Raw genomic sequence first — 53,891 nt, forward strand, 5'->3', positions numbered from 1 at the left:
AGCCATTTGTTGATCTGAATGCGCCAACGCCGTCCGAGTTGCGGGACGATGCTCACTTTGCGCCAGCTGATCCTGCCAGGGTTCGCTCAGACACCTACGCTGGTTCTGTATCATTTGTTGGTCGGGATGCGCCCAGACCGCAGGTGATTGATCTAAATCCGCCCACGCTGCCGGAGCTGCGTGATGATGCTCGTTCTGCGCCTTTCCCGCGCACATCCGCCGATGCTCAAATCGGGGCTATGGATCCGACAGCCTCCTCCTACGGCCGCAGTAGACTAGAGCTCGGTGCCAAGGAATGGCTGGGCGACAAGCATATCAACAGGGATTACGAGCTCCTAGCGGAGGAGTTGCGGCGGAGCCGTCCGGAACTCGCCGCCCTGACGCAGTTCGTGGACCCCCTGATAGCTCACTATCGACTGCGCTTCGGCGCCGAGCCCGACATGCTCCGCGCGTTGAAGCGCATCGGCTACGATCCAAATGGTAATGGTCCCGACTTCCTGTTCCTGCCAGTGAACGACGCTATGGATCCTAATCGCCCCGGCACGCATTGGTCGCTGCTGCTCCTTGATTGCCACACGCAAGGAGAGCCGGTTGCCTATCACTACGACTCTGTCCGGGGACACAACCACGAGGCGGCAGCGCAGCTCGCACGACGGCTGCGTGCCCGCCTGGAGTCACCCAGCATGGCCCAGCAGCGGAACAGCTATGATTGCGGCGTCTTTGTGGTGGACGGCACGCGGGCGCTGGTTCGACGATTGGCCCAAGGAGAGCGGCCAGCGCACGAGCCGCTGCACCTTGACAACCTCGTCGCCAATCGGCGGTCCCTCCAGATTCGACTGGCTCATCCCGGCTTGGGCTAATGGAGCTGGCTGGAGTGGCTCTCCCGGACACTACACCGGGGGGCTCGCCCAAGCGAGCCGCCTGTTTGGCCGCGGAAGCCGAAGCCCAGGGGGCCTTGCTGATCGAGAAGCTCAAACTCACGATCAAGAAGCTCCGCCACGAGCAGTTCGGACAGTCCTCCGAGCGACGCGCATTGCTGGAGCAGCTCGAGCTAAAGCTCGCCAAGGTGGAGGAGACCGCGGCGCAAGCTAGAGCATTCGCCGATCATGTTGCAGCGTATCCTGCGGCGATGAAGTAGTTGCGGCATTCGGTTGCTGTGAAGCGATCAATGATGCCACCTTCGCGGTCCAGAGGCCTTCGACGGTTCGTTTTGCGGCCTGACGCAAGAGCGCTTTGAGCTTGGCGAAGGCATTCTCGATCGGATTGAAGTCAGACGTACGCATCCGGCGACGGCCCTGGTCAGGTCGCTTTGGGCGGATCGCCGATTGCGATTAGGCGGCGTGAGCGATGCGCGGAGGGCGCCAGTTCCAAGGCAGGAGTTCGTGGATATGCCTGGAGGGATGATCTGGCAGGCGGGCCAGTAGGGAATCGAACCTTTGACGGCGGTCTGAGGCCTCTATCAAGGTCCATCTCCCCGTGCGGAACTCACAGCCGCCTTGATCGCGCTTGCGACACGCGCCACATCGGTGCGCTTCAAGCCGGCGACGTTGATGCGGCCAGATGTCGGCATGTAGATGCCGTGCTTTTCCCTTAGTTTCAGCACCTCGGTCTGTGAGAGGGGCAGAATGGAAAACATGCCCTCTTGCGAGCCGATGGCGACGGCATTCGACCATCTTCCTCCCAATGCGTCGACGAAAGATTTTCGCAACGCGAGGAGGCGATGACGCATCGATTCCAACTCTTCACGCCAGTCCCGGCATAGTTCGGGGGAGCTGAGGATGGTCTTCACGATTGCGGCGCCGTGATCGGGCGGCATTGAGTAGCTGGCGCGGGCGATAGCAACAAGATTGGACCGAGCAGTCTCTGAAGCTGATTGCAAAGACGCGACCGCAAACACCGCACCCGTACGCTCGCGATATAGTCCAAATGATTTCGAGCAGGACACCGCGACAAGCGCCTCTGGAACGGCAGAAATTGTCGAACGAAGCGCGGCGACGTCTCCGTCGAGCCCGGCACCGAAACCCTGATAGGCAAGATCAATCAACGGCGTAAGTCCGCGCGCAGCGATCATCGCGGTGATCCGACGCCAGTCGTCCGCCGTCAGCACAGCGCCGCTCGGGTTGTGACAACAAGCATGGAGCAAAACTGCGTCGCCGGGCTCGGCCTGGTGTAGTGCATTCATCATGCTGTCAACTAGAATGGTCTGCGAGGCAACATCAAAGAATGGATAAGTCTCGACCGAGAGACCGGCACCCGAGAAAATTCCTGCATGATTTGGCCAACTCGGTTGACCTAGCCAGATCTTACCCTGTCCGGTCCCGCGAATCAGATCGGCAGCGAGCCGCAAAGCACCCGAGCCACCGGGTGTCTGCACACCAGAGGCGTGGATGGTTGCCGTATGCCCGCCAACCAACGACCACAGCAAATCAAGGAATGTTTGATCACCCTCCGGCGCCACGTACGCCTTAGTGTTCTGGGTCTCGCAAATCAGGTGCTCCGCAGCCTTTACGGCACGAAAGATCGGCGAATGACCGGCCTCGTCGCGATAGACGCCGACCCCAAGGTCGATCTTGTCTGGTCGGGGATCTGCGTCAAAGAGCCCAATCAGCGCAAGCAGGGGATCGTTGGGTTTACGGCTTAATGTTTCAAACATTGTCGGCTTTCTTGATCGAGCGGAAACCGGCCGCATTTGACCGGATGGTTGGCTGCGTTCAGAAGTCAGAGAGTCGCGGCGCAAAGTCACGCGTCATAGTCGCGCGTACTCCTTGGCGCGACGTCCGTTTTGCAGGACGAAGTTTTCGAGTTCTGGCCGCCCAGCGCCCGCGCACGACAACGGTCCCGGCTTGCGACGGGCTGGGTCGCGATGGCCCACCACGCATCAGTTCGGGTTCAAGGTGTTGCCAAATCGAATCGCTGCCGAAATCGGAAGCTTCCGCAGCTCGGGATGGCTCTGCCCGCGATGGCGCGGGTGCGATCTCCTGCCAAATCCGATCCTGGTCGTAATCGGGGGCTTCGGCCAGCGCCTGCAATGCGCTCGGCTCATGCTCAAAGCCCGCTGAATCGGAGGACCGTGGTGCGTCGGGCCGTGGGCTCGTGTTCGCTGGGTCTGTTGGGTTGAAATCCATGCTGTCTATCCTCTCAAATGACTGAGCCGCGCGAGCCCTCGTTCGACGAAGGTCGTTCGCGTTGCGACCTGCGGAAAACTATTTCAAAGGCTCGCGTTGAGCGCCGGCCTCCGAGTTACGGCCAAATGGTGCCAAGCACGCTTCCGGTCGAGCATCGAGTACCCCGAAAGGTGCACGTCCACTGCGTTCACTGGACGGCATCGCCGTCTAGGCATCCGCGCTTTCATGGTGTGGCGCTCAGCTTTCCAGAAGCTGACGGGCAGATGGATTTAGGCCGATAGGACAAGACTGATTTTCGTCGTAAACTGCGCAGTGCCACGGTGAGTAGGCCGGGGAACTCTTGCCACCGGCACCGGGTCACCGGAGGCGGTCGTCCCGCCCCCGGTTTCCAGAACGTGGCGTATGGATTTACCGTACCGACGCTCTTCGACAGTTGGGTCACAGCACTGCAAGCGCCTGCAGCTCCCCACAAGGGAGGCGTAGCCTTCCGCCACTGGCATGCACGGCGCCGATATCGGTATGTTGCACTCGATCGATTGTAAGAATCGATTTGTTGCACACTTCAATCCCTGATCGCCGCGTAACTAGCCTCGGCATCCTAGAAGAGGTGCCGTTCGCGTTTTAGATTTCATTTCGCGGAGGTTGCGCCTCCTCGTAATCACCGATCTTGCGTAGCCCAGAGTGCCTTCCAAAAGCAAAGCCGGAGTGTCAAACGCCATCCGGAACTGCTCCCTCATATTGCCTTAGATGAGAATGTTACCGAAGCGCACCCTGGTGTCTTCTGGATCGCGTGACGCGAGTCGGAGCAAGCCGCTCGCGAAGCGCGCCCTCCAGATCGCCCGGAGCGAGCGGCTTGCGGTGATTCGGCGAAAGAACCTGTCGGCATTAGATAGTAAGAGACGAAGCTTGGACCGATAGTTTGATCTCTGTGCTGCTGATGAGCTGTCGAGCGGAATTTGATCGCCAGTTCTTCACCAATCGCTGCACCGTACGCCGCTGATGGCGGCCGAACCGACCGGGCGCATGCGCTTGCAGGCGGGTGAGAAGATCGACCGCGGACAAGTGCGGAGCCGCGGTGAGCCATTCCTCAATGATGGGAATGTAGGGGTCGAGCATCGATGGCCGACGTGGCACAGGTTTGCGCCGCACGTAGCGGCGCCGATGAATACCCCGCTGCTCACCCTGTTTCCAACATCGCCGAGCTCGCGGGCAAAGCCCGCCAAGTCGCTTTGCACCGGCGCGACAGCCATCGTTAGCTTTCCAGCCCGCTGATCAACGCGCTTGCGCGGCTCATTTTGAGCATCCCGCGTCTGTGCCAGCAATGCCACCGGATCAGGCGTGCGGTAAATTTCCCGCAGCCGACGTTTGAGTGCCTCATCGAGCCGCGGGTGGACCAATGCTCCCTATGGGAGTCGAATCGGTTGATGTTGGATGACGTCGCCTCTTCAAGACCTCTTACAAATAGAATATCAAAGGCCTTCTCGAATTGCTCTTCTTGCCCGGTGGCTTGCTCGTCATACTGAATGTGAGGTGCGGGTACTTCTTTCATCTTCGCATCATCCGCTTGAAAAGATCGGCCGCGAGACGTCGGAAGATGCTAGATATGCACGAAATACCTCGCGCGAACACGACTTGTATGATGGCTATCAGATCCTGCAGTATCATCTCAAGCAAATGCGGTACAGATCGTACGTAGATCCATCTGGCTCAACGGGACCGAGTCTTCTCTGAGAAGCTCCAACGATACGCCTGCGCTATCAAGATCGACCTTTGAGCTGTCGATTCCGTGTATATTTATTTCTTGCAGGCTAAGTGGACTTCGCAGTGCCATTGCCCTCGGCGCTGCTGCCTTGGCGGCGGCCCTGTCGTGCTCTCTACACAGCAGGCCGCTCGCCTACTCGACGCCGATGCTGAAGGGGCAGATTGGCGGGAAGTTGCGCGCGTTGTTCGCCGCGAGCCTCACAGCGGTGCGCAGCGCCCGCAGGACCGTCGCCACGCACCACTTCGGCCACGTCGTCCGGTTCGCGCTGGCGAAATTCTTCGCGATCACCACGCCACCCAATTCGATGTCGCGCTGGCGATACGCGGAATGGAGCTGAACATCGCGGGCGCGTCGCACGGCTTTTTTGCCGCTGTCGCGCCTGGACGGACTCAAAGAAAACGGCCCCGGCGGGGCGGGCCAGGGCCGTCAACTTGGAAGGTGCGTCAGCCAAGTGGGGTCAAGGAAGACGCGAAAACAGTTGTAGCGATCAACCGACCTCATGTTCAACTATATCAAGGTTTAGAGCTGGTGTAGAGCCGTAAGCCTCCTGTGCCGGCCGGCCTGCCGTCCTTCCTCAGGCGGCGTGATGGAGAGCCCTGTCGACGTGCTTCTTGACTTGCCCGCGCATGTCTGTCGTAACCCTCTGGCCGAGCTCCCACAATTCCTTGTTCTGGTCGAAGGCCTTGCGGGCTCGCTCGGTGGACAAGGTCAAGACCTCGGACGCCGATCCGCTGCCAAGCAGATGGGCGAACAAATCGAACGCGAAGGCGGTATTGGCGTGAGAGATTTCGAGCACCTTGAGCCCGTAATCGGTCGCGACGCCCGCATTGCGCGAGTACGTTTCGCTCAACGCCTCGGTCATCTGTTCAGAGGCTGTGCGCGCGCGAGCAAAGCTCTCCACAGCTAGATCGCCGACCACTCCGGGCAATGCGATCTTCGGGAAACCCAACAACGGCATTCCGAGGATGTTCGTGCCGTTCACCGTGACTTTCATTTCACTTTCACTCAAGGCGCAGTCCCCTTCTCGCGCGAAAGGATCGCTCGCAACGCTTGCATGCGTCACGACAGCGCTGACGCTCCGTGTTAGATTCTGAGTTTTGGGTGAGCTTCGATCCCGCCCCGACACTATTCTGCGGGACGAAGGCGCCACTGTCGGTTCGGTTTGCGACTCTCGCGGAGAATTTCTTGAAATTGTCAAATCAAGCCAACGTATATTTATGGAGAGTGTTGTGCATAACGTGCGTGCTGTGAGCAGCGGAAGGCTCCTGTATCGGCGTGAGGTTGTGCGAAGTATCATCGGCATTGGCTGCGCTACCAGGCAGTTTGCGCGCAAACAAAAACCCTGGCATCGCTGCCGGGGTTTTGCATTTCTTGGATCGCTTGAGCGCGGACTTTAGAAGTCCATGCCGCCCATACCGCCGCCCGGAGGCATCGCGGGGCCGCCGGCGTTCTTCTTCGGCAGTTCGGCAACCATCGCTTCCGTGGTGATCAGGAGCGCGGCAACCGAGGCGGCGTTCTGGATCGCGGTGCGTACGACCTTGGTCGGATCGATGATGCCCTTGCTGACGAGATTGACGTACTCGCCGGTCTGACTGTCGAAGCCGAACGCGTACTGATCCTTCTCCAAGATCTTGCCGACGATGACGGAACCATCCTCGCCCGCGTTGATCGCGATTTGGCGGGCCGGAGCCGACAGCGCCTTGCGCACGATCTCGACGCCGGTCTTCTGGTCGTCGTTCTTGGTGCGGATGCCCTTGAGGTGCTCGGAGGCCCGGAGCAGGGCGACCCCACCGCCCGGCAGGATGCCTTCCTCGACGGCCGCGCGGGTCGCGTGCATCGCGTCATCAACGCGATCCTTGCGCTCCTTCACCTCGACCTCGGTCGCGCCGCCGACGCGGATCACCGCGACACCGCCTGCGAGCTTGGCAAGACGCTCATGCAGCTTCTCACGGTCGTAGTCCGAGGTGGTCTCCTCGATCTGCGCCTTGATCTGGGCAACGCGGGCGTCGATGTCGGCCTTCTTGCCACTTCCGTTGACGATCGTGGTGTTCTCCTTGTCGATCATCACCTTCTTGGCGCGACCGAGCATCTGCAGCGTGACGTTCTCGAGCTTGATGCCGAGGTCTTCCGAGATCGCCTGGCCGCCGGTCAGGATCGCGATGTCCTGCAGCATGGCCTTGCGGCGATCGCCGAAGCCCGGAGCCTTGACGGCTGCGACCTTCAGACCACCGCGGAGACGGTTCACGACCAGCGTGGCCAAAGCCTCGCCTTCGACGTCTTCAGCGACGATGACGAGAGGCTTGCCAGTCTGCACCACGGCCTCGAGCAGCGGCAGCAGCTCGTTCAGCGAGGAGAGCTTCTTCTCGTTGATGAGGATGTAGGCGTCGTCCATCTCAGCGCGCATCTTGTCGGCGTTGGTGACGAAGTAGGGCGAGATGTAGCCGCGGTCGAACTGCATGCCCTCGACGACGTCGAGCTCGGTCTCGAGCGACTTGGCTTCCTCGACCGTGATCACCCCCTCGTTGCCGACCTTCTTCATGGCGTCAGCGAGGAACTTGCCGATCTCGGCATCGCCGTTGGCGGAAATGGTCCCGACCTGGGCGATTTCCTCGTTCGAGGTCACCTTCTTGGAGTTTTTTTCTAGATCCGAGACGACGGCCTCGACTGCGAGATCGATACCGCGCTTCAGGTCCATCGGGTTCATGCCGGCGGCAACCGATTTAGCGCCTTCACGGACGATCGCCGCAGCCAGCACGGTCGCCGTGGTGGTGCCGTCGCCGGCAGCATCCGCCGCCTTCGACGCCACCTCCCGCACCATCTGGGCGCCCATGTTCTCGAACTTGTCCTCGAGCTCGATCTCCTTGGCGACCGCAACGCCGTCCTTGGTGATGCGGGGCGCGCCGAACGACTTCTCGAGCACCACGTTGCGGCCCTTCGGACCGAGGGTGACCTTCACCGCATTGGCAAGGATGTCCACGCCACGCAGCATGCGATCGCGGGCATCGACGCCCAGTTTGACCTCTTTAGCTGACATATTTTCCTCCTTGAATTGAGATTCGTCTCTCACCTGCGAGGCAGGGATGAGCGTTTGCGGCGGTCAGCGTTAGGCCGCCTTCTTGGAGCCGGCGACGCCGGTGAGAACACCCATGATGTCGCTCTCTTTCATGATCAGAAGCTCCTCGCCGTCGATCTTGACCTCGGTGCCCGACCACTTGCCGAACAGGACGCGGTCGCCGACCTTGACGTCGATGGGGATCAGCTTGCCGGCTTCATCGCGGCCGCCCGGGCCAACGGCGATGACTTCGCCCTGCGAGGGCTTTTCCTTGGCACTGTCCGGAATGATGATGCCGCCAGCAGTCTTCTCTTCGGCGTCGATACGCTTGACCACGACGCGGTCGTGAAGCGGACGGAATTTCATGCGATCCTCCTTGGCTTTTGTGATTATTGTTGGATTGGCAGTCGCAATAAGCGAGTGCTCACCGCTTCTCACATAAGTCTGTGACACTCCGGCGCAAGAGCTTGGACCATGTCGCCTGTTCGCCCTTGGTGTCTGAACCGTGCCCCTCACTTTGCCGGGGCTGTTTTGGGCAGGATCGGACGTGGCTGCGGGCATACTAAATCGACGCACCAACGCGGAAGTAGGTCCTAGCCCAGAACAGGCCCAATATGCTTTGATGCGCCGGTTGGGACTGAGACGCATGGGTGGCTGATGTACATCTTCATTCGAAAGTACACCAAGGTTCGTTCGGTTGCGGATGCTGCTCGCCGCGCCAAAAGCGGCATTGGTCAGATCCTAAGGGAATCGCACGGATTCAGATCTTATTACGTATTGGATGGGGGCGATGGCGTCGGTGTCGCTGTGATGATATTCGAGGACCGCGAAAGCGCCAATGCTGCGAACGATAAAGTTCTGGATTTCGTTCAAGCAAGCCTGCATGACCTTAATCTTGGAGACCCCGAAATCATCGCCGGGGAAGTTTTGGTGAAGGTAGATGCGTAAGTCTTTCGCGTGTCGGTTGTCGCGGGAGGACCAAAAGGGTCGCCGCTACGTCGGCGGCTGTCCCGGACTGCTTCACCTGTTCCAGCGCTCTTCCAACCTAGGGCGTCCTATCCATGCCCTGTTCAGGCACCGGGTTGTCCAGCCCAGCTGCGGCGTTCCCTGCAGTCGCGCTTGAGCTTCCTGGTAGGGGCCGACGTAGCGAAGCTGGGTCGGTATTTTGGATGCGACGTATTCGTGCAAGGGCACGTTCTGCGGCCTTCCTATCGCACTCGTCAAAGGCAAATCCGAAGCCGGTGCGCAATCGGTCCGGCAGCAGCTCGGCACTCAGGGTTTGATACCAGCGCGGCGGCCGCAACCATGGTCGCCCGCCGGCGAAGATCTGTCGGGCCACCTCGCGCGCGGCCGTGCTGACGGACAATGTATCCGATTGCATCACCGCCGCGGTGTAGGCGGCGAACGCGTCCCAATCCGCCGGCAAGTCGCTCGACGTCAGCCCGAACAATGCCCCAAACAGCCGGCTCTCGGCCCAATAGCGCTCGCGCTCTTCGACCGTGAACGGAGGCAGGATCAGGTCGTGGACGGCCAGAGCAGTGTCGACGAGGGTCGCGTGGACCCAGCGCAACGCTGCGACCTCGTTGGCGCGGTAGGGCGAGCCGCTCTCGAACGGACCGATTGCTTCGGGCAGGCGGCCGACGATCATGGTATGGCGGTGGTGCAGGTGCCGGGCAGCGGTAAGGGCCGCATCGAGCGAGCCGAACACCATCGTAAACACTACGTCAAAGGTTCGATGGAAGCGACCGATCGGATCCGCGAAGGTTCGCGAGTGCTCGGCCACGGCGGCGGCGACCCAGGGATGCGCCAGCTGAAGCAGCAAGGCACGACCGGCGCCCAAAAAGGTGATGGCTTCTCGGTCGATCCGCCAGGTCATCGACCCGGGACCAAAAATGCCCTCGACCGGTCCGGCGGCCCGAGCCCGGACGAAATCAAGAGCGAGCTCAAGGTCGCTTTCGGAGACCAAATGCGCACCTTCCGAAGCAGACGGGGGCATTCCACTGGTCCGTGCAGTCTATCGCAATTCAGCAAGCCATAGCTCTCTCAACCTTGTCGCATGATGTCCACCCGCGCGGAATACGGCGGCCTGACATTTGGTCGAATCCCGTGCGGGTAAGACTGAGCCGGATGCGGCGGCTGCTACGGCACCGTTTGCTGAAGAAACTGCCCCGCCGCCGCCGTCTTTCATACTTCCTCTCGAAAGCTTATTGTTTCGGTCGAACGAGCTCACTTGGCAGCGCTGTCGTTCAGAGTATCTTATTCTGCGATTCAAGAACTCCCGAAACGAAACGCGAGGAACGCTCATGACCGTTGCTGGTTAAAACATTACCGCGCGCTCGAGAGCGTTTTTGATCTGCTCGACGCGATTGGCGGTCAGGCCGTATAGCAGGTTGATTGCTGCGAGTGTCGCGGGAAGCTGCCGCAGGTAAGTGGCCGGCGCGCCAACTTGGCTTGCAAGCTGGCCGAAGCTCCAGTGGGTCGGGACGAGCGGCGTGTCCGAGCCGGGCAGCATCAAGGCCAGGGGCTCAGGATCAGTACCGCTCGCCTCGACATGGATGAGCGCGCTGTCGACCACGCGCGTCCGGCTGCGGTCCGGGCAATCGCGCATCGTGCAGGCCAATTCGTTGAGTGACAGATAACTCATCCGCCGGACGACAGAACCACTCCGAGGACACCCGACCAACGCGCTCGCCGCGGCTCACATCCACCCTGTAACCGAAACTGGGGGGCGGCTGGCATCAACAATCTGCGTATTCATGGGAGCAATCTCCATGACGGGCGCCGGAAGACTCTTCTCCGACCCTCAACCCGTCACGGCCAAGGCCGCTCCCCTCTGCCTCCCTGTATCGTCGGTCGGCAACGCCAACGCCCAAAACGTGCGACCAAGACGCGCGACCAAGGCCTTCGAGCAAGACCCGCGACGGCGACTCACGATATCCGCCGCGCCGGAGTTTCCGTCAGGAATGGAAGCCGAAGGGTGAAAACCCGGCGCAAGCCGGGATTTCAGCGCCAGCCGACAGCCCGGTCCTGCAGGGAGACGGCAATAAAATCAGCCAACGCTTGACAAGACATTTAACCGGCATCGTAGAAGGCGGCTTGATAAAGCTCCTCGACTTCGTGACTTCGTCTGGCGTCAACTGGGAGAATTCGTTGCCGCGGGCGCGCTTTGACAGTCGCCCTTTATTCTGTTGCGAGAATCCAAGCAGTCTGGTGAGGGGCCGCTGCGCCATGCGATCATGTTTTCGACGCCCGAGCGGAATGAATTGAAGCTCTGCAAGAACCGGGCTTTACTCGGAAGATCCTGGTCGATGGAAGCGGCATGGCGGAGGACGAGGGGCTCTCGTTTCGAATCTGAACTGACAGCTAGCTTATATTCCGGAGCGATACGGCGGGCCGCTGATGAAGCCCGCGAATTCTTGCTGAAGTATGGCCGCGAGTATTTAGCGCTAGATGTTAACTATCGAGCCGCAAAATTCTGTGAGCGCAAAAATTGTTGGCCGTAGCTTTTCCGAAGAGACCTACTTCCGGATTCTAGGCTGCCCGGTGTCGGCCGAAATGGCTCCATCATTAGCGTAACGCATGGTTTGAATCTCAAAATGGTCTCGCCTCTCGCGCGAATTTCCTCTGTTCCTAGGCTCTTCGCCGCCGCCTTCGGGGAGACAGGCGGTCTTGACCCGCCCGATCACTGGTTTGTTGGCGTGGCAAGCGCTTGCTGAGGATCGAGCGTGAATCGGCGTGCTCGCAATGCCGGCGACCATAGGATCGACCTCCTCGCTCCGCTTGCTAGCGAGACATTAGACATACTGCTCCAATTTGAGGTAATCGTCTGTGAGGACAGGTGAGCGGATGGAAGAAGCTGCGTCTTGAAGAAAGGCATTCAGAGTCCGACTGGCGCGAATGCGGCCTTCGAAACATGGGCGCGCCGGCGCGCGAGAGCGAAGAGCTGCGAATTCCGAACTGATCAGGTCAGGGGCGGCTGCGGCACAATCTGAGGCGGAGGAGCAACCAGCAGATATGACGGCTTGTGCCAGTCCTAGTGTGGCGAGCCAGCCCGCATAGATTAGCACCGCACCGTCTGTCTCGCTGAGCCCAGAGAGTTCCTTAATTGCAGCAGCATGGACTGGCGCCGCACCAAGAGACAGAAAAAGATCGGCTATTTCGTCACGTGTGGCTCTAGAGAGAAGGCAGCGGCCGAGATGTGATAGGAGCGTCTCGGTCGGACCTTCGAAGATACGGAGAATGCGGGCATCTCGATAGATTTTAGCGACAGGCGTTCCCTCATCGTATCCACGGCCACCCAGCAGTTGGACACATTGATCAGCGACGAGGCCGCACCACTCCGACGATAAAACCTTCGTTGCCGATGCAAGGTGGACGTTAGGCGCGCCCTGCGCTGAGACAAGTCGGCAGGAAGCATACAGCATTGCCTTCACTACTTCGCGCCGGAGTACCATCTGCCCAAATAACTGCTCGATATAGCTATTCTCAATCATGCGCAGCTTACCTAGTCGACGATGGCTCGCATAAGAGGCTGCAACCTGGATAGCGCGCTCAAGGGCTCCAAGACCCATTGCCGCCACACCGATACGCCCGCGGTTCATGCTAGATGATGCTGCTCCCCAGCCGTCTTGATCGCGAGAGAGCACGTAAGCGCTCGGCACCTCGACATCTTGGAACTCCAGAGTATTTTGGATAATGCCACGCAAACCCAGTGTGCGATGCTCGTGGGTGACCTTTAGACCCGGAGCCTGCCTATCAACTAATACACCAACGAGCCGACCTTTCGCATCTGGACCAGAGGCTCGGGCAAAGCAAACGATCCAGCGAGCCCAGTCAGCGAGGCCAATCCAGATTTTGCGGCCAGTGATGCGAACTCTATCTCCGTGTATAAAAGCCGATGCCTCTATATGCCGCGGGGCAGAGCCAGCTCCAGGCTCCGTCAAAGCGAAAGCGCAAAGGTCGCCGCGTGTTGCACCCCACATGACCTGCCTTTGTTCAGGGACGTGCGGCGCCGCTTCGATGCAGGGCAAGGCCAGGAAGTTATGGATGACGAGGGTAGAGGCAGCCGAGATATCAAAGGATGCGGTGGCGGAGATGAGGTCGATTGCCTCTTGCAAGGGAAGAGCTAATCCGCCGTGCTCTACTTGTGTAGTGAGGCCGAACAGTCCATGCCTTGCAAATATGCTGTGTAGGGTGGGAGGAAATGCCCGACGGTCATCCGCATCTGCGAAATTCAACTGACTCAGGTCATCGATTAAACTGGAATATAGGTTAGGTGCAGCACCTTCAGCTGTACGTTCCTGCGATTCCCCGAATAGCGGGTAAAATTGAGTGTACATAGCCATTAAGCCATAATGAGTGAATGCGCTCTTCGTGCCAATCATCCCCGTGGCTAGCTCGATTACACGTTGGTATATTGCGATGCGGGCTATATAAACGCATGCCTCAGATCGGGATTTTTCGCGAGCGCTACGCTGACATCACGTCGAGCTATCGTGGGGGCATGACGCCTCCACTTCCGTGTCCAAAGAGAACAGTTCAACCGGGAAACGTCGACAATCAACTCACCGAAATCTTGCGCAATGGGCGCTTGCTCTGTTGGCCTTGGCGGTCGAGGCCGAGGTTGCGGACTTTCTCGGCAAGCATGCCGATTGTCCCGCGCTGCCGCCGACGCGCTACAATTCCTGCTCCTGATCACCCGCAGCAGCGTCGCCTGGAATGAGCCGGAGATCTCTCCGATTTCATCTAGAAACAGCGTCCCCCCTTGCCGGAGAGCAAACCATCCGACTACCTAACTCATCCCAGTACCACGAACTGACCATTCCGCCCTTCGAGCAGCGAGGTTGGGTTAGACTTGCCTCAGTGGCTTGTATCGCAGGGGCACACGTTAGACTGGTCCCAGTGCTCGAAGGGCAGGTACGCCGCAGATCAGCGAGCCGCCGAGCAAGGCGGTCTAGGCGTCTGGGTAGGTTCGTTCGCGGCACCGTGGCTCTATCGCGACTGCGTCCGGGCAGGTGGTAAGCAGTGAACCTCCTTCGAATTGATGGACACCTGTAGTAGGCTCGAAGAGCCAGGAGGTGTCGGATGGAAGGACGTCAACGTCGGTCGTTTAAGGACGACTACAAGCGGCAAGCGGTTGACCTCGTAGCGTCGAGCGGGCGCTCGATCGGATCTGTGGCCAAGGAGCTTGGCCTGCGCGATTCCGTGCTACGGCGGTGGGTGGAGCAGCGAGAGGCCCGGCTGGAGCCGACGGCAGCGACGCGGCGCCCCACAACGCAGGCGTCGCTGCCGTCGGCGGACCACGCGGCAGAGATCGCGCGTTTGCAGCGAGAGAACGAGCGGCTGCGCATGGAGCGCGACATTTTAAAAAACTGTCCAGCACAGTGGCGCGCCTGTGCGGCGTAGAAACAGCCTTGTGCTACCCTCGGCGGCTGGGAGGGTAGCGGCCGTTCGATTATTGGAGGCACAATCCCCGTTAAAAAACATGGTCCATGGGTGCATGCGAACTTGAGAGTGGTGACGTCGCCCTGGCGACGATCCCGATTAGGAAGATGACGATTGGCATAGCTCAAACCCTCCTGCTCATTATTGAATGGAGGATTGCCATGCTCAAGAAGAGGACGGCCGGCGACCGCCCAGAACCTAGGCCAGTCAACGTCGCGGCCGCCGCCGTCGACATCGGATCAAAGATGCACATGGCTGCGGTGAACCCCGCTTGCACTGACGTGCCTGTGCGCTCTTTCGGCACATTCACGCGAGACCTGCATGAGCTGGCGGACTGGTTCAAAACGTGCGGCGTGACGAGTGTCGCAATGGAATCCACCGCGTCTTCACCTGCACATAGAAGCAGTCGGCCGCCCGATGCAGTTCTACGTCCTCGTCTCCTTCGACGACGATTTTGTCGACGCCAACCGAACCCGCGCCCAGCAGGCAATTCGTCAGATAGAGGTGCTGATACAGGAAGCCACGATGCACGGCCTCGATGCGCACCAACTGGCGTGGATCGAGTACGTTTGGTTTCTTCTCCTCGTACTTCTGGGTCAAGGAGCGCCATCCTCCCAGCGGACGGCCCGCAAAAACTCATCGCGTGTCAGGGCACAGAGGGCGAATTCGCCGCGCTTCAGGGGCACCCAGACGGGAAGCCACGCCGGGGCCGGCAAGGTAAAAGATATAGGCGCCGGCGTTGAAGAAGACGTGGGCTGATGCACGCTTCCATTTTTCGATGAACGGCTTGCTGGGTCCCATCCATCGCATGATTGCGAACTCCTTGCCGTCGAGATTGACGACGCGGGATTTGAAATCGAGCGACACCCTCGTAGCCCTGATAGGCGGCGAGCACCTCCCCGCGCGCCGCCTGCATCCGACCTCGCCGCGGTTCGTGCTTGGCCGCGGCGATCTCATCGAAAACGTCCGTCGTATCGACGGCGAGCAGCGGGATAGAGCGCATCGCCGCTCTTGCATCGGTCGCCGTAAGGGCCCTGTGTTTTTGCCATGGGCTTGTTCCCGCTAGACCAGCCCCAAGGCCTTCAGCCAGGCCTGCACCTGTCCGAAAGCGTCCTGTTGCCATTGATCGGGGGTACGGTCTCCGAGGAGATTCGTTTCCTCGACGAACTTCCGCACCGACGTTGGGCCGTAGGCATCTTCCTTGACAAACTTTCCGGCGATGTGGGCGTAGCCTTGTTTGCCTTCCGCCAACTCGAGCAGCGGCTTGCAATCCGCGGCGAGCGCCTGCAGCCCGCCGGGGTAATTGCGGATGCAGTAATAGATATCGTAGGCGTCCTTCTGCTTATGCCGGTTTTGGATGGCATAGCCCTTCATGGCCAGAAGAGCCGAGATCGAGGCGATCGCGATCTCGACGCGGTTCTTGCCGCCCGAGGGCATCGAGCCGTCGATCGCCACCATCTGATAAAACTGGAGCGCAAGATCGGCGCCGTCTGCGCGCTGAACGGCAAAATTCTCAATGAGGGCCGGCTTGTTCTTGGTGAGCTCGACATGGCGCGGCATCAGGAAATCGACGATCACGTCGATGGGCGGGCTGCCGTCGTTGGGGACGACCTGTCGCACGAGCTGAAACTTCTTGAGCTCGGTGCGCTGGTCGTAGCCGTTCTCCATTAGGCTTTCGATGAGCGCCTTGTATTCGGCGTCGTCCTTGAGGGCTGCGGCATCGAGCGCGATGTCGATATCGAGCGTGCCGACATGGGCCATGTCCTCGTTCTCAAGCAGGAGCCAGGGCACAGCGCCGCCGATGACCGCGAACTTGCCCTTGAAGCTGCCGAGGATCTGGCCCATTTCGACCAGCACGGATTTCACGGCCGCCGTGGTGCGCTCGTCGTAGTCGGCAGCGGACTGCGGCTCGGGCTTCACTTCTTTTGCCATTGGAGCTTTTCCTCGCGGAGATGCTCGGCGGCTTCCCTTCCGCGCTCTCCGGCTACGTAGAGGTCAAGGTAGGTCTGGACGGGGCTCGTGCACCGGACATACGGCGCGGGCTCGATGGAATCCCGAAAGAGTCCCTCGTCCTCGACTTGCAGGACGCTAACATTCTCACCGCGTGCCGGGGAGGACAAATCAAGGCGCTCTTTGAGTACCGAGAGGCCCTTCTCATCGGCGTAAAAATAGTTGGTACTTATACGGGCGTATGGCGCGAGCCACTGCGCCGCCGAGAAGGAGGCCAGCATGGCCTCACCCTTGCGGCTGGCCTCTTCGAGGACGTTCGGCAGGCGCTGTTGCAAGGCGCTGCCGTGTGAGGTGGTGTAAAAGAGAAGCTGCTGGCCTGGTGGCTTTTCATAGACCGCCCGCCAGCTATCGAGCAGCGCGTCGGGACGAATAAGGCTAAGCCCTTCGCGGTCGGTGCTTGCCCATTCGCGGTCAATCAAGGCATGGCGGACATTGCTGACATGGCCGAGGCTCACATTAGCTTGTTCGGCAAGCTCGGCGACCTTCCAGGCACGTTTGGGATCGCGTAGCAGCAGACGGAGAATCTGGGCGGACTTTGGTGCAAAGATCGATTTGATTTCGCGGCGCTCGGTCGCGGGCTTGAGAGGAACCGCGCGTTCGATGAACACGCCCCCGAAGACCAGACGGCAATTGCCTTCAAAGTCTAGGAAGCCAATATTCTCTTCACGGCAGAGGCCCTGCGCGGCGGGCGACAGGTAGGGCGCGATGACGACGCCGTACGCGCCCTTGTCGAGGCTCTTTACGTAGTGCCGGAGCTGGTCAATCGCGGCCCGCACGATGCGCGGCTGGCCATTGCTCTTGAACTCGCAAACGATCTTCTGGGGGCGTCCATTCGACTTGACTTCAACGAGCAGGTCGAGCTCCCAGCGATGATCAGGGTCAATGACGTTCTGCTTGACGGCCACCACGGAGAGGAACGGGACTTCGGCCAAAACGGCTTGCAGCCGGTGGGCGGCTTCCTTCTCGAATTTCACTGTGGGGTATGGTTTCAGCATTTGCTGAAAATAGCCATACCAGTGAAAATAGTCAAGCAATTTTCACTGAAAAGATCGTCTTCAGCATTCGCTGAAATGGCTATTTCGAGTGAAAACTAGTAGTAACCAATTGACTCTGCTCGATTCCATATGCACTCAGACCTCCCCCCGTAGCCCAAAGGTTCCGAGACGACGGCTCGCGAGAGCCCGGTCCCGCTGGCGGGACGCGCCCGAAGGCTGGGAACCCACAGAACCGGCGGAAACGGTTTCCCTTCGGCCCTTCGGGTGCCGGATCGGCAAATCCATCCCGCGCGGCCGCCGCTGCCGGCTTCGCTTCCCTTAGCTGCCTCCCGATAAGGTCGAGGTAGATGTCCGCCAATCAGCGTGCCGTTATCGAGCGAATGCTTGCGAGCGGCGAAAGCTGCAATCAAGCCTCGTCCGGACCCGCTTTTCTTTCGCTAAGCGAAGGCGAATTCGGACACCACCTGAAGGCAATTGATAACAATCTCGGAGAGCAGACGGCCATCGTTGCCGACGCATTTTCCAAGTACCTGAAGATGGGCGAAGTCCCGGCGCCGTACTATCCCTGGCGCATTGCCATCATTCTACGGCGCGAAAAGAGATTTGATTTAGAGAAGCTGTTCCTTGCCGCGTGGTGCGGGCATTTCTCCGACGGAAACGGTGTCCGGTACGCTCAACTAGCCGATCGACTCCGAAAACTGACATAATCGCATCTGCGATTAGCAGTGTGGCTCCGGAGCACCAGCTGCAGTGCTATCCTAGCTTTCGCTCCAGTTCGCTGTCATTTTCCAGCAATGGCACCTCCAAACTCGGAATCTCCGGCATGGCTTTTCCAGCGATGGCCTGAAGGTCGCCGATCATTCCCACCGTGGAATCGATGACGGCCAGTATCTGGGTCTCCCGCTTGGCCCACTGGCGTCCCATAAATTTGCGTTCCTTGTCGAGATCTTCGCGCATGTCGTTGAACTTCTCGACTACGGCGTCGACACGCTGCCGAAATTTCGTTCCCGTCAGGTAGTGGTAGACCTGCTCCATTTTGGTCTGTTGACCTTGTTGGACGAGGCGCGAGGTGCTCACGTCGATCAGCGCTTGGCGGAGCGCAACCGCTACGGGCAATGCGCAACGCGGATGAGCCACCCAGATGCCGTCGACCAGGTCGAACTGCTCGATATGTTTAGGCAAGACATGGGAGATGATCAAGGCGACGTCGGCGCCGGAGCGGCGCTGGTCGTCCCGCAACTTCGCAAGCCAGCCGTCGCTCCACGCCTTGGTACGCTTCGTCTCCCAGAGAATAATGCCAGCAGGCTGGCCAATCGACCCGTTGACCTGCTGGATCACGTCGGCGCCAAGCTCGCCTTTTCCGACCGGCTCAATCGTGTCGGTCGGAAACCGGCCGCGAAGTAATTCCTCCAGCTCAAGCTCCAGCACCTCGCCCTGGGACTGCTGCGATCCTTGTTCAGCCTTGCGTTTCAGCTCCTCGATGGTGCGCGTCATTGATTCAATGGTCTGGTCCTTTTCGGCGACGCGCAGCCGTGCCGCCTCGTCGGCCTCCTGCCTGGCCTTGATCTGGATCGGGTCAATCTGCGCCTGAACGCGTTTCTCAATGGTCAGGTCAAGCTCGCGCTTCTCTTCATCGAGTGCGCGTTGCTTGCGGATGAGTTCGGCCTGCGCCTGCTGCGCCTCCGCCAATTTGGCGTTGTTCGCGTCGAGCATTTGGCGAAGCTCGGCCGCCTCGTTCGTCCGGGCCTGGACTTCGGCCGCGGCTGTCTCGCGCGCCTTTTTCGCTTCTGCGGCGACGAGTTGGCTTCGCTCCGCCGCCAGTCGGCTGGCGACCTGGTCTTCGACCTGTTCACGATCCTTTTGAAGCTTCTCGCGCTCCTGTTGGATTGCTTCGGTCTTTCGTGCGACCTCGGCGTCCTTGCTGGCGAGTTGTTCCTGGAAACGCTGCCGGGTCTCCGCGAGGAGGGGAGCGGCGAGCGATTCGGTGAGCCGAATCTCGTGGTTGCAATTGGGACAGTGAAGGGTAGGTTCATGCGCGGCCCCAGCCGCGGTCGCTTTGAATGTCATGACCCCTCCCGCTCAACGTAGTACTAGGCCGGAATGAATGTGATCCGGCCGACCTCGCCACGCTTCCGATGTGGCTTTACCGTTATTTCGACATCCTGATCGAACGCTGTCAGCATCCGCAGCAGCTTTTCCACCGAAACCAGCTTGAGGTGCCCCCGAAGCAATTTGGACAGGTCCGGCTGCTTCATCTCGACGAGTTTGGCGGCTTCGGTCTGGGTAATCTCCCGCTCCGCCATCAACCGCTTCAGCTGAACAACGAGAGCAGCCTTGAGCTGGTGCTCCTCGGCGTTCGGCAGGCCGAGATCAGCGAAAATGTTGCCGGAGCCCCGGCTATGGGCGGGCAGCTTCTTCTTCGTGCTCATCATCGGTCTCCCTTTGTTGCCCTGCGAATGGCCTCGGCGTCGCGTCGGCGCTGCCGGACCAAGTCAATGTGTCTTTGCGGTGTGGCAATGCCGCTGGTGGACTTTTTCTGGAATGCGTGCAGGACGTACAGGACGCCCTCTAAAGGCGTTGTGTAGACGGTGCGGTAGGTATCACCGTCGAAATTGTCGCGAATCTCCAAAACCCCGCCAAAGCCCTTCAGAGGCTTCGCGTTGCGCGGGTGTTCGCCAAGCTGCGCTTCGAAAAGGGACTGGCCGATCTCGCTTCGGACGGCCGCGGGAAATGCCCGCAGGTCTTTCTTGCTCGAACCCACGAATACGGTGGGTTTGATCGTGCGCAGTAGATCATTCACACACAATTATAGTAATATACCTATAGTCACTTGTCAACAGCCGCCTGCGAAAGGAGCCATCAGGGGGTTGTCGTGCAATTGCCGTCGCCACTATCGGCACAGCCGGCGTAGCCCGGCCAAGTGGCTGGCATCGACGATCTCCATCATGTTGACCAGCGCTGCTGCAGCTGCCCTGCGCTTTTCCAGCCTCATGGACGAAAACCCGATGAGGTCGTCTATGCTAAGGACCATTCAGATGGATATCGATGAGCTGAGAGATACAGGAATACGGCTACATGGGCTAACCAAAGCCGACAGCGTTTATACATTTTATCACGATGAAACCGAATATATCCGCAGATTGCATATCGTCGATGATGGTCGCCTGAATGTTGCGGAGCTGAAGGTATTCGTCTTGGGCGGTGCTGTGCATGAGGGCGAGCCGCGTCCCATAGAGATCCAGTCTCTTCGCGAAGCAATGCGCATTCAGAAATCGGCGCCAGAAATCAAGCTGGAGCATGTGGCCAGCCGAAACGTCGGCCGGAGCAATTGAGGTCTACGGCAAACCGTGCCTTTGAACCATGCATTCTCACTCTGGACAGGGGTATCCCACGCAAGATCGGTCAACCTAGCGATTTCGTTGAGCAAAAGGCGCCAGACCGCGTCGGTCTCGACAATCCCTTCCATGTGACAGGCCCAAGCAGGTTCGACCGGAACACGCGCGACATCGCGGCGTCACGCAGATCACGCGGCAGTCTCCTGGAGGAAGGAAGAAGTTCCCTTAAGCGGGTCTCGAGCAGCAACAGATCAGCAAAGCGATCGACGTCATGGGGAAGGGATGAAAGGTACGCCACACCGCATCGAGCGCCTGATGAACGGCGCGGGCATCCCCGGCAGGCTTGGGACGTTACCGAGGTCCTGGGAACTTCCGCCGGCCAATGCCGCCTGAATCGCAGGATAGAGAACTCCAGTCGTTACCGGGGCTATAAAACCGCCGGCGAGACGTGCGGCGACAAGTGGAAGGGTAAGGATTTCACGTCCGATGTTTCCCTGGCGCGCCGCCGCAAGACGCTGCATTCGTGTCGCCAATGGCCCGTGTATGACGAGGGTAGATCGGACGATCATCGAGCCAGATCCTGTAACAAGTCGTCGGTCAGGCTCTCTTCGGCGATCGCAAGACCGTGGGTTCGCATCGATGCTGTCAAAGCATCGTCCCATAAGGCGTGGACCTCGAGGCCGGCTAATGCAAAGCCGGGACGCGGCGCTCGTGCCACTGCCGCCACATATTCCTTGGCGTCGAACCGCCAGGGTACGGCCCCAAACTCACGGATGACGTGATTGGCGATGCGCAAGCCTGGCCAATCAAAATCTCCATGATAGTGCAGGCGGGCGCCCGCGATTGCGAGTTGCTGCAATATGGCGCGTTGGGCGGCGGCAGGCATTCCCTCAGTGCACACCATGGGCGCACAGTTCACGCCAAGTTCGTCGGCTGCGATCGCGAGAACATTCGGGTTTTCACAAACGTAGATGTCTTGTCCTTTGACCATCCAGAGGGGATCGGACCGCAACAAAAAGCGCAGTGAGGCGTAAGTTGGCTCGCCTGACGGCAGCGGCAACAAGCGGCCGCTGCTGATCTGGAGGTTCAAAAACAGGGCAGGCCGTGCGAGTTCATTGACCAGAATTCCTGCCTTGGCCCAAATGTCACGAATCCGCTCCTCGCCATTGTCGCGAACCCTGGCGCTCTCAAGCGCTGGCGCGTCGTCGCAAATGTCCCGGTCGAGATTCACCTTGCGCCAAATCGCGAGTACCAACGTCGCTACGGCTTGTCCCGTGTCGAGCGCGTGCGCGTCGCCAAGGCTTTTCGCCGCCAGCTGTGCCCGGGTCATACCCTTGGCTGGTAGAAGCTTGAGCACAATATCTGCCTGCGAGCAAAGTCGGGTGGCGACGTCTGTGTCACCATTCGAGAGCCGCTTCACCAGGCCCATCCCGAAGGGCGTTTGGAGAAAGCTCGAAAGATCCTGATGGGTTGCGCCAGACAGCGCCTTCGACCATCCTGCTCTCAACTCGGCCCGAGCCGTCTCTGCGTGAATGATCGGACCGTCTATTGATTCCAGCGCGTCGCGCAGTGACGGTGCGACACCTGCTCGGCTCAAGGCGGCGTCGATCATTTGCACATCGACCTGCATGGAACTTGAGAAACGAGTCGGTCGACCCATCAGCCCGGCAAGTGCCGCATGCTCGGCGCTGCTGAGATTCGAAAGCCGAAACCCCTGTATCTTTCCATCCACGGGGCCTCGCTCGAAGCGCTGTCGAAGACGCTTTCTAAGTGGAGCCCGCGCATCGCCGCCGAGCAGACGCTGGAGACGGCCGTCCCCTTCAATCATGCGCCTGCAAACCTTCGATTTGGATCATTTTCACGCTGCTTGGCGCGGCCATCCCAGGTCCAACGGGAGACGTGTACTGCATCGATATTCTCAATTCTCTGAAGGTGGCAGATCGAGACGCCGGGTAGTTCAGCATAGCACCCCCACTCGCGTTCGCTTGTTACGACGAAATCGAGGTCGAACTCACGAATCAATGCCATGCAGTGGGCCCGCGCAGAATCGTCAATGCCGGCAAAAACCTCGTCGAGCAACACGAGGCGCGGAGAGTGGGGCGAGCCGCTCTGGCTATAAAAGCTGGCGACCGCCGCGAACAACGGGACCGTCAGGCCAAGCGCGCGTTCGCCGCTCGATGCAGGCCCGGACAGCTTGCGCCACTGCTTGTCCTGCCAACGTTGGACGGTGAACCGGTGCCAATGACGATAGTCGAGAGCTCGGCTCAATTGATCGAGAAGGCTACCGCCCGTCGTCGAATCCGCATTCGCCCGCTCGATATCGATTCGATCCTGCAACATGGCTCCGACCACGCTGCGGTCCTCGGGACTCCAAAGATCCGTGCTTGTGTTCAACAGCCGCTTTCGGGCAGCATCCAATCCAACGGGCGCCCCCTCGGCCCCCTCGGCCAGCGGAAGCCACTGCAGCCTGAAGCGGACTCCGGTCGACGTTGGTCGCTTGTACAGCTCCTCGTTGATGGCATCGACTTTCCGAGCTGCATCCTGCATCAATCGCTGGATCGCCGCGGCAATCTCGGCCTGGAGGTGATTTTCCAGTATCTCTCGCTCGCGTGCCGTCAGCAGCTCCCGACGCTGAGCAATTTCATGCTTGAGCCGTTCCGTAAGCCGATCCGGCCTTTCCGGCCGATTTTGATAGACGACAGTGACCACCAGTCCATAGTCGGCCGTTTGGTCCATTTGGGCCTGGTGACCGAGCGCGCTAAGGGCGCGGCTGAGTTCGGTGTAATCCACAGAGAGATGACTTTGGATCCGCTTCCACGCCTCATCATCATGCGGAACGTCTGATAGGGCCTGTTCGGCTCGGCGCGCGAGCGTCAGCGCCGGCTCAATCGTCCATGCTGCTCGAGAGTCAGGTAGGTCAATTTCAGGAAGGGCGATCGGCAGAAGGTCGGTTGCAGCAAATCCCTGCAATCGAGCAACGGCTTGTTGACGCCCTGCAATCCGCTCCTGCAATAGCTCGTCGGCTGAGGTCACTTTTTGCTCCGCCCGCGCCCGTTCCTCACTCGCGCTTCGGGCAATTGCTCCCTTTCTCTTCAAATCAGCTTCGCTGAGCTCGAGCGCGGTTCGGGCGGTCTCAAGCTTGGCTTGTAATTCGGCAACCTTCGCGCCTACGGTTTCTTGCAGCGTCTCCAGCCGTATCCTCGCCTCGCTGGCATTGCGCCCCTGCTCGATTGCGTGCGCAATATTTGCGTCCGCTTCTTGTTTGGCATCTCGTTCACGGTTCTGTTGTTTCAGCAATTCCGATTGAGCCTGGCGCAACTCGCGAGCCGCATGAGCGAGCGCAAATACCTTTTCCGTCAGCTGCGCAAGCGTGGTGTCGACGGCGTTCAATTGAGCGTAGTCGTCGGGAAGATGCAGGTCCTGAGCGTCCTTATGCAGGATCGAGCGCGCACTGCTTCGGCGCTCGACAGATTCCGCCAGTCTTTGCGCGGCTTGCTCGAGCCGACCGGAAGCCGAGGTAAATTCACGGGCAGCCGATGTTACTTCGGCGTGGCAGGCTCGCAATGAATCGTCTCCAGGGGCACCACGCCACTCCTCCGCGGCACGCTCTTGGTCGCGCGCTTGCTCCGAAAAACGATCTTCCAGAGCAGCTCGTGCTTGAGCGAGCTCCTCAAGCCTGACCGAGATAGCCTCAAGCCGGCGCGCGCGAGCCGCGGCGCGGGCAGCATAACCTATATAGATTGCAACGGGTTTGGACCAGGCGCCGGAGAGCGCGCCAATTCGGAAGCATCCGGTCGGCGATAGCCAGGTCTCCGCCTCGCCGCTATCTTGCTCCGTGCAGCTCATGCCAAGTAGCAGGCTTGTGACAATGTCCGCCGAGACTTGATCTCCCGCAGGCTGCAGCCAGTGCGCCAACGTTTCCACCTGACACGGACGTCCTACCAGTTCCGTATCATGGAGCCGTCGCGGCCCACTCGGAATGTGCACAGTTCCGTCAGGCTCGACCCATGCATCGAGAAGTCCCGATGCCTCAAGTGCGGCTTCGAGGCCGGCGCGCTCCGAGGCATCAAGACGCTCGTGGAAATCAACCAGCTGCCACAGAGGCGCGCCACGGCGGTCAACTCGAACCCCCGCCGCGCGAAATGGCGGAATGGACGGTACAGCGTCCACGCCTTTTTCAAGGCGCTCACGCTCGGCCGTTAGATCCGCCTCTTCGTTCTCGATTGCCCGTCGTTCAGCGACGAGCGCCGAACGGCGCGTGGCGAGGCGCTCGCTGGCGACCTGCTGAGCTTCTTGCAACGAACCGCGCGCCGGGTTCTCCCCCTCCAGGGTAACAACCCACGTCGCGAGCAAGTTCAGCGATCCTTGTGCATCTCGCAACGTCAATTGCTGCAGCGTACCAAAGTGCGTCGCCCAGGCATCAAGATGTGCACGTCCCTCACTTTCCACGGCCTGATCCGCTGCATCACGTCGGGCCTGGGCTGCCTTCGCTTCCTCCTGCCGCTCCTGATGTGACCGATCCTTCGCGTCATGATCCCGCTCGGCCTCGTCGACGGCTCCCCGTAGACTCCTCACATGCGCAACCTGTCCACGACGTCGCTCAATGATTTGCCGCAGATCGCTTTTTGCAGCTTCGCAAGCCAGCTCGTTCAATTCAGCGAGCTCGGCGATATCCGACCCGGTCAGAAGTCCCTGGTTCCACTGTTGGTCGGTGCCACTGAGCTGAGCGAGCGGCAAGGCGGCCTTTCTAACGTCAAGTACCTGGCCGCCTATGCTGGCGAGGCGTTCGCCCCGTTCAAATGTAGCGCCTTGTTCGCTGACAAAGCGGCTCTTCGATGCCGTTGACCTTGCGTCGGCCTGTTCGGCCTCACGTTTGCGATCGCTCGCTTCTCTTGCGGCAGAATCCAGTCGATTTGCGTCCTTGTTCGCCGGGTCAGATAGCAGCACTTCCCAGCGCGTTCGGTTTGTGGCCACGATCTCTTCTGCAGCGCTATGGGCGCCATTAGCCTCTTCCTCCGCCGCTTCTAGAGCTGCGAGCTCAGAGCGAGCTTCATTAGCTGCACGACTGGCATTGTCGAAGCCTGTTTGCGCGCTACGCAGGCCTCGCGCCTGTCGTCGTGTTTGCGTCCTAGCGTAAGTCCGATACCGATCCGTAAATTGACCGACATAACGAGCGAGCGCTTGGTAGTCCTGCAGCTGGCGACGGTCTTCCTCAAGTTGATTGAACGCATCGGCCACGTCGGTCAAAAGATCGGTGGACAGGGGAGGGAGTGCTTCCGTCAACGCGGCCGACAAACTGCCTTCATCCGGCTTTTTCGATAGCTGCGGTTGCCGAAGCTGGATCAGTGTGTCCATCAACGCCGAATAGCGCGCATGACCCAATTGGAAGAGATGTTCGTCCACCGCACGGCGATAGCTGGCCGCCGTGTCGTAGACTTGCCCATGATCGGCCAGCGTCTCTCGAAGCTTCTCCTTGGTCAGCACAACACGCTGCGGGCTCGTGAGCCACACGTCTTCACCAATGCGCTGACCGTCAAGAATGAAGAACCAGCTATCGACGTTCGGCCGTGCCGCGACCGCCAACAAACCACTGCCCAGAGTGAGATACCGTGGCTGTCCGTCCTCTGACAAGCGCCCGAATTCAATCCAGGTGTAACCCATCCGGCGCTCGTGCTTCCCGAGCAGCAGATTCCAGGCCATCTTCTTCGTCGCGTCGCCGTCCGGTTCGACTCTGGACGATTTCAGCTGGGCATCAAACAGAAATGGAAGCGACAAGGAGAGCACCTTGGACTTTCCGGTCCCGTTGTTCCCACGAAGCAGCAGGTGTCCATCGCGAAACCAGAACTCCTCGCTGTCGTAGTGAAAGAGATCGACCAATCCGAGGCGAAGCGGCTGCCACCGCTCGCGGGCGGGAGCGGGCAGGTCCGGCTGGGCTCCGTTATTGCGCATCGTGATCTTGCTGGCCGGCTGATTTGCGCGCCGTGCCGGCCTCCCGAATCTCCGCCTGTCCGACGGCGAAGCGACTTATTGCAGGCAACGGACGGACACCGTTCGCCGACATAGAGATCAGACGAAGCTTGCGCAACCGCTCCAATGCGATACGTGCCAGTTCACGCTGCGTGCCTGGTTCCCGTGCAGATTTTCGCCAATAACGGCCATAGCGTTCTCGCGCCCTCTCTATGAAATTCGTGATGTCGACTTCAGTTGAGATCTGATGTTCAGGCTCGCCTCCATCGCGGAGCGTACCCGCAAGATGCTCGGCTACCAGGAGCGTGACGTGCGCCTCGGTGCCTTCCGCCGGCATGGAAAGATCGGTGAGCGTTCCGGTCTCGTCAGCAAGCGCCAATCCCTCCGCGCGCTGTTCGGGAACGAGACCAGCAGCTTCCGCAAGGCGAGCTCCCATCGGGCCACGCTGATTTAAGAAGTACGCGCGCGTCACTGGATCGAGTGAGTCGGTGTACACGACCGGATCGTCGAGGAGGCGTCGCGACAGGTCACGCCGTGTAGCGGTCCTGCGGCCGTCGTCGCTGTCCGGCACATGTTCAGCGGTAAGGGATTGCAACCGCTGTTCTACATCCCGCGGCGCTTCTTCTGCGGCCCATGTTGAAGGACCGCGTACTGCGGCAAGAATCCCGGCAAGGACGCGACGCTGGATGTCATAGAGCGCATCATGCAGATGTTCGGAAGTCTCGGAAATGTGATGCACGAAGCCCTCTTCCTCACCCGCGACGCGAACGAGAACACCAATGTCTAAAAGATGGCGACAGACGGCCACAAGTTCGCGTCGTTCGTGGTGCGTCTGCAGCGTAAAACTGAAGGCAAAGGCATTCAGTGAAGGCTCCGCGGCGAATGCAAGCAGCCGATCGCCAAGAACGCGGAGCGTGATCTGCGGATCAGCGCGCTCAAGGACGGCGCACGCCAAGCAGAACAGGATATAGCGGCGTCTATCGTAATCCGGGAAGCCACGCGTGGAATCGAGAAGATCAGCAGGACGCTTGAAAAGACGAGCGCAGTCGCGCTCGACATTCAGTATCCATCCCGTTTCGCGCGCGAACCATTCTCTGAGGGTTTCGGAATGTCGACGTACAGCCGTGAAATCAGGATGCGCTGACGTCATCAGCGGTGTCATTAAGAGAGCGCGAAGCGCGGTTGAAATCTCCTCTCGCACGTAGCGTGCTTGATGCAGTCCAATGTGCTGGCTCTGGACGCGGGTCGCCTTGCCATCCGGGCGTCCGGCGTCGCCACGCCGGATTTGACCGTCCTGCTGTTCCGTCACGCTACTCATGTCGCGCTTCCATGGACGTCACGGTGAGAAGGTGGTCGCGACCGGTGAACAGCCCTGTTTCGGTTGCGATCTCTGCAGTCGAGTCTGCGTCGAGCGGCTCCAGGCGAACCCGCAACAGGCCGTCGCCAGTTTGTCGTTCGACAACCTCGTCGGGGTGCGTCTGCGCTGGAAGCGTTTCACCTAGCAGGGTGAGAAACAGCTGGAACCCGTGACGATCGAGCTCGCCGAACTCGGACAGACGCGTGGGCTCGCCGCTCGCGAGCCGCGCGCGCGCCTCCTGGATTTCACGATCTTCTTCCGTCAATTGCGCCTGGAGTCGTTCTCGCTCGGCTTGACGGTCCTGCACGCGCGGGAGCGGGCCACGCGGAGCCATCTCGCCATATTCGCGCAAGCGCGGGTGTATGCGCACGGGCGGAGCATCATTCCAAGGCGTCGTAGCCGGCAGATCGCTTGTTTCCGCGCCGATCAGGAAGTGCCGGGCCGGATTGAGTGCGAACGCAGCGCGGGCAAGCCGATGTGCCTCGTCCTCGCTGGCGCAATCCGCAAACCAATGGGCAAGGACACGAAAGTCCGCGGATCGATCGCTGCGACCGCTGCGGCGTTCGTTCAATGCAGCGATGACCGCGAGCAGATGCGGGATAGCAGATCGAGCCCTCGATCTTAACACTTCGCCTTGCGGCGGATCATTTCCCGCGCTGACAAACCATCCTCGCAGTCCCTTCCATCGCTCTGTCCAAGCATCAAGCGACTGCGTTGAAGGCTTTTCCTGTTCGTTTTCTTGTACAGGAGCCGCGTCTCGCGATTCGCGTTGTGACGCCTGCTGCAGAAGGGGGCTAATGACTGGGTCAAGCGCGACAAGATGCTGCGCAATACCACCCGAGCGGCTGACAAGGTCACCGATGAATCGATCAAGATAGTCAATCAATCTCTTCTTGTAGGCGATAATTGCGTTTGTATCCGAATGTTGAAGCTCGATGCTGCGTCCGATGCTAACCATGAACGCTTGGGCGTTTTCGGCGAGACCTTCGAAGACTCGAACCAAATCACGCAGCGTCTCATGAATTTTCGCGGCGTCGAACACCGGTTCTTGCGCGAGGTTTCGTAGAACCTGCAGCTGCTTTGCGATGTCTTCGAGCGCAACGCTCTGCAGCTCGGCTCGCCGCCTTAGTGCTTGGCTGAATACAGCAAGGGCTGACTCGACCGCCTCCCCGCCTTCAGAAAGACGATAGAGGAAACGCGCACGATAGAAATCGCTGATGCTAGCGACACGGGCCGTGTCAGGCTGCGACTCGAGATTGCCCCATTCGGTTAGTTGCGCCAATGCGCCCTGAAGATCTTCGATCCTGGGAGGTGCGGCATTCCACTGCGCTTCACCAAGAACTTCGTCGGGTCTGAGATGGAGACGGAACTGTCGCTTGGCCGCGGCGAACGCATCCATGATCTTCCGATAGAGTTCGGACTTTTCGGCGGTGACATGTTTGAATAGCTCACGTGCATCAACTCTCATGGAATGCCGCTGCAAACAGAGGGGGGACTTAGTGGTGATTTAATCAGCGCGGAACAATAAGTGAACGGCTGTGTAGGTCAACCGGGAGAGACGGAGGGTTGAATAAGTCTAGCACCGCAATTTTTTGTGCGGTGCGGCAAAAGCCGACGACATCGCTGTTTTTGAGACCTGCTCAGTCGGAACCGGGTTTAGATAGCCGTCTTGAATTTGGACCCGCCCCGAAACGGAGTATCGGTTCATGGGGCCCCGTGCCAACTGGAAAGGCTTTCTGCGTCCGTCTCCCGTCAAGTGTCCCGCCGCGCTTTAGGCATGGCTAGGAAGCTGAAGACTTACCAAACCCCGCTCGGCTTCTTCGACTTGGCGATCGCGGCTCCGTCGATGAAGGCTGGCTCTGAAAGCCTGGGGCTCGGACAGCAATCTTTTCCATCAGGGCGCGGCAAAGGAAAGTGAGGATCCAGACGTCATCGCAGGAACCACGGCGGCACCGGGCGTCGTTCTGAAGCGTCCCGTGGGCTCAAGCGGGAAGTTCAAGGAAAACGCACGAACTGCCTGCTGGTCTCGCCATAGACGACAGTTGGAAGAAGGCATACCGCAAGTCGCCGAGCCGCAAGGCGCAGAAGCATCTGAAGAGAACCGCCGACCGGAAGGCCGCACTCGCTTTCGAGAACGAACGAGAGTATCGCGATCGCGAACGCGCCAAGGAAGAGGCTATATCAACTCACATGTTCCGTGCGCGATTCAATTCACGATTGATGCGATCTTTGACCCGACGAACCGCAAGAAGCTCCAACCTCGTTCGGGTTCGGCCACTGATCGTCTTGCCATCGAGTTCAAAACTGTAGCGCCACTCGCCCGACAATACTTCTCGAATGCTGAATTGCACACCTCTATGCTGCATAAATAGTTTCAATCCCGATACACAATGGCCCCCAGCGCCGTCGTCGTCGAGCTCCAGATTGATCTATGATTCCCTCAATCCTGAAAGCGTTGACCCGATACCGAAGTGAGCCGCCGATCCATAGGACCGGCGGCCAAGTCAAGGGAGGAAACGCCCGTTAGGGCAGCGGTAGGAGAGTATACCGCTTAGGCACCGCCAATCTCCTGGCGGATCTCGCAAAACAAATTTGCAATTTGGCTAGAAGATGATCCCGATTCACCGAATGAAGGTGATGCGAGGTCTACGCGTGCTGGCTTCAAGTAATTCAATTCAGCCTGTAGCAAAAGCAAAAGTTGCGTACGCGGCGTACAAACCGAGCTCTTCTTTTCGGTTACACCTTCAACAGGTCGAAGCTGTTTCGTCGTTTTACAGGGCTAGATTCGAAAGGCACGCAGCCTGCCATTCGATCTTGCGGAGTAGGCGCCACTTGCGCGATAAACTCTCCGGCTTCACGCTCGGAAACTCTCCGCTAAGCGCAAGAAATTCATAAGCAGCGCGTCACCTTGATCGGTAAGTACTGACTCCGGGTGGAACTGCAGGCCGTGGGTTGGGTGATGCCGATGGGACAAAGCCATAATTTCACCTTCATTTGAACGGGCTGTCACCGCGAGAGGCGACGCGTCCGCCTCACCGAGTTCAATCGCCAGAGAATGGTAGCGTCCAACAGAAAGTGGAGACGGGAGCTCTTTGAATAATCCTCGGCCATCGTGAGCTATGTCGGAAGCCCGGCCGTGCATCGGACAACGGGCGCGCACAACCCGGCCGCCGAAAACGCTCCCAATACACTGGTGCCCAAGACAGATGCCGAGAATTGGGATGTGGCCCGAAAGTTCGCGGACAACCGCTGTGGATATCCCGGCCTCCATTGGTGTGCAGGGGCCGGGAGAGATGACGATCGCCCGTGGCTTGAACGCAACAAGATCGGCGCAGCGGATCGCGTCATTCCGGACAACTTTGGTTTCTGCACCAAGCTTGCGGAAGTAGCGCGCAATATTGAAAACGAAGGAGTCGTAATTGTCGATGATGAAGATCAAAATACACCGGACGGATCGGCATTAAAGGCATCGAACAGTCGCTGGGCCTTGGCAAGCGTCTCTTCATATTCGGCTTCCGGATCCGACATCGCCGTTATTCCGCCCCCTGCATGAAACACAGCCTGGTCGTCGTCAATCATTACGGTGCGGATCGCAATGTTGGTATCCATCTGTCCATTGAATCCGATGAAGCCAATCGCCCCGCAATAGACCTCTCGCGCCACTTGCTCAATGTCCGCAATGATTTCCATTGCTCGCACCTTCGGAGCTCCGGTCACGGAGCCGCCTGGAAAGCAGGCGCGAAGCAGACCGACGGCGTCTTGATTTGCAGCAAGTGCGCCCCTGACAACCGAGACGAGGTGGTGCACTGAAGCGTAGGATTCGAGGTTGCATAATGCCGTAACCTCGACCGAATTGTCCGTACAAACGCGAGACAGATCGTTGCGCAGCAGGTCGACGATCATGATATTCTCGGCGCGGTCCTTTTCGGATGCAAGGAGGATTTCGGCGCGGCGCCGATCTTCCTTCGGATCCACGGCGCGCGCGATTGTTCCCTTGATGGGGCGAGTTTCGACCTGTCGTCCGTCGAGCTTCAGAAACCGCTCAGGAGAGCTCGATGCAATCGTCATCTTGTCGTAGCGCAAGAGGGCAGCGAATGGTGCCGGGTTCGATAACCGCAGCTGGCAATAGAAGGTGAGGGGATCGAACAGGGGCGATATCTTGGCACTAAAGCGTTGTGCGATGTTCGCTTGGAATATATCCCCGGCCAGAATCAACTCGACGACGCGCTGGACCGCCGCGATGAAGCCTTCTCGGCCAAAGTTCGAATGCCATGCGCCCGCAGTGCTGGGAATGGTGAGCGGCGGCAACCTTGGCCTGACTAGCAGCGCCGCAAACTCGTCGGCGCGACGGCGCGCACGCTCGGTTCGCCGAGCGGAGTCCTGCTCCGGCCATCCGGTCGAGACGATCCAGCACTTGCGGTCCCGGTGATCGAAACTGACCACCACGTCATAGAAATTTAGTACCGCTTGAGGCAATTGCAGACCGACAATCGACGGCCGCGGCAGCCGCTCCAGCGTTCGGTTCAGATCGTAACCAAGGAAGCCGGCAGCGCCGCCCTGGAACGGCGGGAGATCGGGGCGATGCGCCTCTCGATATCTGGCTAGAAGGTTGCGGAGGACGGCCCATGGATCACCTGCAACGATCTTGTCGTTCCAACTAGCCTGTCCATCCGACACAAAATATGTGCTGAACGGCTCGCAGGCCAGATAGGAGTAGCGCCCAAGCACCTCATGCTCTGCCGCGCTATCGAGAAAGGTAAGGTGTGGCCGCTGCGCAAAGCATTGCAATGCCTTGACTGGATCAATCCACGGCATCTCCAGGACGTGCATGAGGTTATCGGTTACTAAAGGGCAGCACGTTGTGAAGCCCGCACTAAAGGTGATGCCGTCCTGAAAATGAGCAGTTTTCGTCCCGTCGGCGGCGCGCTTAGACTACTCATCGGGTTATCCGCGGCCAGGTGGTCGCCTGGGCCGTGCTATCTGGGCTAACCCTGACATCCCGGCGAAATGCACATCTGTTGATGGCTCGTAGTCAGCGGCAAGCCGCAGCTCCCGGAGTGGTCGTACGCGCCGGATCGCTTCTCGATACAAATCGTGCGATTTGTATGCAGCCAGATCGCTCTCGCTGTCGAACTCACCATACACAACGACGTCGATATCGTTGCCGAGTTGATCGCTCTTGCGGTTGAGCGCAATCTCGAGCCGGCGCGCATAAGGTATTGAGGTGAGTATCGACAGACCTTCGACGATCTGGTCGATACCGGCCTCATCCTTGGCTGTGAAGAAGACAATGTGACGAATCATGATGATCGATAAGCGTGACGCAGTAGCCTCGGGGCGTTCCTATAGCGAGATCAAGCCCCACGCAATGCTGTGAAGGCGACAGAAAGTTTGCTTTGGCCTCGCGCGCCGTATTCTTTTGGGCGCAGGCGGGTAGCTCTTTGCGGGGACCTCCGCGGCAGCTGATTCGAGGAACCAGCGAGCCGGCTTGGCCTCTTCATAGGACAGTGCGTCGCGCAGAAGCTGAGAACGAGCAACAAATCCCTTCGTTGAGCCATTGCGAACTTGTGAATGTCAGGGCCATGCAGCACGTCTTCGCTATTAGAGCAGGCGAAATCAGCCATTTTCGCGCGGGACTTATGTCCGAAGCGTACCGTTCTGCATCTGTAAGGACACATCCTGCCTGACGTGGATGTCTTCGTACGATCGGGACAATATTTGTAGGCCGATAGCAATCTTAACCTGACACAACACAGCAAGTTCAACTCTGGGAAGAGGCGGTCTACGCGCGACAAATTTCGAAGCTCAATCTCTGTCATACGGGGAGGCCCCTTTTGGCCCAGTGCGATGGCCCTAACTCCGCGCCGCTGTGCAAATCAGTGAGGCGAGGTGAAAGGGCGACTGAGCCACCTGTGCTCCATTGGGACCGGATCACCGTACCGCGATTGTAGGCTGCCGGATCGTCACAAACGACAGGCGGCCCTCTCGATTGGCCATATTTTTGAGTTTCACCGACGCTGAATGTCATGGGGAGGAGACGTGAGGACCATACTGAATATTTTGGACGAAGGGACAAGAGGTCAGGCTCGATGAGCCCGCAGCGGATTGTGGTGGCGGGTACGGGCGCCGGGATTGGAAAGACGGTTTTCTGCGCAGGGCTCGTTAATCTCCTCGGTGCGAAGTTTTGGAAACCGATTGAGGCTCGCCTGGAAGGAGAGACCGATACTGAGTGCGTCGCTCGGCTCGGTGGTCTTTCAGCCGAACGAATCTTGCCAGAGCGTTATCGCCTGCATGCGGTCGGCTCGTCCGACGGTTTCTCAGAGGTCGACGAGGTTCGTATCGACACGGATTCGCTCGACGTGCCGGCCTCCGGTGAGCAGCCGCTGGTGATCGAGGGGACCGGCGGACTGATGGAGCCGCTGAACTGCGGTACCCTTTACATTGACGTCTTCGAGCGTTGGCGGCTCCCTGTTGTGCTCTGCGCTAGCACGGCGCTCGGGACGACCAATTCCGCGCTCTTATCCATAGAGGCTCTCCGAAGACGTCAGATCGATGTGCTCGGAATTGCCTTTGTTGGGGAAAAGAATCCGGATGCTCTGAGAGCAATTTGCGAGGTTGGCCGGGTGCGTTGGTTAGGGAGACTGCCCTGGATTTCTCCTCTGTCGGCCGAGACGCTGCAAGCTGCGTTCGCGGCTTCCTTCCGCCGCGATGATTTCATGCCACATGTCCGCAGCGCCACCTACTAGGCCTCTCGGCCGGGTTTGCAGCTTCGCCGCATGCTCTCGCCGTTGAGATCGATCCGGTGGGCCTTGTGGACCAGGCGGCCGAGGACGGTGTCGGCGTAGGTGGGATCGCCGAACACGACAGAGTACCCCTATTCTTGAGCGGGTCGTGTCTCACGTCACGATCACTGACCCGCATCATTTCCTATTTGGGCACCGGCTTGAGGTGTTGAAGGAGCGGTCGGGGCGTGGTCCCGCCTACGTCGTCGTCGCGCTGCCGGACGGACGGCGGCGGGCGGTTCGGGTCGCGTCGACGGACCTTGCCGAGACGGCGATCACTTCCCGCCCGGACGCGGCCGATCTGCCGCGCGTCAGTGCACGTACGCTGATCCCATTGATGCAACATTTGAGCGCGAGTCTGAGCTTTCTCGACGAGAAGGTGATTCGCGATGACCCACCGACCGCTTCCAGGTCGCGTTGCGTATCGACCCCTGCCGACGTTAGCAAATCCACCCCGTCATCCGACGGCTGGCATTCCGCGCCTGTGGCCGAATCTATCGACCGCGACGCAAACCCAGATTGCTCAAACGATCGCCGCGCTGATGCGGCGAATGCGAGCGATCCCCGGCACGCCCGGAAGGGGACTGGGTCGTGCTGATCAGCTCGAACATCGCTGACGAGCGGCTCACGACCGCACACCGAGCCAAGTTGGCCTATGTCTACGTGCGGCAGTCATCCGTGAACCAGGTGCGCCAGCATCAGGAGAGCACCGAGCTACAGTACCGCCTTGTCGATCGCGCCATCGGTCTGGGCTGGCCGCCGGAGCGTGTCCAGGTCATTGACGAGGATCTCGGCAAATCCGGTGCTGGCGGCGTGGATCGTCATGGTTTCCAGAAGCTCATTGCCGAGATCGGCCTTGGCAACGCCGGTCTTGTGGTGAGTCTCGACGCTTCTCGCTTGGCCCGCAATAACCGGGACTGGCATCAGCTTCTCGAACTGTGTTCGGTATTCGGCGTGCTCATTGCGGATGGTGAGCGGCTTTACGATCCGCGCGCCTACCACGACCGCCTGCTGTTGGGCTTGTCCGGCATCATGAGCGAGGCGGAGTTGCATCAGCTTCGGATGCGCCTGCACCAAGGGGAACGCCAGAAGGCGGCGCGGGGTGAACTGCGGCTGCCGCTACCAGCCGGGCTCGTCTACGATCGAGTGGGCACAATTGTTCTCAATCCCGACGAGGAGGTGCAGGCCCGTCTTCATCTCGTGTTTGCCAAATTCCGGGAACTGCAAAGCGCTCGCCGCGTGATGCGTTACCTGGGCAGGAACGGATTGTCCTTGCCGGTTCGACCGCTGCTTGGGCCATCTCCACACGAGATCGTCTGGCGTGCGCCAGATAGTGCACGCGTCCTTAGTATCCTTCAAAATCCGGCTTATGCTGGGGCGTATGTTTATGGCCGCCGGCAAAAAGATCCGAGCCGATGCCGGCCGGGATCGCTGACGGGAACGGTCAAGGTGGCGATCGCGGATTGGGCGGTTTGCCTGCACGCCGCTCACCCAGGCTATATCAGCTGGGAGGAGTTCATGGCCAACCAGGGGCGACTGGCAGATAACGTCTTCCGCTATGAGGCAGGACACGCTGGCGTACCGCGCAAGGGGGCAGCCCTGTTACAAGGAATTGCGATCTGCGGCCGTTGTGGACGGCGCATGAGCATGCGTTACACGGGCCCGAATGCTGACTATCCGGTCTATTGCTGCCGGTCGGATCGGGACCAGCAAGGCAGTGCTCTGTGCCAGGAAGTCCGGGCCTTGGCCGTTGACGCCTTGGTCGAGCGGGTGGTCCTCGACGCCCTGGTGCCGGATCAGATTGAGATCGCACTCGCGGCGGCGGGCCAACTGGAGCAGGAGAGCCGTCAGCTCGAGCGCCAGTGGGCGCTTCGCGTGGAGCGCGCCCGCTACGACGCCGAGCGCGCTCGACGTCAGTATGACGCGGTAGAGCCTGAGAACCGTCTTGTGGCGCGCTCACTTGAGCGGGCTTGGGAAGAGAAGCTGCGTGTCGTCGAGGCGGTCGAGCAGCAGCATGCGCGTTGGCGAGCGCAAGAGCCGCTTCTGATTGGCCCGGCGGAACGCGCAGGGCTACAAGCGCTCGGGGAGAACCTGCCGCGGATTTGGAACGCGGCCACCACGTCGGCAGCCGATCGCAAGCGCATTCTGCGATTTGTCATCCGCGAAGTCGTTCTTGATCAGAAGCGGACCCGAGGTCAGGTGTGGCTCAAGATCGTCTGGCAGACCGGCGCAACCAGCGAGCATCGCGTTCAACGGCGGGTTCACACCTACCGCAATTACATCGACATTGATCGGTTGCGGCAACGGATCGTCGAGTTGAATGCTGAACACAAAATGGATGCCGAGATCGCGGCAATACTCAATCAGGAAGGCTTCGTCGCGGCCCGAGGCTGCGCCTTCAAAGGCGAGAACGTCTGGGTACTGCGTTCCCGCTGGGGCATTCCAACCGTCAAAATCAATGGCGTGGACAAGAATCCGATGCGCTGGCCCGACGGTAGCTTCTCGATTCAGGGCGCGGCGGCCTGAGCTTGGAGTAACCCCGCAAACAATCTTCGATTATCTTGCGCGCGGATTGCTGGCAGGTCGTCAGTTAGCCAAAGGCCAGCCATGGCAGATCGAGCTCTCAGACGAACAAATCAGTCAGCTTCGCAAGCGGGTGCGACGCACCAAGCGTTCGAAGAAGGAGGCATCATGAAGTCATCGGCTCGCCGATCAGTGCGTGCCATTGATCGACGGGAAGCTCGCCGGTCACGATGGTGGAGCGGCGGCGGTAGCGATCCTCGAGGATCTCCAGGAGGTCGTGGCGGGCTGCCGCTTGTCTCGTCGCTGCGGAAGACCCATCCAAATGCTTGTACTGGCGACGATGGAGCGGGAACGTTCTGATATCATTGATAGGTTTAAGAAGGCATCAAATGCTGCGCGCTGAATTACGCCGGTCAATCTCCAGGTCACTGACTTACTTGAGTGAAGCCAGAGCCCGACGCGGCGCATCTGTTCTTCCAGCTGGTCGGCCGTCGCCACGAAATCGGCGCCATGCTAGCGTTGCCGAAGGAGGCACCGTGTTCGCTGATCCGAGGTTGCCGTCGACTCTGGACCGGCTCTTGCACCACAGCTACAGGATCATTATCCGCTGCAACAGCTGCTCGCTCTGCGCCAAGCGAAAGAGGGGCCTCATCGGGGCGCCCGCCGCTGAGGCCGTCCGCTCGGCTCTGCCTCCCTTCGTCGAGTCAGCGGCGTAGGCATTTCCAGAACCAAACAATTCGGAGAACGTCTTGCCAATTGTGGCAGAAGAGGAAGAACAGCGCCTGCTACAAATGATCCGCGAAGCTGAACTCGCGCAGCGCGAGATCGCTCAGAAACTTGGCCGCACCGCTAGCGCTGTTGGCTCGTGTTTTGTTGGCACGTCAGCGAATGCTCAGAAATCCACTTTGTCGCGTCATGCTCCGTGACAAACCCCTTGATGACTTCAGTTTCGCCGTCGGCCCACAGAATATCGATCCTCCAGCCGGAGCCGGGGTTTTTACAAGCCATGAAAGCTGGTCGTTGCTCGATCATTGCGTGACTATGCGCCGAGGGGCGCCAGCTTCAATCAGTAATCCTGCCTTACTTTGCTCTTTTTTGGCTTTCCCGGGCCTGTCCGCGCCGCTTTCCTGCTCGGCTGCTCTTCAAACAGTCAGCGGATCCGATTGATCCCCTTCATCACCGGCAGTCAAGAAGCGCTGAGCGAGGGGGCGCGCCTCTAAAGCGCGATGTGATTAGGTTGAATCGTCATCGCGCTTTAGCTCTTTGTTTGAGCGTGATCTTTTCGGAAAACCGCTTCGCACTTTTCCGGATCATGCTTTAGCGGTCCGATCGCAGGCTTTTCGTACGCATGCACTACGCGGCTTTTTGGACCGCACTCGACCGGCCTCGGGTCGTCATCCCTCCATAATTGGGTGGCCGAGGAACGCATTGCAGGCACGTTCGGCTTCAGCAAATGCTCCGAAGGGCGATCCGGGCACCTGAGCCGCGGGCTTATTCAGAAAGTCTGGCCGATATGACGCAACAAAGCCGGGTTCTCCACGCAAGCCAGGTCCGCTTCGGCTCTCGTCGCTGATAACGAATGAATAGTCGTCACTGCTTGCGATCCATAGCTTCAGATCGCCGGTGTCGACGCGGCTGAAGTGCAGGGCCATACTACCCTCCACATTTGCTCGGCTAAGCTACAGATCAACTCAATGGGTTCATTTGTGATGCATCTCGGATCATGCGGCACCCTAACCGCCTTGCTCTCTATAGGCGGGCATGCGCGCCCCAATTTTTACGTCGTGTGTTCTCGAGGGCATGAATTTAGATGTCATTGAAAAACAAGCCGAGCAACTGCTCAGGACACTGGCTCGGCTCTAACCCGGAGGACGCTGATCAAAATCACCAAATCTAAGTCCAACGCCAGGCAGACCCCCGGTAGCCCTTCTGCTACTTGGTGGCGCGGGAGCCCGTTACTTCTTCTGCGGCTGGCGCAGCTCTTCAATCTTCGCACCGTGGCCGGCTGCATCAGTTGCGTGCGGCGCAACTGCCTCAGGCCTACATCGAGTTGCGGGCGGATTGCCGCATATGCGGCCTATCTCAGCCCATCCGACGCATTTGCCATTCGGGCCACGATAACCGGGGCCGCCCCGTTCTCCGCATTCGGCGGCTGCCGGGCCCGCAACACAAAGCAATAGGGAAATGGCGGAGATGAGCGGGATGGTCATGGCGCGGCGTTCAACTCGGCGGGTGCTCCGCGTGGGGTGTCGAAAAAACGGACTGCGTTAGGTTGTTCCCGGCGGCGGCTTATTCTGAAACTGGATATTGCACTTCTTAGCGATCGAGGCTTGTTCGATTGCGACCATCTGATCCTTCATCTGACCGAGCTCGGCTGCGGTCTGCTTGTCACGGCCAACTAGGAACGCTGCCGGCCAGAAAACGATGACTGCGGCTGTCGTCGCTATTGTATCCTTTGTGCGCTGACTGTCCTGAGCACCCGAGAGGGCAGCTGCGCGCGCAGATACGCCCTGCGCCTCCAGGGCGAGCTGTTGGCGGGTGTAGGACTGATACATCACAGGTGAAACGTAGTTCGGCGTGATATCGGCAGCCGACGACGCACAACCATCTAAGGTGGCGGCGAGCGCCACTATTCCCAAATTCCTCATTAAAAAGCCTCCCCAGCCCGTCCGTTACTAAGCGCAACTACTGGTGGAGAGCACGTCCGTGGGTCTCCGGATAGCCAAAAGTAGTGTGCACGTCGACGAGACGTCTTTGCCTGTGGCATGACTCGCGCGGCAGCGCCCGGAACGCTTGTGCGTGGAGCGGCCATCAGGGCAATAGGACGACCTCGGCGAGCTTGGCAGCGACGTCCGCCATAGGTGCTTCTGCGGTGTCTAGGCCGGTTCTCGAAGCGAGCAGAGGGCTAACCTCGCGGAGAGCTTCATACGTCGTCTGGTGCACGACGGGAACGAGACGCTCACCAGCGAGGAGCGCCGAAAGTTCTTTGTCGGCGATGCCTTCTTTTGGGAGGCGGAACAGCAGCGCGGGGGTGACCAGCACGATCCCAATCCGCGAATTCGCCAAGCCCTTGTCGATGGCGCGGAGCAACGGCACGCCGAGGTCTACGTCCTTCTCGCTGAACCAGACCTTGACACCGCGCGCTTCGAGCAAATCGTGCAGTTCCTTGGCAGCACCCTGCCGGTCGTCCCACGCATGGCAGAGAAAGACGTCCCGACGGTCAAGGGACGCTTGTTTCTCGACGTTCTCGCGGATGGGCGTGAGTGCCCGCACTTCGGCGGGCGTGTACAACACGGACGAACCGGGGCGCGACCATCTCGCTCGTACGCGGCTGCCGGACCCGCCGCCGCCGCTGCTGCTTCGGCCGCTGCCGCTGCCTCCCGGCGAGGGGTAGGACGGGGTGTAAGTCGGAGTGGAGGGCGGGGAATACGACGGGTAACTGAAGCCGCGATAGCGGCCACTACATGCAGGGCACTCTGCTGCCGCGCTTGCTGTGCGATGACCTCGTACCGGTGCTGTGCATCTAGCCATGGGCCGATTTCCTTAGAGAGAAGTTCAAGGCTCGCGAATCAACGCAAGCAGGTTGCCTTGAAATATTCGCACCCACGGCTTCGCACCTCGTCAATGGCATTTGGGACAGGAGAGCGCCCCTATATCACAGAGCGACCTTCAAAAGACGCGCAGCCTGCCATTCGCTCTTGTGGAGAAGGGGTGCACTTGCGCGATAAACTCGCCGACTTCACGCTCGGAACCTGCCACAACGGACTGCTTTTGCCGCGCCACTGTCGAGGGATGCAGCAAGGCATCGAGTGCCGCCTTCACAAACGCCGCTCTGAAGCGGTGGGAAGTTAGGCAAGTGCAAGGGCGGACATAATGGGTTCGAAAAGCAAGAAACGGCTGTCGCCGAGCGTCCGTGATGCAGTTCCCCGACAAGCGCTTGCGACCATCAACGAATCCGCGAGTAGCCATTCGATCCTAGGCGCACTGATTGTTTCAACATCCGCTTTGTGCGCAACGCGCGGTGCTGTGTCGGGCACGCAACAGGGGTTGCACCAAATCGTGAAGGTTTACTTTTGCGAGTTGCACTCTCAGGTCGAATGGCGTTCGATAACAACCAATTTTGGTCAGGTTGACCGGAGGGACCCTCGCTCCTCTAGAAACCTGCGCAGCTAATTTTTGAACCCGGGGATTTGGCATGTTGAGGCCGGGAATCAATTTGATCGCACTTGTCGCTGGTTGTGCGCTTGCAGGATGTGGGTTGCGCGTCCCAGAAATTCGCGATTTTCCTAATGGTGGATCATACGCCTCCAACAATGCTTTGGTGCAGGCAATCGTTCGAAGCGTTCATTGCGAACTTGAGGATGCAGTTACCAGAGTTATCAATGCAAGAGCCGGTTCGTCCGATGCTCTATTCTTGCGTAAGTGGGGAGCTCAAGTGGCCCTCACTATCCAGCTTGAAGAGAAGTCCACGGCTAATCCGACGGCTGTTTGGTTTCCTCCCTCGCCACCTTCGTCAATCTTCACGTTGAGCGGATCATTCAATGGATCAGCAGACGCAACTCGCGTGGATAAGGTAAATTTCTATTACAAAGTAAGCGAGCTCTATCTTGGGCCAAACGGAAGGTGTGAGCGTGACACCGCGGCGCCGACCGACTCATTACTGATTCAGAGCGACTTGAAACTGGCGGAATGGCTCGACGCTATGGTCAACGGCGTCGCGACAGGGCAAATCACAAGCGTCGCGAAGCAAAATGTGCTTTCGCATCAAGTAACTTTCGAAATCGATACTAGCGGAAGCATTACTCCTGCATGGAAGCTCGTGAGAGCAACATTCAATCAAAGTGGCAACTTGCTGTCCGCCTTGCGCAATCGCAAGCATGACCTCGTGGTTACCTTCGCGCCGCTCGACAAAACGCAGAGCGGAAACTTCCTCATCCCAATCGGCGAAAGTACGCATATTGCTTCGCAGCTGACCAGCGGCATTACGACCGGCTTCAAGAGCGCCCTGGGGCAATAGATTCTCTAAAGGTTGTTCGAGTGGAGGACAATGATGACCAAGAAGACGAAAAGGCGCCCTGCGAAGGGCGGAACGAAGGCTGGCGCGAATGTTCTGTTCGCAACTCTGTCGGATGATCCAGCGACGAACGCTATCGCTGACCGAGTTGCGCGTTGTAATAAGCCGCCGCTCAAATGGCTAAGGCAGGCTGATGGGTCGTGGCTGGAATGCTCCCTTCGTTCAGATTGCACGTACGGTAACTGCCATGAGGTAAGTGCCAATGAGGTGCCAGCTGAAATCCGCAATGCCTGAACCACACGGCGCGATCGGATTTTGAGAGGCGCGATCAGTTCGCAAACCGAGCGAGCTCACGGCCCGGTGATGTTCGTGATCTCTAGGGCCGCTTGGGAAGCCATCGATCAGACTTTAGCGAAGAGATCCTCCCATTTTAGTCCCGAGCGGATGCTGGCCGTCGCTCCTGAAACCAACTCCTCCTTGGAGCATAACGTCACCTGACTTCTAGCCCATGCAGAATGCCTTTATTGAGAGCTTCAAAGGCCGGCTGCGGGATGAACTGTTGAAGAGACGCTATTTACCTCGCTGGCCCAGGCCCGCGTCGCGCTCAGATGCTGGCGCGCCGATTACAACGATGCACGGCCACACTCGCGGATCGGATGGCAGACGCCATCCGAGTTCGCTATCACCTGCCATCCCGCGCCGGGATCTGGCGCTGCGCTGTGTCGAGGGCCCCGCGCCAGCTCCGTCGCTACCACCGCCCAACCGGGCAAATCCAACAGCCGGGACGAACTCAGGACTGGATAAAACTTGGGGGCAAGGTCACCTCGACCGGCTCTTGCACCACAACTACGTGCTGACCATCCGCAGCGGCAGCTACCGGCTCCGCACCAACCAAAAGAGCGGCCTCATCGAGGTGCCCGCTGCTGACGCAGTCTGTTCGGCTCCGCCACTCTCTATCACGTTCGCGGCGGAGCAAATCTGCAACCAACATCATGAGCCCGAGAATGCGGGTGGTTCTCCATGACGGGGGCAGTTCCGGATGGCGTTTGACAAAGCGGGTGTCATCGCCATCTGTCGCTACGCTGTACGTTAGCACATGTGTCGGCGAGTGGCGCGATCCGATGCAAAATTGTGATCGAGGTGATTTCGTGCGCGTTGACGGCGAGTTTTCTGGCGCTCGAGTGGCGGACTGATATTATGTGGCGCGGTGACTTGGTCCGTAGACGTGTCGTTGCTGCTGCTGCAGGCGGAGGCGTACAGGGTGTACGGGATGATTTGCTATGGTCGCCTTCGACAGTCATGCGGTAGAAAGGCGCGGCGACATGCGCCGCCGCGCAGAATCATCTACCTACCGATCCTTTGGCTCGGCATTGATCCATAGTCTGTGCTGCGTGGAAAATTCGCGACTTAGCCGAGCTTCTTGCAATCATCGCAACGCGGCCTATTACCTTGACCGGCTTTGCGGTGCCATTGCTTGATCTGTTTTCCGGCCGGGCAGTTGTCGTGGTCGTGATAGACGTTGCGATGAGATGGCGGATATTCGAGCGAATCCGTGTGGTAGGCAGCAACCCTTGACATAATTTCCTCATTTGTCGGTGGTTGAGTGTAATTGTATCAATCAAAAGTTGATATTCGCAATTGGTATTCTGTAATTGGTATGCGGGCAGACGCAGTCGTAGTCCCGTGAGGCGCGCGAGCGAACGCAAGGGATCGCCGCCGCCAGCGATGCCGCGGCAGCGCTCGAAATTGACCAATGCAAACGTGCGGCGCGCGGCGATCAACACAGATCCCATTGCTCCCGGAAAGAGTTGCGAGGGTTACCGACACGGTAGGCGGCGTGGATCGCCAGGAGCGGGCGCCGAAGCGAGTGAAGTGCAAGCTACAGCTGCGCGCCGCCAGCAGTCACGCGGCATCACCTGAAAACTGATCTGCTGTTTGACGTCAGGTCTGCGTGCATTGTTGCAACCAGCCTCGATCCGCCAAGTGTGGCGCGCTGGCACAAGACGCCCCGCCAGCCGTGTTCCCCGTATACCGCGCTCGTCGCCGCAAACTGCGTCGCCCGGTCCCGATGATGGCTTCCAAATGTCTTCCAAGGTACGCGCCAGCTTCATCGATTTAAGATGGCCTCTACCTCGCACAACGACGCTGGTGAAATTCGTCGAAAAACGCGCTCGACCGAGGAATTTGAGCGTTAACGTGACGATCCCGTGCGCTCTGTCGATGGCATGTGTTGCTTGAGTTCAGCCACCCTGCGAAACACCATTTCGGTTTGAGTGACCGCAGCCAATTTCGCTGCCGCCATTGTTTCGGCGTGAGGCCATTCAAAAGCTTGAAAGCCAAGCAGAACAGCGCGAACCCTGACGATTGGGGTCAACGATTCTTGGATGCATATAGTTGGACTCGAATTGACCTCAATTAATGCTCTTGTTGTTGATGGGCAATTGCTCTTGTGGATGTCAGGGCTCCGTTGGATTCGGCATTACACCCCGGCCGGTGGATTCCCGACGTCCGCTCTCGGGGGTGTAAGGATCACATATGAAGACCGCGGCTATCGTTCTGCCCACTATCAATGCGCCTCACAGCAAACAGCTGGACGCGCAGGCGATCGTTTCTTGTCTTTCCGGCTGCCGCTAAGACTGTGCCCGGACACATGGCAGCTTTCTTCGGCGGAAAGTTGAGCCGTCCATGCGGAAAAGAGTTCGCACATCAGTTCGGCATCAGCGATGCGGAGCTTGCTGCTTCTGCAAAAAGCCTTTTCCTGCTATTCCGGTGAGCATTATCCGTTGGCAGCATGATATCTTCGATATCGCTGCCGCAAGCGATGGTCATTCCGCTGCCCTGATCCGCGCATGTCGACCGAACGTGATCGAAACCGTCGTTCAGATCGATAAGCCAAATCCCGAATTTGTGCGCGACGCAATAGAAAGTCTAATTATAAGGGATAGCTATCAAGGAGTTGCCGCAGAAGCTCTCGACCGCGCGAAAGAGATACTTCGGGCCGTGTGATCGTCGCCGGTATCTACAAGATTATTTCCTTTAGGCTGCGGCTGGTTTCTTACAGATTCTTAATTGTGACGGTTGAGTGGTCGTGCTCGATATAATCTTTCGGCATCAGCCGCTTCGTGGCTTGCACCCGGATCAGAGACGATCTTCAGGGGGAATTGACCGGCCGGCCTTGCGAATTCCATCGCAACGTTCCCGCCGGCTTTCGCGACCAACGTCCTCAGTCGATCGAACTCGCCGCACCAGATCGTTTCCATGTCGCGGTCACGATTCTCATCGTGAACTTCGGCCGAACTGCCGATACCGACGACTCGGACCTGGAGGAGATCAGATCTCGATCCGCCCAACAGTTCTACCCCGTAGCCAGCATTGGCCGCCTTACGCAGGACGATCTGGCCGTTCTGGACCCAGGCGGTCGCCATTCCCTCCGATACCTCGTATCCCAGGCTGGCAAGACCTTCGAGCACCGCACGCCTGCGTTCCTCGGCGGCCATCGCCTTGAATTCTTCCTCGATGAGAAAGTCTGCGCGCTTGACGAGTTCTTGCCCGTTGCTGCTAGCTGGCGAGGTGAGGGTCTGGTCGATTTCGCTCAGCAGCGAGGCCGCCTGCGGTGACTTCATCACAGAAAGTTCGGCGCGTCGCGCACGAAGCTCGTCTGCTAGTTTCGCACGGGCGCGGCCATCCTTCACGGCCGCTGCCAGGTCCAGCAAAAGGCTATCCGCGACAAGCGGTCTTCTCGTCGGCGGCTCTGCTTCCAGGAGCGCGACACGGTCTGCGAACGGGGAAGAATCGATGCCAAGGCCGCGCAACTCGCCCAGGACCGCATCGACGCGCGCCAAAGCGGGATCCTCCATCTCCTCAGGTTGTCGAGAAATCCATTCTCGCAACGTATCACGACGTTCGCCGGCGCCAAGCTGACTGGCAAGCTCGCGTTGGCGGTCTGTCGCGGTATCCGGCGCCGCCTGAGAAGGCAGCAGCAACAACGCTCTTGCCATAGCCGCTTCCAGGCGCTCGGAAGATGCACTCGAACCACTGAGCTCGCTTCGAATGTCGGCGGGAATCTCGACTTTCAGAGCCTGCAGCCTCTGCAGCAGCGCCTCGGCTGCCGCTCTCGAGCGTCTCAAATCACGCTTCGAGCGCGCCGCTATTTCAGCAGCTCTTTCGACGCGGCGCTCGGAGTCCACCTGAAGGAAGCCGATCTCAGCTGCGACCTGCTTCTGTAGTTCGACGAAACGATCGGCGTCGAGTAGGCGGCGAAGCTCGTCTCGCCGGGCTATGACCTTTTCGATATCGTTCTGCTCAATCGTCCCGTTGCGTCTACCCGCGGAGGTCCAGCTTTCGACCGCGGCGTCGAGCCGCGCCAGGTTGCGACGACAGATGGCGATGATCTCGGCTCGGGTAACGATCCTGAATGCTTTGGGCCCGCTCATTGTAATCCTCCCCCACGGAGCGCGTATTCTACAGCGTTCTTGAGCCGCAGGCGTTCGGCGTCTCCCGCATGAGTCCAAGCATATGACGAAACTCTGTGAACGTATGGGACGGCCCTCCCTAATACCTTCGGACGCCAGATCTCACGAGCACGCGCTCTCTGAAGCAATCGATGTCGCGGCGCGTCGCATTCGACGCCGATCGCGTAGAGGCCGGTCCGCGGATCGGTTACGGCGAAATCAAGGCTGAATGCGCCGCCATCGCGAGCCCGGCTGGCCTTGTAGCCATTCGCCTCCAGGAAGGCTTCGACGGACCTGGTGAAGCCGTCGTCCTCGTGATGTCCGGCTTCGTTGTGGGGACGCTGTTGGGTGACCATCCGCTCCAACAGAGTCTTGCCGGAGTCTGCAAGGCCGTCGGAGACGGTCCTGGCATATTCAAGGTAGCCTTGCAGATAGTCGCGCGGCACCCTGGGACCGCTCCGTCTCGTCAGCAGGTCCGATATCTCAACCGTCGGCATCGATGTGGCGATGACCACCTTTTCTCTTGCGCGCGTCACCGCGACGTTCAGGCGGCGCTCGCCGCCTGCGTGTCCGAGCGCGCCGAAGCTCTTGCGGAAGACGCCGTGCTCGTTGCGGCCGAAGGTCGTAGAGAAAACGATGATGTCACGCTCATCGCCTTGTACGTTCTCCACGTTCTTAACGAAAAAGCCCATATCCTCGCCATGCTCCATACGTTCGCGCTCGCGCATCAGTGCCTCACGGAATGCTGCATCGTTTTCGGCGCGGTCTTCCAGAGCATCTTCTATGGCGTCGGCCTGCTTGCGGTTGAACGTGACGACACCGACCGACGGCGGCGATGAATCCTCCCAAAGCTCGGATAGGTATGCCACGACATCGCTGGCTTCCTTTTGGTTCGTCTGGGCCTTGTAAGTGCCGTCCGAGCGCACCACTTCGATTGGTTTGAGTCTACGGATTGTTTCTTCGGGATGGCGAACGGGGACGCTAAGACCGTTGCTGTAGAATGAGGCGTTCGAGAATGAAATCAGTTCCCGATACTTCGAACGATAGTGCACCTGCAAAGTACGGGTGCGGAGTGCGGAGCGGGCGAGTTGGAGGAGGTCGGGACAATCCTTGATCTCTCGGCGGTTCCATGTCTCTGCGAAGGCCTCGCGCTCCTCCTCGCTCGCTCCTTCTTCTGGTTCTTCACCGTCGAATATCGCCGCTTCGTCGTTCTCGACCTTGCTCGCAAAGAATGAGGTCGGCGGCATCTGCTTTTCGTCGCCGCTGACGACAACAAGCCTGCTTCGGAATAAAGAGGGCAAGGCATATTCAACGGGCATCTGCGAAGCCTCGTCAAAGATGACGGTATCGAACAATCCGGCGCGAGGTTGCAGCACGCGGCTGGCGACATCGGGTGTCATGAGCCAGACGGGGCGGAGCGCGAACAGACCGAGCGGAGCGGCGCGATCGATGAATTCGCGCAATCTTAGTGCTCGCGGGCCGCGCAGCTTGGTAATCGCATCCCACTCGACCGTCGCACGCACTTTGCTGGCGTCGATACCTTGGACGAGAAGGTCCCTGTTGTATTGCCGGATCTGCGCGTCGGCTTCCGCAAGCGATTTGACCTTGGCTTCGACCTCATCGCCATCGAACAACACGTCAGGACTCGCACCCTCCATACCGGCCTTCCATGCCAAATGCGCCTCGCGGCGTATGGTGGCGCGAACGCAGCCGTCGAGATCTTCGGAAGCCAGTTTCGACAGCTCGGACTCCGTGGACCTGAGTGTTGCGAAGATGGCACGCTCCTTGTCACCAAGCCGCGAAGATCGAAGTCGATATTCCTGGTAACTGCTTAGCATCGGCAGAGCCTGCACGATCTGGTCAATGGCATTCGTATTGGAGCGACCATTCTCGATCGCCGAGCGTCTCGATCCGAGCCACAGTTCGTCGAAATATGTCCTAAGCCGGTCCAAAGCGGCGCGGCTCTGCTCTCTTATGTCATGCCTTTTGAGCGCGAGATCAGCCCGCTCAAAGAACGATCCGAGCTCTTCGGTGTTTCCGGCCGAGAGCGCCTTATCGAGCTCAAGCCGGCTCGGGCACCGATCGATGAGCGAATTGTGGCCCCCCAGACCCTCGAGGAACGAGCCAAGGCGCTCGGCGAAATCGGCGAGCTTACCAGGCGACAGATCCAGATTGGGGGCTCGCCCGAACAGGGTCGTGAAATAGTGCTCGAGTTCGCGCCTCGGCTGGCGCATGGCCAATTCGAGCTCGACCGCATAATACAGTGAGCTGATAGCGTCGTTATCCTGCGGGAGTTGCAGCGACGCAAGAAACTGGCGTACACGACGCGTTCGCAGCCAATGTAGCGGGTTGATCCATTGTAGGGCACTTGCCGGCAGGCGAACCTGGCCCGCGAGCTCTCCAGCGGAGCGCAGCTCATCCTCATTCAAGGCGATCAGCTTGGAGCAAAAGTTCGGCTTGTAGGCTGGGCCATTGAGCGATGAGAAGATTTCCTTAATCGCCGATAGGCCCTCGAGAATACGCGCAGCTTCCGATGCCCCATCCTCGACCTTGCGAAACAGCGGCCGCAATCGAGCGAGATTTGCGCACACCGAATCGCTGATCGAACGGAGCTCGCCCGCTTCGACAAGCCAGGACCTAAATTCCGCCGCATCCGATATTGTCAGGCAGTTCGACGTCTCAGCATCGGCCTGTTCGCGCCGGGCGTCCGCTTGCAAAAATGCTTGCAGAAGCGAGGCGAGTGCAGCCGCGGTTCCTCGGTCGGGATTGAACGGCTTGAGGGCGGACAGGGGATTGTCTTCGAATTTCGATGACAGCCAGAACTTCGCGAGCGGACCGCAATTCTCCTCGATCGTTGCCACGTCTGCGGGATGTAGATCCGACAGCAAAGGCCGGAGTTCAGGAGCCTCGATCGGCTTCGCTCTGCCTTCTTCGATCGCGAGCAGTTCGCCGAGCAGCGCTCGATAGGACAATCCGGTCCGATCATCGACGGAATGGAGCGCGATTTGGCGGCGGTCCAGCTCCATCTCGAGTGTCTCGATGCGCGCCGCGAGGCGCTCGCGCTCTCGCTTCCAGGCCGCAGACACTCCGGGAAGCAGATTGTGCAACGCCTGGACCTGCGAACGGACTGCACCCACGATCGCCTCCCGGTCGCGATTGGCGTCGGTGATCATGACGAAGCGATCGCTCAGGCGCTCCTTGTCCAAACGCTTGCGCACGACTTCGAGAGCGGCTTGCTTCTGACAGATCACAAGGAGTGATTTTCCCGTGCCTATAGCGTCTGCGACCATATTGACGATGGTTTGGCTCTTGCCAGTTCCGGGAGGTCCTTCGATGACAAGTCCCGGGGCCTGACGCGCTTCCAAGACGGCGGCCTCCTGCGAAGGATCGCTGTCGGCCGTGAAGTATCGGTCGACCTCCTTCACTTGCGGCGATGCAAGAGGCGCCTCCTGCTGTTCGTTCAAACGGAGCGCGGCCTCGAGCGCTGTCGCTGTCGGAGGTAGGCCCCGGAGCGTCTCGAGATCCTTCATGACGGCCTGGCCCATGAAAGCCAGATGGAAGAGCACGGCTGCAGGTACCAGTTGACGTTCCTGCGCTGCGACCTCGACGTCCTTGCCCGGAAGCGCCGTCAATTCGTTGCCGACTGGCTGGGCCAATCGGCTGAAGGCGTCCATCACCGCCTGGACGGACAAGCTTGCATGGGTAAGAAACTCGTTGGCCGCTTCTTGCCAACGTCTCGCCTCCGGGATGCCAACCATTCCTTCGAGAGCCGGATTGACGAGAACGTGCTCGATCTCCGTGTCTGGGTTTCTCTCACGTCCGTATCCCAACGTGACATGACCGCGATTTCCGACCTCGGGACTGACGTGCACCGGCCACAGCAGCACCGGCGCAATCCGCGGTCTCGCGTTCGGCCGATGATCGCGCATGATCAGGAATGGAAATCCCAGATACAGGCCATCGATGCCGGTATCGCGCTTGTAGAGCAGCGCGTGGGAGTGCAACGAGCGCAATCGTCGCTCAAGGCCGTCATCATCGGCAAAAGCCGCTGGATCGAGGTTCACGGTCCGGTTCGTGCGGCCAAGCAGCTGATCGAGAATCTCGCTCGCCGGCACCCTGGACGTATTGAGTTCGGTGAGGTCGATCCTGGCCGATTTGCCAATCAGCATGCGCGTCAGCGGCCCGCGCAATACTCCGCCCGAAATCCGCTTGGCGAAAAAGTCCAAGATCGTCGAGACGTAGCCTTGCTTTGGAAGCGGCTTCCACATCTCGGAGGGCACACAGAGAAGGGCGAGCGCGCGCCCAAGAGGCATCCGTCTGTCCAGGCGGAACTGGTCCGCCCACTCGTCGACTTCCTTGATGCCGCATCTGGCAAAGTTCTGTATGCGCTCGTCGATCGCCTGATAGATCTCGCGACGTGGCCGGCCAAGGAGGGTCGTCGTTTCCTCGGCGGAAAAGTCGCTAAGACCGGCCGCCGACGCTTCCTTTTCGGCTTCTTCGATGACCTCGGCAACCGAGCGGAACTGGTTCGAGGTCGCGCTGAGCAGGATGAGGAGATCTTCTTCCGCCGAAATGCGGCGCTCAGTGAGCGCGGCCACGCCGGCGTGATCGGTGTCGGGGAAAAGCTTTCGCCGTTCTTCCCACAGCGCGGCCAGGCGGGCCATAGAGGTCGACAGAAGGTGGACGCGCAGAGCATCTTCGTCGACCGCGATTTCCAGCTGGTCCAACCGCTTTCGAACCATGTCGGAGCGGACCTTCAGGCGCCAGAGCCAATCGTCCGGATCAATCTTCCGGAGCAGATCGGGTGCCGGGCCGGTGATGAGACTGTAGCCGTCGCCCGGGTGATCGAGCAGCCAACCCGGCGTGACGATATTACCTCTGACGATCAGAGGCATCGACGGGTTGAGCGTCTTAAGAGAGATGGAAAGCTTCAAATCCTCCTGAAGATCTTCGGTGCGCAGGATTTGCCGAAGGCCCGCCGCTATCGCCGCTTCGAAGCCGGCTTCGGCAGCCCAACTTGCAACCGCGCCTCTGAGGACGAGGGCCTTGGCTTGGTCCCAGTTCGCAGCTTCAGCCGCTGCCAATGCGAACGTGTTTGCAGATCGATATTGCTTGCCACCCAGCGAAATCGAGGCGTGGCCTTCTGTGTCGCCCGCTCGGTCGGCCGCTGGAGCTGAGATGGTCTCTCCGCGCAGCCACGCCTGAATTTCCTTCCACTGCCAGCGCTGGCGCCTGTCACGGGCCAACAAGCCGCGAAGCAAGGTGTTGATCCGCTCATCCAGACTTTCGGGCAGGTGTACGCCGTTGGTCAAAACGTGGATCAGAAAGGCCTGCTCGTTGATACCTTCGAAACACGCGCCTTGGGTGATCTTTTCCAGCAAGATCATCCCCATGCTCCACCAGTCAGAAGCCGGCGCGACGCCGCCGGCTATCGCCTCGGGCGCCATATAGCGGGTGGTTTCGAGCGGAGACACGATATCGAGGTCGAATTCGGAGAGCCGTGCCGATCCGAAGCCACTGATGACGAGGTCAAGCGGGTCCCTTGAACGCACGAAGATGACGGAAGGGCGGAGATCCCTGTGTCGCAATCCAGCTTCAGTGAGGGCGTGAACGGCCTGCGCTAGCTCGCCGACCAGCTTCGCTACGGCAGCCGGATCCGCGGGATCGACGGCGAGATCCGTCAGCGTGCCGCCCCTAAATTCCTCCGCGACCTCATAGGCGCGCTCTTGCCAGCGACCGGTGGCGAAGAATTCCGGGACGTGATCTCGAGGGAGCTTTAAGAGCAAATCATAGATCGCTTGATCCGGCTCCGCGCCTATAGCGTAAAGCGTGAGTATTCCCCGTTGACCGTCCGAGTCGCGCGTGGCGACGAAGCGTTCGCGGACTGCGCTGGATGAGGCGATCCGATCCTGCAGGCGCCAGCCGTCCACGATCGTTTCGCCCTCGGGCGCGAGTTCCGGCCCTGGCATGGGTTCCGCCGGTGAGGGCGCTTCTTGCCTTTCGATGATCGGCTCGCCGCAGACGCTGCAGATCAGGTCGCCGGGAGAGCCCTGATGACCGTTTCGGCAGATCGGAATGCTCGCAGAGGGATTTACAGGTGGATTCGGCTTCGGTCTCGTCGCACTACGCGGCGTGATATCGACCGTCGAGAGGTCCCAGCCGCAGGTTTGGCCATTCAACGTGCCTTCGCAGAAGATCTCGGTGACGGGACGTTCGGTGGTGCAGTTCGGACAAAGTCTGATCATCATTAAATTCTAAAGAGAGGGGAAACGGGTATCTTCCGAAATTCCAAGCGTCGATCCGCTGCCTTCGAGAATATGTTGCAGGCGCCGGAAGTCGCCGCGCGCGGGAATGCCCGCAAGCCAGACGTCTCCGTTATCGTCGAACATCACGTCGAGCGCGCGATCTTTTTCGCCGATGGGGCGGTCGAAGCTCTCGAGCCGAGCGCGGCCCAAGGGCGTCAATAGATGGAGTTCCTGATTGTCGCTGCCACGAAGCGCCATGGTCTGCGCCTCTTCGATATTGAACGGTCCGGAAACGATCGCGTCGATGAGCGATGGTGAAGCCGCGAGCGCATCGCAGATCGTGGCCCAAGAATACCCGGTAAAGACCAGGATATCGGCGTCCGTTCGAGTTCGCAGGCCCGCCAAGAGATCGAACAAGGCCTCGCGCTGGTCGAAAGGCTCTCCACCCGAAATCGTGATGCCGTCGGCCATCGAAAGCCATGGGGAAACCGCCTCGACGACCTCATCTACGGCCGTCGTTCCGCGTCCGTGCACCCAAGTGTCCATGGAGATGCACCCTGGGCAGCGGATCGAACAGCCTTGAAACCAGATCCCGATCCGTTGGCCGGGCCCCAAGGTCGTGACCGGGAAATGGATGCGCGACAGATTGACCATTCTTTTCATGGGGACGGCTCGCTTACGAGCTCGATCGTCGTCGATGGACCAGGGCGGACGCTTTCGATCCTGTATCTGCGTCCGGCTCCTGCTCCGTTATCGAATAGAGCCCGCGAGAGCGGGTTGATGAGGTGAGATTCCACCTGGTTGCGGATGCCTCGGCCGCCGTTCGAAA

Annotated in this window: 38 protein-coding genes and 10 pseudogenes; 16 read left to right on the forward strand and 32 right to left on the reverse strand. The window is 59.5% G+C overall.

From position 1 onward, the window contains the following. Nucleotides 1-860 (forward strand): Ulp1 family isopeptidase (locus IF803_RS25765; protein WP_461193936.1); only part of this gene is annotated, 860 nt, incomplete at its 5' end. Nucleotides 861-925: 65 nt separating this feature from the next. Continuing rightward, a complete protein-coding gene (locus IF803_RS25770; protein WP_157183419.1) occupies nt 926-1,138 on the forward strand; it encodes an IS66 family transposase in 213 nt (70 codons plus the stop codon). Here IF803_RS25770 and IF803_RS25775 read toward each other — a convergent pair. The 7 genes and pseudogenes from IF803_RS25775 to groES all read right to left on the reverse strand — a co-directional run. Next, nucleotides 1,105-1,271: pseudogene (locus tag IF803_RS25775) on the reverse strand (IS630 family transposase); the annotation flags it as partial. The gene IF803_RS25770 and the pseudogene IF803_RS25775 overlap by 34 nt on opposite strands. 188 nt (nt 1,272-1,459) lie before the next feature. Further along, on the reverse strand, nt 1,460-2,653 hold the full coding sequence (locus IF803_RS25780) for an amino acid aminotransferase (RefSeq protein WP_028344434.1): 1,194 nt from the start codon (nt 2,651-2,653) through the stop codon (nt 1,460-1,462). A 1,724-nt stretch (nt 2,654-4,377) separates the two neighbouring features. Next, a complete protein-coding gene (locus tag IF803_RS25785; protein WP_028344433.1) occupies nt 4,378-4,674 on the reverse strand; it encodes a hypothetical protein in 297 nt (98 codons plus the stop codon). A gap of 345 nt (nt 4,675-5,019) precedes the next feature. Continuing rightward, nucleotides 5,020-5,244: a hypothetical protein gene (locus IF803_RS25790; RefSeq protein ID WP_026192343.1), complete on the reverse strand. Its 225-nt coding sequence runs from the start codon at nt 5,242-5,244 to the stop codon at nt 5,020-5,022. 217 nt (nt 5,245-5,461) lie between these two features. Then, complete coding sequence (locus IF803_RS25795; RefSeq protein WP_461193938.1) at nt 5,462-5,881, reverse strand: phasin family protein; 420 nt, start codon at nt 5,879-5,881, stop codon at nt 5,462-5,464. Nucleotides 5,882-6,280: 399 nt separating this feature from the next. Next, nucleotides 6,281-7,921 (reverse strand): chaperonin GroEL, encoded by a 1,641-nt coding sequence (gene groL, locus IF803_RS25800; RefSeq protein WP_461193940.1) that lies wholly within the window; start codon nt 7,919-7,921, stop codon nt 6,281-6,283. A gap of 69 nt (nt 7,922-7,990) precedes the next feature. Beyond that, nucleotides 7,991-8,305, reverse strand: a complete 315-nt coding sequence (gene groES / locus IF803_RS25805) for a co-chaperone GroES (RefSeq protein WP_212061794.1) — start codon at nt 8,303-8,305, stop codon at nt 7,991-7,993. Nucleotides 8,306-8,596: 291 nt separating this feature from the next. Here groES and IF803_RS25810 point away from each other — a divergent pair, with 291 nt between their 5' ends. Next, a complete protein-coding gene (locus tag IF803_RS25810; protein WP_168857701.1) occupies nt 8,597-8,887 on the forward strand; it encodes a hypothetical protein in 291 nt (96 codons plus the stop codon). A 72-nt stretch (nt 8,888-8,959) separates the two neighbouring features. Here the strand turns inward: IF803_RS25810 and IF803_RS25815 are convergent. From IF803_RS25815 to IF803_RS25830, 4 genes and pseudogenes are all read right to left on the reverse strand, one after another. Beyond that, nucleotides 8,960-9,905, reverse strand: a pseudogene (locus tag IF803_RS25815) (oxygenase MpaB family protein). Nucleotides 9,906-10,286: 381 nt separating this feature from the next. After that, nucleotides 10,287-10,697: pseudogene (locus IF803_RS25820) on the reverse strand (DUF932 domain-containing protein); the annotation flags it as partial. Nucleotides 10,698-11,733: 1,036 nt separating this feature from the next. Continuing rightward, nucleotides 11,734-13,323 (reverse strand): acyl-CoA dehydrogenase family protein, encoded by a 1,590-nt coding sequence (locus IF803_RS25825; RefSeq protein ID WP_172648471.1) that lies wholly within the window; start codon nt 13,321-13,323, stop codon nt 11,734-11,736. Between the two features lie 302 nt (nt 13,324-13,625). Next, nucleotides 13,626-13,712, reverse strand: a pseudogene (locus IF803_RS25830) (sigma 54-interacting transcriptional regulator); the annotation flags it as partial. A gap of 311 nt (nt 13,713-14,023) precedes the next feature. Between IF803_RS25830 and IF803_RS25835 the strand changes: the two are divergent. Together IF803_RS25835 and IF803_RS25840 are read left to right on the forward strand one after the other, a co-directional pair. Beyond that, on the forward strand, nt 14,024-14,344 hold the full coding sequence (locus IF803_RS25835; protein WP_461193943.1) for a transposase: 321 nt from the start codon (nt 14,024-14,026) through the stop codon (nt 14,342-14,344). A 200-nt stretch (nt 14,345-14,544) separates the two neighbouring features. Then, nucleotides 14,545-14,763 (forward strand): annotated as a pseudogene (locus tag IF803_RS25840) (IS110 family transposase); the annotation flags it as partial. On the opposite strand, the gene IF803_RS25845 reads toward IF803_RS25840, so the two are convergent. Continuing rightward, nucleotides 14,723-14,983 (reverse strand): hypothetical protein, encoded by a 261-nt coding sequence (locus IF803_RS25845; protein ID WP_209910154.1) that lies wholly within the window; start codon nt 14,981-14,983, stop codon nt 14,723-14,725. The pseudogene IF803_RS25840 and the gene IF803_RS25845 overlap by 41 nt on opposite strands. A gap of 139 nt (nt 14,984-15,122) precedes the next feature. On the opposite strand from IF803_RS25845, the gene IF803_RS25850 reads away from it, so the two are divergent. After that, nucleotides 15,123-15,449, forward strand: a complete 327-nt coding sequence (locus IF803_RS25850) for a hypothetical protein (protein WP_168857680.1) — start codon at nt 15,123-15,125, stop codon at nt 15,447-15,449. Here IF803_RS25850 and IF803_RS25855 read toward each other — a convergent pair. Continuing rightward, entirely contained in the window at nt 15,446-16,303 is an 858-nt protein-coding gene (locus IF803_RS25855) for a hypothetical protein (protein WP_461193945.1), read from the reverse strand. The two genes, IF803_RS25850 and IF803_RS25855, sit on opposite strands and share 4 nt — an antisense overlap. Then, entirely contained in the window at nt 16,300-17,427 is a 1,128-nt protein-coding gene (locus IF803_RS25860; protein WP_197971328.1) for a type IV toxin-antitoxin system AbiEi family antitoxin, read from the reverse strand. Before IF803_RS25860 ends, IF803_RS25855 begins: the two co-directional genes overlap by 4 nt. A gap of 308 nt (nt 17,428-17,735) precedes the next feature. On the opposite strand from IF803_RS25860, the gene IF803_RS25865 reads away from it, so the two are divergent. Further along, nucleotides 17,736-18,095 carry a hypothetical protein gene (locus tag IF803_RS25865; protein ID WP_209946064.1) on the forward strand — a complete coding sequence of 120 codons (360 nt, stop codon included), beginning with the start codon at nt 17,736-17,738 and terminating at the stop codon, nt 18,093-18,095. A 46-nt stretch (nt 18,096-18,141) separates the two neighbouring features. Here the strand turns inward: IF803_RS25865 and IF803_RS25870 are convergent, their stop codons facing one another. Genes IF803_RS25870 through IF803_RS25880 form a run of 3 tightly spaced genes read right to left on the reverse strand, consistent with a single transcriptional unit; the run spans nt 18,142 to nt 20,188 of the window. Further along, nucleotides 18,142-19,455 (reverse strand): DUF2130 domain-containing protein, encoded by a 1,314-nt coding sequence (locus tag IF803_RS25870; RefSeq protein ID WP_168857697.1) that lies wholly within the window; start codon nt 19,453-19,455, stop codon nt 18,142-18,144. Nucleotides 19,456-19,478: 23 nt separating this feature from the next. After that, entirely contained in the window at nt 19,479-19,820 is a 342-nt protein-coding gene (locus IF803_RS25875; RefSeq protein ID WP_461193946.1) for a helix-turn-helix domain-containing protein, read from the reverse strand. Further along, nucleotides 19,817-20,188, reverse strand: a complete 372-nt coding sequence (locus IF803_RS25880; protein WP_461193947.1) for a type II toxin-antitoxin system RelE/ParE family toxin — start codon at nt 20,186-20,188, stop codon at nt 19,817-19,819. Before IF803_RS25880 ends, IF803_RS25875 begins: the two co-directional genes overlap by 4 nt. 145 nt (nt 20,189-20,333) lie before the next feature. Between IF803_RS25880 and IF803_RS25885 the strand changes: the two genes are divergently transcribed. Continuing rightward, entirely contained in the window at nt 20,334-20,720 is a 387-nt protein-coding gene (locus tag IF803_RS25885) for a hypothetical protein (RefSeq protein ID WP_461193948.1), read from the forward strand. Between the two features lie 568 nt (nt 20,721-21,288). Here the strand turns inward: IF803_RS25885 and IF803_RS25890 are convergent. The 4 genes from IF803_RS25890 to IF803_RS25905 are packed head-to-tail and all read right to left on the reverse strand — an operon-like array spanning nt 21,289 to nt 29,515. After that, entirely contained in the window at nt 21,289-22,551 is a 1,263-nt protein-coding gene (locus tag IF803_RS25890) for a TIGR02679 family protein (protein WP_461193950.1), read from the reverse strand. Beyond that, complete coding sequence (locus tag IF803_RS25895; RefSeq protein WP_461193951.1) at nt 22,548-26,672, reverse strand: TIGR02680 family protein; 4,125 nt, start codon at nt 26,670-26,672, stop codon at nt 22,548-22,550. The genes IF803_RS25890 and IF803_RS25895 overlap by 4 nt, the downstream gene beginning before the upstream one ends. Then, the gene (locus IF803_RS25900) at nt 26,662-28,008 is read right to left on the reverse strand and encodes a TIGR02678 family protein (protein ID WP_080586169.1); all 1,347 of its coding nucleotides are present in this window, start codon (nt 28,006-28,008) and stop codon (nt 26,662-26,664) included. Before IF803_RS25900 ends, IF803_RS25895 begins: the two co-directional genes overlap by 11 nt. Further along, nucleotides 28,001-29,515 carry a TIGR02677 family protein gene (locus IF803_RS25905; RefSeq protein WP_018270039.1) on the reverse strand — a complete coding sequence of 505 codons (1,515 nt, stop codon included), beginning with the start codon at nt 29,513-29,515 and terminating at the stop codon, nt 28,001-28,003. Before IF803_RS25905 ends, IF803_RS25900 begins: the two co-directional genes overlap by 8 nt. 309 nt (nt 29,516-29,824) lie before the next feature. On the opposite strand from IF803_RS25905, the pseudogene IF803_RS25910 reads away from it, so the two are divergent. Continuing rightward, a pseudogene (locus IF803_RS25910) lies at nt 29,825-30,225 on the forward strand (cell envelope biogenesis protein TolA); the annotation flags it as partial. Nucleotides 30,226-30,901: 676 nt separating this feature from the next. On the opposite strand, the gene IF803_RS25915 reads toward IF803_RS25910, so the two are convergent. From IF803_RS25915 to IF803_RS25925, 3 genes are all read right to left on the reverse strand, one after another. Next, a complete protein-coding gene (locus IF803_RS25915; RefSeq protein WP_018270040.1) occupies nt 30,902-31,486 on the reverse strand; it encodes an anthranilate synthase component II in 585 nt (194 codons plus the stop codon). Then, a complete protein-coding gene (pabB, locus tag IF803_RS25920; protein WP_461193953.1) occupies nt 31,483-32,877 on the reverse strand; it encodes an aminodeoxychorismate synthase component I in 1,395 nt (464 codons plus the stop codon). The genes IF803_RS25915 and pabB overlap by 4 nt, the downstream gene beginning before the upstream one ends. A 114-nt stretch (nt 32,878-32,991) precedes the next feature. Beyond that, nucleotides 32,992-33,351, reverse strand: a complete 360-nt coding sequence (locus tag IF803_RS25925) for a Dabb family protein (protein ID WP_018270042.1) — start codon at nt 33,349-33,351, stop codon at nt 32,992-32,994. A 785-nt stretch (nt 33,352-34,136) separates the two neighbouring features. Between IF803_RS25925 and IF803_RS25930 the strand changes: the two genes are divergently transcribed. Beyond that, nucleotides 34,137-34,793 carry a dethiobiotin synthase gene (locus IF803_RS25930; protein WP_026192348.1) on the forward strand — a complete coding sequence of 219 codons (657 nt, stop codon included), beginning with the start codon at nt 34,137-34,139 and terminating at the stop codon, nt 34,791-34,793. Here the strand turns inward: IF803_RS25930 and IF803_RS25935 are convergent. Next, nucleotides 34,790-34,909 (reverse strand): annotated as a pseudogene (locus tag IF803_RS25935) (ATP-binding protein); the annotation flags it as partial. The gene IF803_RS25930 and the pseudogene IF803_RS25935 sit on opposite strands and share 4 nt — an antisense overlap. 511 nt (nt 34,910-35,420) lie before the next feature. On the opposite strand from IF803_RS25935, the gene IF803_RS25940 reads away from it, so the two are divergent. Next, nucleotides 35,421-37,355: a recombinase family protein gene (locus IF803_RS25940; RefSeq protein WP_461193955.1), complete on the forward strand. Its 1,935-nt coding sequence runs from the start codon at nt 35,421-35,423 to the stop codon at nt 37,353-37,355. A 175-nt stretch (nt 37,356-37,530) separates the two neighbouring features. Here IF803_RS25940 and IF803_RS25945 read toward each other — a convergent pair. Continuing rightward, nucleotides 37,531-37,638 (reverse strand): annotated as a pseudogene (locus IF803_RS25945) (ATP-binding protein); the annotation flags it as partial. Between the two features lie 21 nt (nt 37,639-37,659). Between IF803_RS25945 and IF803_RS25950 the strand changes: the two are divergent. Together IF803_RS25950 and IF803_RS25955 are read left to right on the forward strand one after the other, a co-directional pair. Beyond that, nucleotides 37,660-37,737 (forward strand): annotated as a pseudogene (locus IF803_RS25950) (ArsR family transcriptional regulator); the annotation flags it as partial. Between the two features lie 364 nt (nt 37,738-38,101). Beyond that, nucleotides 38,102-38,278, forward strand: coding sequence for a hypothetical protein (locus IF803_RS25955; RefSeq protein WP_155258911.1), 177 nt, complete (start codon nt 38,102-38,104; stop codon nt 38,276-38,278). Between the two features lie 468 nt (nt 38,279-38,746). Here IF803_RS25955 and IF803_RS25960 read toward each other — a convergent pair whose 3' ends face one another. The 3 genes from IF803_RS25960 to IF803_RS25970 form a co-directional block, all read right to left on the reverse strand. Next, entirely contained in the window at nt 38,747-39,004 is a 258-nt protein-coding gene (locus IF803_RS25960; RefSeq protein ID WP_080586171.1) for a hypothetical protein, read from the reverse strand. Nucleotides 39,005-39,619: 615 nt separating this feature from the next. Continuing rightward, a complete protein-coding gene (locus tag IF803_RS25965; RefSeq protein ID WP_018270047.1) occupies nt 39,620-40,000 on the reverse strand; it encodes a hypothetical protein in 381 nt (126 codons plus the stop codon). A gap of 163 nt (nt 40,001-40,163) precedes the next feature. After that, nucleotides 40,164-40,643 carry a toll/interleukin-1 receptor domain-containing protein gene (locus tag IF803_RS25970; RefSeq protein ID WP_461193957.1) on the reverse strand — a complete coding sequence of 160 codons (480 nt, stop codon included), beginning with the start codon at nt 40,641-40,643 and terminating at the stop codon, nt 40,164-40,166. A 925-nt stretch (nt 40,644-41,568) separates the two neighbouring features. On the opposite strand from IF803_RS25970, the gene IF803_RS25975 reads away from it, so the two are divergent. From IF803_RS25975 to IF803_RS25985, 3 genes and pseudogenes are all read left to right on the forward strand, one after another. Further along, the gene (locus IF803_RS25975) at nt 41,569-42,369 is read left to right on the forward strand and encodes a hypothetical protein (RefSeq protein WP_233475652.1); all 801 of its coding nucleotides are present in this window, start codon (nt 41,569-41,571) and stop codon (nt 42,367-42,369) included. A 502-nt stretch (nt 42,370-42,871) separates the two neighbouring features. Beyond that, nucleotides 42,872-43,170 (forward strand): annotated as a pseudogene (locus IF803_RS25980) (integrase core domain-containing protein); the annotation flags it as partial. Between the two features lie 1,965 nt (nt 43,171-45,135). Beyond that, entirely contained in the window at nt 45,136-45,372 is a 237-nt protein-coding gene (locus IF803_RS25985; RefSeq protein ID WP_155258909.1) for a hypothetical protein, read from the forward strand. Nucleotides 45,373-45,431: 59 nt separating this feature from the next. Here IF803_RS25985 and IF803_RS25990 read toward each other — a convergent pair whose 3' ends face one another. The 3 genes from IF803_RS25990 to IF803_RS26000 are packed head-to-tail and all read right to left on the reverse strand — an operon-like array spanning nt 45,432 to nt 53,725. Further along, nucleotides 45,432-46,799 carry a hypothetical protein gene (locus tag IF803_RS25990; protein WP_018270052.1) on the reverse strand — a complete coding sequence of 456 codons (1,368 nt, stop codon included), beginning with the start codon at nt 46,797-46,799 and terminating at the stop codon, nt 45,432-45,434. Then, nucleotides 46,796-53,065: an AAA domain-containing protein gene (locus IF803_RS25995; RefSeq protein WP_461193959.1), complete on the reverse strand. Its 6,270-nt coding sequence runs from the start codon at nt 53,063-53,065 to the stop codon at nt 46,796-46,798. Before IF803_RS25995 ends, IF803_RS25990 begins: the two co-directional genes overlap by 4 nt. A gap of 6 nt (nt 53,066-53,071) precedes the next feature. Beyond that, a complete protein-coding gene (locus IF803_RS26000) occupies nt 53,072-53,725 on the reverse strand; it encodes a 4Fe-4S single cluster domain-containing protein (RefSeq protein WP_168857690.1) in 654 nt (217 codons plus the stop codon). Nucleotides 53,726-53,891: the final 166 nt, after the last annotated feature.

The sequence above is a fragment of the Bradyrhizobium sp. UFLA06-06 genome, assembly GCF_054820065.1.

Excerpts from the sequence above, each read along its gene's own strand:
- IF803_RS25990 (WP_018270052.1), bottom strand. The coding sequence starts at position 46,799 with ATGAGCGGGCCCAAAGCATTCAGGATCGTTACCCGAGCCGAGATCATC.
- IF803_RS25925 (WP_018270042.1), bottom strand. The coding sequence starts at position 33,351 with ATGATTCGTCACATTGTCTTCTTCACAGCCAAGGATGAGGCCGGTATC.
- IF803_RS25835 (WP_461193943.1), top strand. The coding sequence starts at position 14,024 with ATGGAAGGACGTCAACGTCGGTCGTTTAAGGACGACTACAAGCGGCAA.
- IF803_RS25960 (WP_080586171.1), bottom strand. The coding sequence starts at position 39,004 with ATGGCCCTGCACTTCAGCCGCGTCGACACCGGCGATCTGAAGCTATGG.
- IF803_RS25890 (WP_461193950.1), bottom strand. The coding sequence starts at position 22,551 with ATGATTGAAGGGGACGGCCGTCTCCAGCGTCTGCTCGGCGGCGATGCG.
- IF803_RS25995 (WP_461193959.1), bottom strand. The coding sequence starts at position 53,065 with ATGATGATCAGACTTTGTCCGAACTGCACCACCGAACGTCCCGTCACC.
- groES (WP_212061794.1), bottom strand. The coding sequence starts at position 8,305 with ATGAAATTCCGTCCGCTTCACGACCGCGTCGTGGTCAAGCGTATCGAC.
- groL (WP_461193940.1), bottom strand. The coding sequence starts at position 7,921 with ATGTCAGCTAAAGAGGTCAAACTGGGCGTCGATGCCCGCGATCGCATG.
- IF803_RS25900 (WP_080586169.1), bottom strand. The coding sequence starts at position 28,008 with ATGAGTAGCGTGACGGAACAGCAGGACGGTCAAATCCGGCGTGGCGAC.
- IF803_RS25865 (WP_209946064.1), top strand. The coding sequence starts at position 17,736 with ATGTCCGCCAATCAGCGTGCCGTTATCGAGCGAATGCTTGCGAGCGGC.
- IF803_RS25875 (WP_461193946.1), bottom strand. The coding sequence starts at position 19,820 with ATGATGAGCACGAAGAAGAAGCTGCCCGCCCATAGCCGGGGCTCCGGC.
- IF803_RS25965 (WP_018270047.1), bottom strand. The coding sequence starts at position 40,000 with ATGAGGAATTTGGGAATAGTGGCGCTCGCCGCCACCTTAGATGGTTGT.
- IF803_RS25895 (WP_461193951.1), bottom strand. The coding sequence starts at position 26,672 with ATGCGCAATAACGGAGCCCAGCCGGACCTGCCCGCTCCCGCCCGCGAG.
- IF803_RS25885 (WP_461193948.1), top strand. The coding sequence starts at position 20,334 with ATGTTGACCAGCGCTGCTGCAGCTGCCCTGCGCTTTTCCAGCCTCATG.
- IF803_RS25810 (WP_168857701.1), top strand. The coding sequence starts at position 8,597 with ATGTACATCTTCATTCGAAAGTACACCAAGGTTCGTTCGGTTGCGGAT.
- IF803_RS25825 (WP_172648471.1), bottom strand. The coding sequence starts at position 13,323 with ATGATTGGCACGAAGAGCGCATTCACTCATTATGGCTTAATGGCTATG.
- IF803_RS26000 (WP_168857690.1), bottom strand. The coding sequence starts at position 53,725 with ATGAAAAGAATGGTCAATCTGTCGCGCATCCATTTCCCGGTCACGACC.
- IF803_RS25905 (WP_018270039.1), bottom strand. The coding sequence starts at position 29,515 with ATGAGAGTTGATGCACGTGAGCTATTCAAACATGTCACCGCCGAAAAG.
- IF803_RS25785 (WP_028344433.1), bottom strand. The coding sequence starts at position 4,674 with ATGAAAGAAGTACCCGCACCTCACATTCAGTATGACGAGCAAGCCACC.
- IF803_RS25780 (WP_028344434.1), bottom strand. The coding sequence starts at position 2,653 with ATGTTTGAAACATTAAGCCGTAAACCCAACGATCCCCTGCTTGCGCTG.
- pabB (WP_461193953.1), bottom strand. The coding sequence starts at position 32,877 with ATGCACGTCCTGGAGATGCCGTGGATTGATCCAGTCAAGGCATTGCAA.
- IF803_RS25930 (WP_026192348.1), top strand. The coding sequence starts at position 34,137 with ATGAGCCCGCAGCGGATTGTGGTGGCGGGTACGGGCGCCGGGATTGGA.
- IF803_RS25870 (WP_168857697.1), bottom strand. The coding sequence starts at position 19,455 with ATGACATTCAAAGCGACCGCGGCTGGGGCCGCGCATGAACCTACCCTT.
- IF803_RS25795 (WP_461193938.1), bottom strand. The coding sequence starts at position 5,881 with ATGAAAGTCACGGTGAACGGCACGAACATCCTCGGAATGCCGTTGTTG.